The organism is Bradyrhizobium sp. 18BD, assembly GCF_054185225.1.
Genome location: NZ_JAVAYL010000010.1, coordinates 54038 through 110964 on the forward strand (window position 1 = coordinate 54038; position 56927 = coordinate 110964).

Genomic DNA, 56927 nt, shown 5'->3' on the forward strand with positions numbered 1-56927 from the left:
GGTCGAACATCGGCAGGCCCCACATCTCCCAATAGGTGTTGCGTGGATGCGGATCGTCGGTGAACTCGATGTTCACCGCCCAGCCGTTGGCGAGGCAGTATTGCACCTGCTTATAGACCTGGTCGTCGGTCAGATCGGGCAGGAACGAGAAGCACCCCTGGGTGAGTTTCATTGTCAAATCTCCTCAGACGGTTTCCAGCGCCGTCGGCACGAAGTCCGGCGTGTCGGTGGATTGATAGTTGAAGGTGACGTCCTTCCAGACGTCGAGCGCCGACTTCAGCGGCGTGCAGGTCTGCGCCGCCTTGGCGAGGATCTCCGGACCCTCGTGGACGTAGTCGCGCCCCTCGTTGCGGGCGAGGATCATCGCTTCCAGCGCCACGCGGTTGGCGATCGCGCCGGCCGCAATGCCCATGGGATGACCGATGGTGCCGCCGCCGAATTGCAGCACGACGTCCTCGCCGAGCAGATCGAGCAGCTGATGCATCTGGCCGGCATGGATGCCGCCGGACGCGACCGGCATCATCTTGTTCAGGCTCGCCCAGGACTGGTCGAAGAAAATGCCGTGCTCGAGCCTGGTCGGATTGAACTCCTCGCGACAGACGTCGTAGTAGCCGCGCGTGGTGTTGGGATCGCCTTCGAGCTTGCCGACCACCGTGCCGGCATGAATGTGATCCACGCCCGCAAGCCGCATCCATTTGGCGATGACGCGGAACGACACGCCGTGGCTCTTCTGCCGCGTATAGGTCGAGTGACCGGCCCGATGCAGATGCAGGATCATGTCATTGCGGCGCGCCCACTTTGCCATGGACTGGATCGCGGTGTAGCCGATCACGAGGTCGATCATGACGATGCACGACCCGAGCTCCTTGGCGAATTCCGCGCGCTCGTACATATCCTCCATCGTCCCCGCGGTGATGTTCAGGTAGGTGCCCTTCACCTCGCCCGAGGCCGCCTGCGCGCGGTTAACCGCCTCCATGCAATAGAGGAAGCGGTCGCGCCAGTGCATGAAGGGCTGCGAGTTGATGTTCTCGTCGTCCTTGGTGAAGTCGAGCCCGCCCTTCAGCGCCTCGTAGACGACGCGACCGTAATTGCGGCCCGAGAGGCCGAGCTTCGGCTTGATCGTCGCGCCCAGTAGCGGCCGGCCGAACTTGTCGAGCCGCTCACGCTCGACCACGATGCCGGTCGCCGGTCCCTGGAACGTCTTCACATAAGCGACCGGGAAGCGCATGTCTTCCAGACGCAGCGCCTTCAGCGGCTTGAAGCCGAACACGTTGCCGATGATGGACGCCGAGAGGTTGGCGATCGAGCCCGGCTCGAACAGGTCGAGGTCGTAGGCGATGTAGGCGAAATAGGAGCCGGGCGTGCCGGGCACCGGATCGACGCGATAGCACTTTGCGCGATACTTCTCGGCGGCGGTCAGGCGGTCGGTCCACACCACCGTCCAGGTCGCGGTCGAGGATTCGCCGGCGACCGCGGCGGAGGCCTCGATCGGATCCACGCCTTCTTGCGGGGTCACGCGGAACAGCGCGATGACATCCGTGTCCTTCGGCGTGTACTCGGGCTCCCAATAGCCCATGCGCTTGTATTCCATGACGCCGGATCGATAGCGCTCTTTGCCCCTGACGGTTCCTGCATGTGCATTCATGGCTCTCTCCTGCTCTTCTCTCTCTGAATGACTAGGCTGCGACCGGCTCGCGGGCGCCGATGCGCGGATCGAGCTCACCGGCACGATAGCGCCGTGCCATCTCGCTCAAGGGAACGACCTTGATCTTGCCGGCATGACCCGCCGTGCCGAACTGCTCGAAACGGTCGCGGCAGAGCTCGCGCATCGCATCCATCGCGGGCTTGAGGAATTTGCGCGGATCGAATTCGGAACGCGTTTGCGCGGCGACCTTGCGGAACACCGCGGTCATGGCGAGCCGACAGTCTGTGTCGATATTGACCTTGCGCACGCCGCTCTTGATGCCGCGGACGATTTCTTCCACCGGCACGCCCCAGGTCTGCGGCATCTCGCCGCCGAACTGGTTGAACATGTCCTGCAGCGGCTGCGGCACCGAGGATGAGCCGTGCATGACGAGATGCGTGTTCGGCAGCCGACGGTGGATCTCCTCAACCACCCGCATCGCCAGGATATCGCCGTCCGGCTTGCGGCTGAACTTGTAGGCGCCGTGCGAGGTGCCCATCGCGATTGCGAGGGCGTCCACCTTGGTGGCGCGGACGAAATCCACGGCCTGGTCGGGATCGGTCAGGAGCTGGTCGTGGCTGACCTTGCCCTCGACGCCGTGACCGTCCTCCTGCTCGCCGCCACCATGCTCGAGCGAGCCGAGCACGCCGAGCTCGCCTTCGACGGAGGCACCCGTCCAATGGGCGAGATCGACGACGCGGCGGGTGATCGCGACATTGTAGTCGTAATCGGCTGCGGTCTTGGCGTCGGCCTTGAGCGAGCCGTCCATCATCACCGAGGTGAAGCCATGGGCGATGGCGGAGGCACAGGTCGCCTCGTCATTGCCGTGGTCCTGATGCATGCAGAGCGGAATGTCCGGATAGGTCCGCTCCAGCGCGTCGATCATGTGCGACAGCATGAGATCGCCGGCATAGCTGCGCGCACCGCGCGAGGCCTGGATGATGACGGGCGCGTCGACCTCGGCCGCCGCCTGCATGATCGCGATGCCCTGCTCCATGTTGTTGATGTTGAACGCCGGCACCGCGTAGCCGTGGCTGGCGGCGTGATCGAGCAGTTGGCGAAGGGTGATACGGGCCACGAAGAGTCCTCCTGTTATGGCTTGCGAACACGGGCGATCGCCCGGCGGCCGGCTTCCGCAATGCTTTGCGGGGTGATGCCGAATTCGCGGTAGAGCACCGGCGCCGGCGCCGAGGCGCCGAAGCCACGCATGCCGACAAATTCGCCGTCGCTGCCGATCCAGCGATGCCAGTCGCCGGCGACGGCCGCCTCGATGCCGACCCGCGGCGCGGTGCCGAGAACGGTCGCGCGATAATCGTCCGGCTGCTTCTCGAACAGCGCGAAGCACGGCGCGGAGACCACGGCGGCGCGGACGTGCTCGGTCGCAAGCAGGCGGGCGGCTTCCAGCGCGATCGAGACTTCCGAACCGGTCGCCATCAATGTCACGTCGCGGCCGCCATCGGGCGAGACGATCAGATAGGCGCCGCGCGCGACGCGGTTTCTGCCGCGTACATCGCTGCGGAACGTCGGCAGCGCCTGCCGCGACAGGCACAGCACGGAGGGACGGTCTTCCGCTTCGAGCGCACAGTCCCAGGCTTCCAGCGTCTCGACCGCGTCTGCGGGGCGGAACACCAGCAAGTCCGGAATGACACGCAGCGCCGCAAGATGCTCGACCGGCTGATGCGTCGGCCCGTCCTCGCCGAGGCCGATGGAGTCGTGCGTCATCACATGGATGACGCGCAGCCGCATCAGGGCCGCAAGGCGGATCGCCGGCCGGCTGTAGTCGGAGAAGGCGAGGAACGTGCCGCCATAGGGAATGAAACCGCCATGCAGCGCGAGTCCGTTCATCGCGGCAGCCATGCCGTGCTCGCGGATGCCGTAATGGATATAGTCGCCGGCGAACGCGCCACTCTTGACGGGAGCCTGCGCCTTCGCGTGCGTCAGGTTCGAATGCGTCAGGTCCGCGGAGCCGCCGACCAGGCCGGGGATCGTCCCGGCGATGCCGTCGAGCACCTGTTGCGAGGCCTGCCGGGTCGCGAGCTTCGGCCGCTCGGTAGCAAAGCGCTCGCGCAATTTCGCCGAGGCCTGGGCATAGGCGGTCGGCAGGGCAACCGGCTTGCCCTCGATAAAGAGCTCGCGCTGCTCAGGCGTCGCATCTTCATAACGGTCGAGCCAGGCGAGACGCTCGACCTGTCCGCGCTGCCCGATCATCCGCCACGCCTTCGCGACGGGAATCGGCACGACGAAGGGCTGATAGTCCCAGCCAAGCGTCCGCCGCGCCGCCGCAGTCTGCTCGGTACCGAGCGGCGCGCCATGCGCCTTCTCGGTGCCCTGCCGGTCCGGCGCGCCGTAGCCGATGATGGTGCGACAGGCGATCAGCGACGGCTTTGCGCTTTCGCGCTCCTCCGCGATCGCCTGCGCAACGGCTTCGGGATCGTGCCCGTCGACGCGGCGCACCGACCAGCCGGAGGCGGCGAAGCGTGCGAGTTGATCGTCCGAGGTCGCAAGTGACGTCGGCCCATCGATGGAGATGCCGTTGTCGTCGAACAGTACGATCAGGCGGCCGAGCTGGAGATGCCCGGCGAGCGAGATCGCCTCCTGGCTGATGCCTTCCATGAGGCAGCCGTCACCTGCGATCACATAGGTGAAGTGATCGACGAGGCCGCTGCCGTGCCGCGCATTGGCCATGCGCTCAGCGAGTGCCATGCCGACGGCAGTAGCGATCCCCTGCCCCAGCGGACCTGTCGTGGTCTCGACACCAGGCGTGTGGCCATATTCAGGATGGCCCGGCGTCTTCGAACCCCATTGCCGGAACGCCTTGATGTCATCGATGCTGACGTCGCCGCCGGTCAGGTGCAGCAGTGCATAGAGCAGCATCGAGCCGTGGCCGGCCGAGAGCACGAAGCGGTCGCGGTCCGGCCAGTTCGGATGCGCGGAGTCGAATTTGAGGAAGCGCGAGAACAGCACGGTCGCGACGTCGGCCATGCCCATGGGCAGGCCGGGATGGCCGGACTGCGAGGTCTCGATGGCATCGACCGCGAGGAAGCGGACGGCATTGGCGAGAGCGCTATGGGCGACCGCCGTGAAATCGGCTTCGGCATGAACCGAGATATTCATCGGATCCTCCTTTTCACTTCAGGCTGCGCTTGCGCTCGATGAGCTGCATGATCAGTGGAGTCAGGATGAGCTGCATGGCGAGATCGAGCTTCGCGCCCGGACACACGATCGAGTTCGCGCGCGACATCCAGCTGTGCGGCAGCATCGAGAGCAGATAGGGAAAGTCGATACCGCGCGGATTCTTGAAGCGGATCACGACCATCGATTCATCAGGCGTCGGGATCCAGCGCGCGATGAACGGATTGGAGGTATCCACCGTCGGCACGCGCTGGAAGTTGATGTCGGTCTCGGTGAATTGCGGGCAGATGTAGTGGATGTAATCCGGCATCCGCCGCAGGATCGTGTCGGTGACGGCCTCGGTCGAATAACCACGCGCGCTGCGATCGCGGTGCAGCTTCTGGATCCATTCGAGATTGATGACGGGCACGACGCCGATCTTGAGGTCGGCATAGCGCGCGACATTCACCTTGTCGGTGACGACGGCGCCGTGCAGGCCCTCGTAGAATAATAGGTCAGAATTCTCCGGCAGCCGTTCCCATTCGGTGAAGGTGCCGGGCGCCGCGCCATGCAGCGCGGATTCTTCCGCGTCGTGCACGTAGTGCCGCGTCGTCGCCGTGCCGGTCTCGCCATAGTCGCGGAACGCCCGCTCGAGCTCCTCGAACAGATTGGTCTCGGGGCTGAAATGGCTGAAATGCTTGTTGCCGCGCTCGGCTTCCGCCGCCATCTGCGTGCGCATCTCCGCACGATCGTAGCGATGGAAGGCGTCGCCTTCGATGTAGACGGCGTTGACCTTCTCGCGGAAGAATATCTGCTCGAAGGTCTTCTTGACCGAGGTGGTGCCGGCGCCGGACGAGCCGGTGATCGAGATGATCGGATGCTTCCTGGACATCGGACGCCTCCCTCAGAGCCGGAAGAAGCCACGCCGCGCGAACAACGGCGCGGAGACGCTGGCAACGAGCAGTGGATCGCAATGCAGTTCCTCGACGCGCCGCACTTCGTTGCTCGAGCCCATGATCAGCGGCACGCGCTGGTGCAGGTTCTGCGCCGCGAGGTCGAGGATGCGTTCGCGCCCGGTTGTGGCCGAGCCGCCGGCCTGCTCGACGATCATCGCCATCGGATGTGCCTCATAGGTGAGGCGCAGACGGCCGTCGCCATAGCCGGGGCGCGCGTCGGAGGGATAGAGGAACACGCCGCCGCGGGTGAGGATGCGGTAGGCTTCCGCGACCAGCGAGCCGATCCAGCGCATGTTGAAATTGTGGTTCGCGGGTCCTTCGACGCCGGCCAGACATTCGTCGATGAAGGCGCGCACCGGCGGATCCCAGTGCCGGCGGTTGGAAGCGTTGATCGCGAACTCCTCGCACGCTTCGGAGATCTGAACGCCGCTGCGCGCGAGGCGGAAGCAGCCGGACCTGCGATCGAGCGTGAAGATGTCGACACCGTCGCCGAGCGTCAGCACCAGCGAGATCTGCGGCCCGTAAGTGACGAACCCGGCCGCGAGCTGTGCCGAGCCACGCTGATGGAAGGCGAGCGCGAGATCATCGGGCGCGGGCAGGATCGAGAAGATCGTGCCGACCGTCATGTTGATGTCGATGTTGGAGGAGCCGTCGAGCGGATCGATCGCGACGCAAATCTTGGCCTCACGGTCGCCGATCTGCGGCTCGCGCATCTCCTCCGACGCCAGCGCCGCGATTGGCAGCTTGCTGAGGCAGCGGCGCAGGATCGCATCGGCCTGGACGTCGAGATCGCGCTGGACGTCGCCGTCGCTGTTCCGCCCGGTGGTCAGGCCGGAGGCGTCGGCGAGATCGCCGGTCGCGATGAGGTCGGCGATCTCGATCGCCGCCGCCGCGATGGCATCGACCGCGGCCGCAACCGCCAGCGCATGCGGCGCCGTCTCGGAATACCGTTGAAGGTGGTCGTCCAGCCTGAGTTGCCCGGTCATCTGCGTCCATCCCCTTGTAGGTGCCGCATCCAGTTCCCTCCTCTCTGGAGGTCGGTGCGGTCAGTCCCAACACGAGGAGATTGACAGGGGCGACTTAATAAGGAAAATTTCTATTCATAATGGTAGCCAAAGAATTTTCTTATAATGGCTCCGGCCATGCAGCGGCACAGCTCCGGCATCTGACGATCCGGCAGCTGCGATCGCTTGCGGCGCTTTCAGCCAAGGGCAGCGTCACCGCGGCCTCCGGCCATCTCGGGCTGACGCAGCCGGCGGTGACCCAGCAGCTCCGCCAACTTCAGGACCTCGCCGGCCTGCCTTTGGTGCAGCGAACCGGCGACGGCATGCTGCTGACGGAGGCCGGCCGCGAGGTTCTGGCGCTGGCCGAGCGCGTCGAAGCTGCGATCACGGACTGCCAGGGCGCGCTTGATCTGCTCGCGGGGCGGACCGGCGGCACGGTCCAGCTCGGCGCGGTGTCGACCGCGAAATACTTCGTGCCGCATGCGATCGCGGCGTTCTCGAAGCGGCATCCGAAGATCGAGATCAAGCTGACCATCGGCAATCGCGAGGAGATCCGCGAAGCCATGCACGGCTACGATCTCGACTTCGCGGTGATGGGTCGGCCACCGGCCGATGTCAGCGTCGACGTGCGTCAGCTCGGGCGCAATCCGCACATCATCGTCGCGCGCAAGGGACACTGGCTGGCGAAGGATTCGGGCCTCAGCCTGACCGATCTCGTGCACGAGACCTTCCTCACCCGCGAGCCGGGCTCGGGCACGCGGACGCTGATGGAGGGGATGTTCCAGAAGTCGGACCTCGAGCCGATCATCGGCATGGAGATGAGCAGCAACGAGACCATCAAGCAGGCCGTGATCGCCGGGCTCGGCATCGCCTTCATCTCGGCCCACACAGTGGCGCATGAGCTCGCCGAAGGCCGCCTCATCGTGCTCGATGTCGCGGGTCTTCCGATCGTCCGGCAATGGTACGTGATCCGTCGCAGCGACAAGGTGCTGCTGCCGCCGGCGCAGGCGATGTTCGACTTTCTCGGCTCGGAGGGCTCGAACTATCTGCCCGAGGTGCCGGATTTCGGCGAGCGCTAGCTCGCCGATGCTCAGCCCACCAGCTTCATCGCGATCGTCGCCGCCAGAATGACGATGATCTGGAGCAGGCGCTCCGTCGTGAAGATGCGGTTGAAGGTGGTCATCGCACGCCCCCGGCCGTCTAGCAGATCTGAGCGCGTTGCTATCACACGCGGATGACCGGGTAACTCCGTAGTCGCCACGGGTATTGCTCCAGCCTGCGCTCGCGATCGCCGGAACCGGCATTGTTTCGAATGATTCAAATCGCGCTTCTCGGAATTGCCGGCTACCCGCCGTGTTCATCCACGCAGTGACTTCGCGTGCACGGACGCGCCTTGCCCCGCGTCCGGCCGCATCCTTGGGGAATTCGGGCGAGTTTTGAAGTGTAAGGGAGGGCGCGATGAGCCACATCGCAGCCAACGGGGAGCTGTTGTCTTCTGCAGACGATATTTCGAGGCGCAAGGTTCCGGGGATCACGCGCAGCTTCCTAGCCGCACTGATGACATCAGGCGCATTCCTCGCCAGCCCACAGGCATTCGCGCAATCTTCGTCAGGACAAGGCGTCACGATTCCATCCGTCACCGTGACCGCGCCCGAGGCGCAGCGCCGCTCCAATCCGTCCTCCGCCGCGCGCCGGACGAGCGGACCGCGGACGCGGCGGACGCAAACGGCACGGCGGCCGGAGACAACACCCGCGCCGCAGCCATTCACGCCATCGCAGGACGCCCGCACCGGCACGGTCGGCTATTTCGCCAACAGCACCTCCGTCGCCACCAAGTCGAACACACCCATCGTCGACATCCCGCAATCGCTTTCCGTCATCACCCAGCAGCAGATCCGCGACCAGAACTACCAGGGCCTCACCGACGTCACGCGCTACGTCCCGAGCGTCGCCGTCCACCAGGGCGAAGGCAACCGTGACGAGCTCGTCATCCGCGGCGTCGACTCCAGCGCGAACTTCTTCGTCAACGGTTTTCGCGACGACGTGCAGTATTTCCGCGACCTGTACAACGCCCAGAGCATCGAGGTGCTGAAGGGCCCGAGCGCCCTCACCTTCGGCCGCGGCGCCGGCGGCGGCGTGCTCAACCGCACCCTCAAGGAAGCCGACGGCACCCGCATCTATCAGGCCACCGCGCAGACGGGATCGTGGGGCGATCGCCGCGTCTCGCTCGATGCGGGCCAGGCCGTCAATGACAACGTCGCGGCGCGGCTGAACGTGTTCTACGAAGGCAGCGACGCGTTCCGCGACTTCAACCATCTCGAACGCTACGGCATCAACCCGACCGTCACGTTGAAGCCCGACGACTTCACCAAGATCAAGCTGTCCTACGAATATTACCACGACGGCCGCACCGCCGACCGCGGCAATCCCTCGCAGAGCCTCCCCGGCGGCGTCACGCGGTTCAATCCGACGACGCCGTTCGCGCCGAACGGGAATCTGCAAGTCTTCTTCGGCAGCCCCAGCCTCAATACCGCGCAGGCAACGGTGCAGACCGGCATGGCGATCATCGAGCACGACTTCCAGAACGGATTGTCGGTGCGCAACGGCACGATGGCGGCGGACTACCAGAAATTCTACCAGAACGTCTATCCGACCGGCGGGCCGCTCGCCGGCGCGGTCAATCCAGCCCAAACCGCGGTCAATCTCGGCGCCTATCAGCACACCACCAACCGCGACAATTTCTTCAACCAGACCGACTTCACCTACAAGGGCTGGACCGGGCCGATCGCGCACACCGTGGGCTTCGGCACCGAGTTCGGCCGCCAGACCGGCGTCGACATCCGCAACACCGGCGTCTTCCCGAACGGCACCAACACGATCGTGCAGAATCCGTTCGCGCCGACCTATTTCGGGCCAGTCAACTTCATCCACCACTTCACCGGCGTAAACGGCGACGGCGTCACGACGCCTGATTCCAACAGCAAATACGCGCTGAACGTCGAGTCCGGCTACTTGCGCGACACGATCGAGTTTTCGCGCGCGCTGCAGCTCATCGTGGGCACGCGGTTCGACCGTTTCGAGATGTCGGCGCTGGACATGAACACCAGCATCAACCGCAACCGCACCGACAATCTGGTGTCGCCGCAGGCGGCCGTGCTCCTCAAGCCGATGGAGACGATGTCGGTCTATACCGCCTACAGCATCTCCTATTTGCCCGCCTCCGGCGACCAGTTCTCCTCGCTCAACGACGGCACGCTGATCCTTCAGCCGCAGAAGTTCGAGAACACCGAGGTCGGCATGAAGTGGAACATCAATCCGAGGCTGCTGTTCTCGACCGCGATCTACAATCTTAACCGCACCAACCAGCCGATCGCCGACGGCAACAATCCCGGCTTCTTCCTGCCCTCCGGCAGCACGCTGACGCGCGGCTTCGAGGCGAGCCTCGTCGGCTACGTCACGGAGCAATGGCAGTCCTCGCTCGGCTATGCCTATACGGACGCGAAGATCACCAGCGCGACGTCGGCGACGGTCGTGCCCGGCAACCGGGTGCAGCTCGTGCCGTACAATCAGTTTGCCTGGTGGAACAAGTATCAGTTCACGCCGATGTGGGCGGCCGCGCTCGGCATCATCTATTTCGGCGATTCGTTCGCGTCGTCGGACGACACAGTGAGATTGCCGAGCTTCGTTCGCTTCGATGCCGGCGTCTACGCCACAATCGATGCCAATTGGCGCGCGCAGCTCACGGTCGAGAATATCTTCAACCGGGGATATTGGGCGTCCGCCGACGGCAACAACAACATCTCGCCGGGCCAGGGCCGCACGGTGCGGGTCCAGGCGAGCTACCGGTTTTGAGCCGCCGCCAACCTCTGTCCCGCGATGGTTAACGATCAGGCCGCGAGCGGCGTCGCATAGTCCATGCGTGCCGCGAAATAGGCTTCCAGCTCCGACAGCGCGCGGTCTTCCCACTCCCGCGCCTGCTCCAGCAGCGACCAGCTCTGGCCCGGGCGGAATGCAGCGGTCTGGCGATAGAGCGATGCGATGCCGCGATAGCGGCGCACGTTCTCCAGGATGGCGTGTCCGTTGATCTGGCCGTTCATGTCCGAAAACTCCCTCGTCATTCCCGGGGGAGAAATTGCGGCCAAATCTTTTTTGAAAAGTTAGCGGAGCGGAGCAGCTGTGCGGATGGTTGCCGGACTGTTGCACGCACGCAACGTCGCCGGCCGCGCGTCGCGCATTTATTGCGAATTCGTTGCCGCGCTTTCGCCGCGGGATTTCAAACCGCCGCGGCTGACCAGCGTCATCGTCTCGCGGCAGAGATCGGCGAGGCCGATCAGCAGCACGGCGAGCAGGCAGAACAGGTTGACGGAATCCGCATTGGCGCTGGACAGCGGCGTGAACTGGAAGAAGGGCGGGATGAACGCCCACCACACCAGCGGAACGGTGAGCAGCGCGGCGAATGCCGCCGCCGGCGCACCCGCGACAAGGCCCAGCACGAACAGGCTGGGAAGGAATACCGCGAAATAGAGCTTTGCGCCGAGCGCGACGCAGACGCCCTGAAGCGCAGCCGACACTGCGACGACGATAAATCCGAGCAGAAACGCCTGCCACGACCACGGCCGTAGTCGCAATACGCCTAACAAACCCGCACGCCTCATTGGCCTCCCCCTGCCGCCTGTTAACCAGGTCCGCTTGCGACCAAAGTACTACAGCGGCACGGAATCCGCGAGGCGGAAATTGCGTCACTTCGGGACTGGTAAACGGCCGCAACGCACAATCCCGCCGCGGCCGGCGGCTACTCGGTCGCCGCATAGAGCAGGCCCGCAACGGGCAGCGCAAGGCCAATGGCCGACGCCAGCACCCAGCCGCCTTGCGCGAACGCCCAGGCGCCGACCGCAGAGCCTGCGGCGCCCGCCGCGAAGAACGTCGCCATATAGAGCCCGTTGAGGCGGCTGCGATGCTCGTGCCCGAGCGCGAAGATGGCCCGGAAGCCGAGCACGACGTTGCCCTGCACGCCGATATCGATGGCAATCGCCGCCACGACCAGGCAGGCTAGGTTCAGCATCGAGCCGGGCGCGCCGAGATAGGTCACGAGGAAGCCGGCGGCCGCGAGCAGCATCGCAACCCGCGTCGCGATCCGGCTATGGCCGCGATCGGCGAGCCGGCCCGCGATGGGAGCAGCGAACACACCGGCGACGCCGGCGAGCGCGAACAACGCGATTCCGGTCTGGGTGAAGCCGAACGCGCCGGCGAGCTGGAGCGGCGCCACCGTCCAGAACAGGGTGAAGCAGCCGAACAGGCTGGCCTGATAGAGCGCGCGGCGCCGGAGCAGCGGCGTGTGCAGGGCGAGGTGCGGCATCGACAGCAGCAGCGTGCCGTAATGCATGCGCGCAACGGGCTTGCGCCTGGGCAACACCATCCAGAGCGCGGCGGCGAGCATGATCATCAGGGCGGCAGAGGCGAAGAACACCGCATGCCAGGACGACGCCGCGGTGACGAAGCTCGACACCGGCCGCGCCAACATGATGCCGAGCATCAGGCCGGTCGAGACGTTGCCGACGACGCGGCCGCGAATGGCCTCCGGCGCCATATGCGCGGCATAGGGAATGATGATCTGCACCGCGACCGAACCGAGCCCGATGAAGAGTGCGGCGATCAGGAACGGCAGCGCATGGGTGGCGAAGGCGGCGGCGAGCAGCGAGGCGGCGCCGAGCGTGATGACGGAGCAGATCAGGGTGCGGTTCTCGACGAGATCGCCGAGCGGCACGATGAAGAGCAGCCCGATGCCGTAGCCGACCTGGGTCATCGTGACGATCAACCCCGCCGCTTCATGCGACAGGCCAAGCGCGGCGCTGATCGGGGCGATCAGCGGCTGGGCATAATAGAGGTTGGCGGCGACCATGCCACAGGCCGCGGCCAGCACGAAAGTCAGTCGCTGCGACACCGCATCCGGCTCGGGTGCGGTTTCGATCGTGGCATTCATCGTCATGACGTGGTCTCCGAAAGATCGGGAACGATCATTCCCTAATAGGACAAAAATTCAGGCAAGCAGTTTCATCGCGACGCCGACCAGGCGATCGCCGTCGAGCGGCAGGCGCGCCTTGCCGACGACCCGCATGCCTTGCGTGATGCAGATCATCAGCCGCGCGGTATCCTCAGGCACGACATGATCGGGAATCGAGCCGTCAGCCTGGCCCTCGCGGATGAGGCTGGCGATGAAGCTTTCGTTGGTCTCGAGCTGGGCGTTGACGCGGGCGCGGACTTCCGGATCGAGCGCGGCGAGCTCGACGGCGCCGCCGACCACGATGCAGCCGCGGCGCCCCTCGATCCCCTGGGAGTGCTCGACATAGGACAGCAGCATATGGCGCAGCCGCTCGCGGCCGTTGGCGCCCCGCGCGGCCGCGCTGCGGGTCTGCTCCCTGCGCACCGTGGCGTAGCGCTCGAACGCGGCCAGGAACACGGCCTGCTTGTCGCGAAACGCCTTGTAGACGCTGCCGGTGGCAAGCCGCATCGCGGCGGTCAGATCTCCGATCGAGGTCGCATGATAGCCGCGCTCGCAAAACACCCGCACCGCGCGGTCGAGCGCGGTATCCATGTCGAACTCCCGGGGACGACCGGGCGGACGGGCGACGGCTTGCGATTGGCAGGCGGCTTTTTGCATTGCGGGATAATAGGGAATGATCGTTTCCGAATAAAGACACGGAGTTGTGATTGAGGGCCTCTCGGGCTCGTCATTGCGAGCGAAGCGAAGCAATCCAGAATCCCTCCGCGGGAAGACTCTGGATTGCTTCGTCGCTTCGCTCCTCGCAATGACGGGGTATGAGGCGTCAGCACGGGTCTCCGACACGCACTCGCAGGATGGGTAGAACGAAGCGAAACCCATCGCGCATCCTCCTCGCGGAAAGATGATGGGTTTCGCTTCGCTCTACCCATCCTACCATCTTGCAGACACGCCTTCGCAATCTCGCGACGCTTTCCGCCCGAGCTTTGCTTGATCTCTTCGCCCTCGTAAGCCAAGAGGGCGCAGGGAAGGCCGGGTGCCGGCTGGCACCCGCGGTCCGCTGCGCGAAAGTGGTGCGCTAGGAGACCGCACAGCAGCAACAGGTGAAGCCCAACACACGGCCTTCCCTGCGCAGTGGTTGGACGGCTTATGGCGTGCTCTCCCGGGAGCCGAATTCCCTTTGGCCTCCCTCACCTTCGCGAAAGTCGCCGGCACCGCGCCGGTTGACGCTGATGCCGCATCCACGAAAGCTTGACCGTAGCAACGACGGCCAGGACCACACGGTTTTGCCGTACGCACGGCTCGCTCCTCGCCGCAGTTTTCCCGACCCTGTCGACGGAGCCGGAAACTTACTGGCGAAACGAACCCTGACAGCGCCGCTCGTCGGCACGGAGTTTTGGGCTCACGGAGAGCAATCCGCCCTGCCCAATCCTCTCGCGCGGCGTCCACCGCAAGCCCGGCTCGCGAAAATGACGACCACACGATCGCCCCTCAAGGATGAGCCGGGATGGGTGGACACATACGCCATTTCCGAATTTCGGTAAAGTGGAATATTTTCGCGCGGGCGGATTGACAGCGTCGCGGGATGTTTTGCCTGTCGGGCAAGGTCCCGTAGCCCGGATGAGCGAAGCAACATCCGGGGCCTTGCCACAAGCGACAGCGGCCTCGGGTATCGCTGCGCTCACCCGGGCTACGAGAGCCTCACGCTTTCTTCACAGCTGACCCATCCGCCATCGTCGTCACGCCCTTTCGCTCGACGATCATCCCGTAGGCCCTCGGCTGGCGGTGAATGTCGAAATTGAACGTTGTGCGCTTGTAGGAATGGCAGAGATCGAGATCGCAGCGCGCCAGCGCAAGCTCGTCGCCCTTGGTCGTGCATCGCGCGATGATCTCGCCCGATGGCGCGATGATGCAGCTGCCGCCGATGTGGTCGACGCCCTCCTCGACGCCGGCCTTGGCGACGCCGACCACGAAGGTGCCGTTCTGATAGGCGCCGGACTGCATGACGAGATGATTGTGGAACAGCGAGAGATCGTCATGCTCCGGCGCGGGCGGATTGTGCACCGGCGTATTGTAACCGATCATCACCATCTCGACGCCCTGCAAACCCATCACCCGATAGGTCTCGCTCCAGCGGCGGTCATTGCAGATCGCCATGCCCATCACGCCGCCGAAAGCCTCGGTCACGCCGAATCCGCGGCCGGGCTCGAAATAGCGCTTCTCCAGGTGCTGGAATTTGCGCCACGGCTCATGCTCGGCGTGGCCGGGCAGATGGACCTTGCGATACTTGCCGACGATCGCGCCGCTCTTGTCGACCAGGATCGAGGTGTTGTAGCGCCTGACAATGCTGTCCTCGACCGTCAGCTCGGCATAGCCGAGATAGAAGCCGATGCCGAGCTTGCGTGCGAGGTCGAACAGCGCCTGCGTCTCCACCCCCGGCATCTCGCGCTCGAAGAAAGTGTCGATCTCGGCCTGATCCTCGAAATACCAGCGCGGAAAGAACGTGGTCAGCGCGAGCTCGGGATAGACGATCAGATCGCAGCCATTGGCGTGGGCCTGGCGCATCAAGGCCATCAGACGTGCCACGACCTCGCCCCTCGTCTCGGCTCGCGCAATCGGGCCAAGCTGGCCGGCTGCAACATTCACAAATCTCGCCACTGCTCTGTCCTTCGTTTGCTGGTCGCCGGAGCACAATCAAATTCCATGCCTTTTCGACCCGATCTGCGGTGATCCTCGAACATCCCACCTCAGTAGGGAACTTTCGTTGCCGATCTGCAACGGTTCCCCACTGTCTGAAGCCGGACAAAAGAAACTCCCATTCCGGCCACGAACCGCTCTCACAACGCCGTGAGACGACAGGGGAAATACGATGCGTGCACAACGCGTTTGGAAAGTGAACGGGGCCGCCAGCATCGGGCAGCTCCAATCGAGACTGGACGATCTGAACAAGCGTCTCAGCCAACTCGAAGGCCAGAGTCCGGAGAGCTGGAAGCTCGACGAGTTGAGATCGAGCGCGCTCAGGCTGTCGCGCGAGATCGACGACATCCGCTGCGCCGAGGCGACGGCGGCGTTGAGCGAGCTGCTGCGGAGATAGGCGCGGCCGGATGATTCGGCGGTGCGTAGGATGGGTAGAGCGAAGCGAAACCCATCGAACCCTCGCACGGGGGACAAAGGTGATGGGTTTCGCTTCGCTCTACCCATCCTGCAAGTTCGACATTCGGCCGCGCCCCAAGGAACCAACGCCGCGCAGCGCCATTTCCATGCTGAGCATGGAGCAAAATCATGACCAGGCACCTGACGCGAGCCCATCTCGTACGCGGCGTGGCCGGCGCGGTTTCCACGCTGGTCCTGTGCGCGACGGCGGCTTTCACCATCGCACGCCACTTCGCGTTGTAAAGAATTTGGCGTTGTGAAGAATTTGGCGCTGTGAGGGATTTCGCATGACGTCCGATCCCGAGGAGTCGGTGAGGCTGCAAGGCTTTGGCGAGATGACGTTGCGCACCGCGATCGCAACGCTGATGGCGCTCGCGCCAAGCGAGCGATCCGATGCCGCCATCTTCCGCGTCCGCGACGGCTCGCGCCTGGCATCGAGCGAGATCACCGATCTCGCCTCGGACTGGGGCATGACGCCGATGGCGGAAATCAGGTCGCCAAGACTCGTACCCGATCAGCACTGGCCGGACATCGTCCGCGGCATGGTGCGCGAGGCCCCGCTGCCGTCGCTGATGGTGGCGTTCCTGGTGGGTGTGCTGGTGGCGCGGCGGTAGCCGCGCCAAAGCTGCTTGCGACAGGACTATTTCTGTTCGCTGGCCCGCATCTGCTCAGCGAAAGGACGCAGGGCCTCGGACATATCGTCGAGACGTTTCTGCCACTCCGCACCAGGCATGAAAGCGATCACGGGCTCATCCCCGGGCGAGCCCGTCAGGTACTCTGGATTACGCAGGCCCTCGGCTATCCCGGCTTCCAGCTTTTTGACGATATCGTCCGGAACGCCCTTCGGCACCGCGAAGCCGCGCTCGGCCGTCGTCACGACCGGAAAGCCGACCTCTTCTGCCGTCGGAACTTCGGGCAGCGATGAAAAGCGCTTCTTCGACAGGATCGCAATGACGCGAAGCGGCCCCTTGTTGGTGCCATGCAATTCAGGGATCTCGCTGAGACTGACCATCCCGACTTCCAGATGCCCGCCCAACAGATCGGTCCGCTGTGCCGCCGTTCCTCTGTAGGAAATCTCGTTGGGTTCGACCTTCGCGACTGCTGCGAGCATGCGAATGGCCAAATGACCGTTCGTGCCGGCGCCATTGTGGCCGAAGGTCACCGAGCCCGGCTTGCTGCGCAGTGCGGCAACCACATCCGGCAGATTGTTGAATCTGCTGTCCGCGGGCACCACGATCACATTCGGATCCTCGACGACCCGCGCGACCAGCCGGATTTCGTCCGTGGTGTATTGGGTTTTGCGGGTCATCGGCAGGAAATTGTAGCCCGGCACGTTGACGACGCCCATCGCGTAGGCGTCGGGCTGCGCGCGCGCGATCGACGCAAAAGCAATCTCGCCGCCGGCGCCGGGCTTGTTCAGGACGACGAATTTCGCCTTGCCGCCCAGCGCGCGCTCGACAAAGGGAAGAAGTTTGCGCGCCATGACATCGGTGCCGCCGCCAGGCGCGAAGCCGACGACGACCTCGATCGGCTTGTCTTCCGGCCAGGCGGCCCATGCCGGGCCGCAAGCGGCAAGGCCAAACGCTGCAACGAGCGCGACGATTGTCCTGTTCATGATTTCCAACCCTGTTTTTGTTCTTGGCCGATCGCGTCCTCGAACGTGCGATCGACTATGCGCCCATCTAGCCGCCGGCACGACCGGATGGCAACCGGTTATGCTGCGCGACGGCTTCACCGGTCACGCAAGCGCGTAGATGCAGCGTCGTCGAAATCCCGACAGCTTGCGCGACAGATTTGCGCGCGAGACATGCTCGATGTTGAAGGCGACGATTTGCCGATCTGGAAGGTGGCGCTGCACTGTGCGCCTGGTTCGAGGCTAATCGTCCGTTGGATTTCCAACAATGGTGCAGTGAGCACTAACCGTGAAAGAACCGCCAACGGTTGATGGCGTCTCGACGACGATCGAAGGAAATCGGCTGCTTCCGATTTCGAAAAGATCTCAACGAGACGCGGCGAGTCATCGCCAGTCGTTGATAACAATCTCAAACTGCGCCTCCGGGCGAACCTGGGTTCGTCCGGAGGCGCTTAGGCGATTATTGGAGTCCGACAGAGCCGGTGAACGCGCCGTCGTTTCCAAAATTCCCGTTCAGGTTATTGTTCCCGTAGGACAGGACGAAAGAACTGGGACCTGCCGAGATTCCCCTGGAATTGCCGAAAATCCGACAATCATCGACCAGAAACCCACCCGTGCCGGAAGTAGCAAGGCCGATACCGTTACCTTGCACGAGCACCTGGTGAAGAAGGAAAACCGCGTTTCCGGAGCCACCTGCAAGTGCTGTAAGTCCACCGTTGGTGTTAACCGAAACAAGCGAGTTGCGCAGGCTGGCGCGAACGGTGCCTCCCGCTGAGCCGTCGGCGACAATGCCAGCGTTGTTGCCGCTGGTGCTGCTGCCGGTCACGAACAGGTTGAAGTTAACGCCAGCAGGAGGCGTCACGTAGATGGCAGCGACGCCGACGCCAGTGAAGTTTCGGATGGAGGTGTCCGATACGAACAGATTCCGGCCGTTGGTTACATTGATGCCAGACGCCGTCCCTGCGTTGCCATCGATGATGACCCCTGAGAGGCTGAGACTGACGTTGGCAGTGGCCAAGGTGAAGGCCGAGCTGCCACCCGGTGGAACGATGATCGGACGGTTTGGCGCGGTAATCACAACGGTTTTGGTGATCGTAAGGGCCTCGTTGTAAGTCGCGGAGTCCAAGATGACAACCTCTCCGCCGGCATTGGCGGAGAAGAGTCCCGCTGCGATCGTGGTGCAGGGTGCAGTGATGGTACAGGCGGCAGACGGGCTAGCCGCCGTCGCCGCGACGTAAGCCGTCTGAGCCGCGTTGGCCTGGACCGCAAACAGTCCGCCGGCCGCTACGAACGCTAGAAAAAGCGGGATCCTCTTCATCATTTTTGAAATACCCCTAAAGTGGCATAATTGCCGCGAAAAAATTAGGCAAAGTGGTTGTGCCTGACAACAGCAATTATGCTCTTCACAGATGTCCTCGCTCTAAACGGGATGAACGCCGCGGACTGATGGCGGGGCGCATCACCCAAATGGGGTATGAGCGTAGCGAGGCGAGGAGATCCACCGGGCTTCTGTTCGTCGAGTAAGCGCGGCCACCACGGTCTGGGCTTCGGCGGCTTCGCAGGCCAGAGCTGCCGACCCGTCATCTACGAACGCCCTTCATTCACGTACGCCGTTAGCTGTCTCCGCGAGCGGCGCCGCGTTCGCAGTCAGCCGGTGGGCTGACCACGCTCGTGCAAGAGCAGAGTCCAGCCTCTGGATCAGACCCACGATTCCCCTTGCTCGGCTCAGGAAGCCAAACTGAAAAGACGAAGAAGGGTGCCGAGGACGTCAAGACCAAACACCGCACCAAAGCCGATCGCGGCCATTATGAGAGTTGTGGCTGACCACAAAGCCGCGGCGAACCTTGATGAAGCGGAGCCAGGGTTGCGTCCAGGGGCAGCAATGTCGGCATTCTTGCCCAAGAGAGCCGAACGGCCCGCTTGCCATGCCTGGTAGAGTAAAAAGCAACAAATCGCAAAACCAATAACCCGTCCGCCTAAGCGGATCAGTATCTCAAAAAAATCGCTCATCCTGCTTGATCGATGACTGACAAATGCTTGTCTTGTGCGCTCGCTCTGAAGCTGACCTTAGCCGCCCCAAACTCGTGCGTTGCCGCCAATAGCGGACGGCGTTGGCATCTCGGCGGCATGCTTATCCCGCTGACATAAAGCATCGATCGTCGCATCACCCAAATGGGGTATGAGAGGATCGTCCATCGGTCGACTTCATGGCCGCGACGGTCCGAACAGGCTGCGCAACAACTGGAAGCTGTCACCAACTCGGCGAATACAATGCAAACTCAACATCGGGCCGATTTCGGACAACAAAGCCTCCAACGGTTGGGGGCTTGAACGCAAGAGGGGCTCTGGAAATCGAAATACTGGCCAACCGACCTAAAATAATGAAGCGCTGAAAATCTCCCGCGAATATCCGCTGCCCGGACGGGCACCGTGTGCCGGGACCCGACTGGACACAACTTATCGGGCACTCAAATGCCCAAAACACGCAATTCGCGAGAGGTATGCAGAGACGCAAGGCGCAATTCATTGCGCCACGTCGCCCCGGAAACTATAAGTCATTGAAATGATGGTCGGAGTGGCAGGATTCGAACCTGCGACCCCTGCGTCCCGAACGCAGTGCTCTACCGGGCTGAGCCACACTCCGACAAGAGGCCGGCTTATAGCGTCGGGTTTGGCGCACCGCAAGCGGCCGAGATAAGGAATTTTGTCCCTGTGAAAACGGGTCTTGAAACGCTGATTTTACCGGCCGGTGCGACTGCCGCCGAGGCCGCCGCCCGGATTTTGGCCGCCGGCGGGCTGGTCGCGTTCCCGACTGAGACTGTCTACGGGCTCGGGGCAGACGCCGCCAATGCCACGGCGGTGGCCCATATCTACAGCGCCAAGGGGCGGCCGGCCTTCAATCCGCTGATCGCCCACGTGCCCGACCTCGCGGCCGCACGCCGGATCGGACGGTTCGATGCGCGCGCTTTGAAGCTTGCCGAGGCGTTCTGGCCGGGGCCGCTGACGCTGGTGGTGCCGAAGACGGACGACTGCCCGGTGTCGGATCTCGCCACCGCGGGCCTCGACACGGTCGCGATCCGCATTCCCGCCCACCCCGTGGCGGAAGCGATCCTGCGCGCCTTTGGCGGGGCCGTGGTGGCGCCGTCCGCCAACATTTCCGGCCATGTCTCCCCGACGCTGGCGGCCCATGTCGAGAGTGACCTTGCGGGACGGATCGACCTGATCGTGGACGGCGGGCCGGTTGCGGTCGGCGTCGAATCGACCATCGTGGGCTGTTTCGAGGCGCCGATGCTGCTCCGTCCCGGCGGGCTGTCGCGCGAGCGGATCGAGGCGGTGCTCGGTGCGCCACTGGCGCGGCCGCCTGTGGAGGCCGAGAGCGACGACAGCCAGCCGCTGGCACCGGGCATGCTGGCCTCGCATTACGCACCGCGCGCCCATGTGCGGCTCAAGGCGCAGGAGGTTGCGCCTGATGAAGCGCTGCTGGCGTTCGGGTCTGCCCGTCTGCCCGGAATTGATGCTGCTGCCGCCGTCATGAATTTGTCGCCCGCGGCTGATCTCGATGAAGCGGCGGCCAATCTGTTCGGCTATCTTCGCAGCCTCGATGCTAGGGGACCGAAGGCGATCGCGGTGATGGCGATCCCAGAGGAAGGCTTGGGCGAAGCGATCAATGACCGGCTGCGGCGCGCGGCTGTTGCGAGATAAGAGTGGAAGAAAAGACAATGAACATCAATCAATCCGCCACCCCTCCGCTTGCGCCCGAGCTGGTCGACCAATTCCGCAAGATCGTCGGCGACAAGCACGCCATCACCGATGCGGCCGACATCGAGGCTTACGTCACCGAGGAGCGCAATCTGTTCCACGGCCGCTCGCCGCTGGTGCTGAGGCCCGGCTCGACGGCGGAAGTCGCCGCGATCTGCAAGCTCGCCTCCGAGCACAGAATCGCGCTGGTGCCGCAGGGCGGCAATACCGGGCTCGTCGGCGGGCAGACGCCGCATAATGGCGAGGTCGTGGTGTCGCTGCGGCGGCTGGACAAGATCCGCGAGGTGGACACCGCCTCCAACACCATGACCTGCGAGGCCGGCGTGGTGCTGCAGATCGCGCAGCAGAAGGCGTCCGACGTGGACCGGCTGTTTCCGCTCTCGCTCGGTGCGGAAGGAAGCTGCACCATCGGCGGCAATCTCTCGACCAATGCCGGCGGCACCGCGGCGCTCGCCTTTGGCGTCGCGCGCGAGATGGCGCTGGGGCTCGAGGTCGTGCTCGCCGACGGGCGCGTGCTCAACGTGCTGTCGAAGCTGAAGAAAGACAACACCGGCTACAATCTGCACAACCTCTTCATCGGCGCGGAAGGCACGCTCGGCATCATCACCGCGGCGACGCTCAAATTGTTTCCGAAGCCGCGGGCGATCGAGACCGCCTATGTCGGGCTGAAGTCGCCGGCGGCGGCGCTCAAGCTGCTGACGATCGCGCAGAGCGAGGCCGCAGGCGCGCTGACGAGCTTTGAGCTGCTGTCGGAGATGGCGGTCGATTTCTCGGTCCGCCACGGCATCGACGTGCGGGATCCGCTTGCCGAAAAGCATCCCTGGTACGTGCTGATGGAATTGTCCTCGCCCGGCGACGACGCCCGCACGCCGCTGGAGACGATCCTGGCCCACGCCATGGAGGAGGAAATCGTCGACGACGCCGTGATCGCGGCCAACCTCACCCAGCGCAACGGCTTCTGGAAGCTGCGCGAGGAGATGTCGTCGGCACAGAAGCCGGAGGGCGGCTCGATCAAGCACGACATCTCGGTGCCGATCGCCGCGGTGCCTGAATTCATCGCGGAAGCGAACGCCGCCGTGGTGAAGCTGATCCCCGGCGCGCGGCCGGTGCCGTTCGGCCATCTCGGCGACGGCAATCTGCATTACAATGTCAGCCAGCCGATCGGCGCCAACACCGCGGATTACCTGGCGCGCTGGCACGAGATGAACGCCGTCGTGTTCGAGATCGTGCTGCGCATGGGCGGCTCGATCTCGGCCGAGCACGGCATCGGCGTGCTCAAGCGCGACGAATTGCCAGAGGTCAAGGACAAGACCGCGATCGAGCTGATGCGCGCGATCAAGGCGATGCTCGATCCGCACGGCATCATGAATCCGGGGAAGGTGCTGTGAGTGCTCTTGCAATTGACGCGATTAGCGATGCCGACATCGAGAACGTCGTGGCGCTGTGGCAGCGCTGCGGCCTGACGCGGCCCTGGAACGACCCGCATGCCGACATCGCGCTGGCGCGGCGGCGTGAGAATTCCACCGTGCTGATCGGCCGCGACAATGGCGCGATCGTCGCCACCGTCATGGTCGGCCATGACGGTCATCGCGGCTGGGTCTATTACGTCGCCGTCGACCCCGATGGACGCAAGCGCGGCTATGGCCGCGCCATCATGGCGGCCGCCGAGGATTGGCTGCGCCAAGCCGGCATCGCCAAGCTGCAGTTGCTGGTGCGCCGCGAGAATGGACAGGCGAATGCGTTCTACCGGTCGCTCGGCTTCGAGGAATCGACGTCGGTGATGTTCCAGAAGTGGCTCGACGGCCGCGAACAGACGCCTTAAGTCAGAGCGCTGCATCCACGAGCGCAACTGCGCTCCCTCGCCCCGTTCTTACGGGGAGAGGGTTGGGGTGAGGGGCCTCTCTCCGCGGGTGAGATCGGTGTGAGACCTGTACCCCCTCACCCGGATCGCGCCGGACGATGCTACGCATCGCCGGGGACGATCCGACCTCTCCCCGCAAGCGGGGCGAGGTGAAGAAACAGAGAGGCTTCATGACCATCTCCGACCGCGTCCGCATCAAGGACGTCCGCGTGCTCTCGGACGGCTGGACCACGCTGAAGACCACGACGTTCGAGTATCGGCGCGCCAATGGCGAGTGGCAGACGCAGCATCGCGAGACCTATGAGCGCGACAACGCCGCCGCCGTGCTGCCGTACAATCGCGCTGGACGCACGGTGATCCTGGTGCGGCAGTTCCGCCTGCCAGCGTTCATCCGCGGCTACGACGATCTGCTGATCGAGGCGGCCGCCGGTGTGCTGGACGACGCCTCGCCCGAGGTGCGCATCCGCGCCGAGGCCGAGGAAGAGACCGGCTATCGCCTGCACCACGTCGAAAAACTGTTCGAGGCGTTCATGAGCCCGGGCTCGGTGACCGAAAAGCTGCACTTCTTCGTCGCCGAGTACGAGCCTTCGATGCGGGTCAGCGACGGCGGCGGCCTCGCGCACGAGAGCGAGGACATCGAGGTGCTGGAGCTCGGCATCGACGATGCGCTGGCGATGATCGCCGACGGCCGCATCATCGACGCCAAGGCGATCATGCTGCTGCAATACGCGGCGCTGCATATTTTCAGGTAGGGCTTTCTTCACCTCGCCCCGCATGCGGGGAGAGGCATAGGCCGCCTCGGGCGGCCGTCCTAAGAACGCCGAAGCTAAGCTTCGGCTATGTTGCATCGAAGATGCAATCCGGGTGAGGGGGACTCTCCGCGAGTCTCACTGTCACCTCCCTCGCGGAGACTCCCCTCACCCCACCCCTCTCCCCGCAAGCGGGGCGAGGGAGTGCACCTGCCGCGCGGCGAGCCATTGCCCAATGCAATTCAGGCCTGCATCACCCCGCCCCCTGTTGAGCAACCCGAAAACTATCTCTAGTCTGGCTCTAACCAAGAACCAGGAGACGCGCCCATGTCCGCTTCGCGCGATGATGAATTCGGCTTTGCGCCCGACTATGATTCCCCAGTTCCCTATATGCAGCGCACGCGGGACTACTACAGCGCGATCGGCTACACCACGCCGTATCGCTGGGCGCATTACACCGAGGCGCCGTTCCAGAAGCTGAAGAAGCCGCTGGCGCAGTCGCGCGTCACCATCATCACCACGGCCGCGCCGTACGATCCGACCAAGGGCGACCAGGGGCCGGGCGCGGCGTATAATGGCAGCGCGAAGTTTTACCAGGTCTATGACGGCGACACCTCGCAAGCGCATGACCTTCGCATCTCCCATATCGGCTACGACCGCAAGCACACCACGGCCACCGACAACGGCACCTGGTTTCCGCTGCCGCAGCTCCTGAAGGCGTCCGCCTCGGGGCGTATCGGCGAGGTCGCGCCGCGCTTCTTCGGTGCGCCGACCAATCGCAGCCATCGCGTCACGCTCGACACCGACGCGCCGGAGATTCTGGCGCGCTGCATTGCAGACAAGGTCGACGTCGCCGTGCTGGTGCCGAACTGCCCGGTCTGTCACCAGACCACGGCGCTGGTGGCGCGGCATCTGGAAGCCCACGGCATTCCGACCGTGGTCATGGGCTGCGCCAAGGACATCATCGAGCACGCCGCCGTGCCGCGCTTCTTGTTCTCTGACTTCCCGCTCGGCAATTCCGCCGGCAAGCCGCATGACACAGCCTCGCAGGCGCAGACGCTCGAGCTGGCGCTGAAAGTGCTGGAAAGCGCGAGCGGCCCGCAGACCACGATGCAGTCGCCGCTGCGCTGGAGCGAGGACGCTTCCTGGAAGCTCGACTACAACAACGTCGCGCAGCTTTCGCCGGAAGAGCTGGCGCGCCGCCGCGCCGAATTCGACAAGCAGAAGGAGATCGCGCGCGGCAACCGTGCCGCCTGACGTCCTCCAATAACAACAAACAAGGGAGAGCGACGTGACGCGACCGTTCGAGGGCGTGAAGATCCTGGACTTCACGCAAGTGCTGGCCGGCCCCTATGCGAGCTACCAGCTCGCGTTGCTCGGGGCCGACGTCATCAAGGTCGAGCGGCGCGAGGGCGAGGACATGCGCCGCACGCCGCTCTCTCGTGAATGGGCCGAGCGCGGGCTGGCGCCGGCGTTCCAGGCCATCAACGGCAACAAGCGCAGCCTGACGCTCGACCTGCAAAAGCCCGACGCGATCGCGATCGTGAAGAAGCTTGCGGCGACCGTCGACGTCGTCATGGAAAACTTCCGTCCGGGCGTGATGGACAAGCTCGGCATCGGCTACGAAGCACTGTCGGCGATCAATCCAAAACTGATCTATTGCGCGGTGTCCGGCTTCGGCCAGACCGGGCCGGATCGTTTGCGGCCCGGTTATGACGGCAAGATGCAGGCGCTGTCAGGCATCATGGCGATCACCGGCCATCCCGAAACAGGACCGACGCGCGCGGGCTTTGCCGTGTGCGACGTGCTCTCGGGCGCGACCGCCGCGTTCGGCGTGTCGAGCGCGCTCTACCAGCGCGACCGCACCGGCAAGGGCCAGTTCATCGACGTCTCCATGCTTGAGGCGACGATGGCGTTTCTCTCGGGCCAGATCGCGGACTGGTCGGTCGCCGGTCATCGCCAGCAGCTGTCAGGCAACCAGGCGGTGAGCCGCCGGACCACGGCGAATTTGTTCAGATGCGGCGACGGCCACATCCTGCTCGCCGTCAACAACGAGAAGCAGTACCGCGCGCTGATGGCCGCGCTCGGGCGCGAGGACACGCTGTCGGATCCGCGCTTCGCCGACTGGTTTTCGCGCAACGAGAACGAGCCGGCGCTGCGCGCCATCATCGAGGAAGCGCTCGCCGCCAAGCCCGCGCGCGAGTGGGAGACGATTTTGGAAGATGCGGGCGCGCCCTGCGCCAGCATCTGGAAGGTCGAGGAGGTCATCGACCACCCGCAGATCAAGGCCCGAGGCGCCATTCAAGAACTGGATACGCCCTACGGCCGCCTGCGCTTCGCCGGCAGCGGATTCAAGCTCGCTCATGGTGGTGGCAAATTGGATCGGATGGCGCCGGAGCTCGGCGCGGATACGGATGCGGTGCTGGGCGAGCTGGGATTCGATGCGGCGGAGATTGCGGCGCTGAGGGCAAAGGAGATTGTGTGAGGGTAGCGCCTCGCGCTCCGCTGCCGTCCCGGACAAGCGAAGCGCAGATCCGGGACCCATAACCACAGGATCAGGTTTGGCGAAGACTCGTGGTTACCAGCTCGCGCCAAATTTCTCCCTGTGGTTATGGGTCCCGGGCTCGCGCTACGCGCGCCCCGGGACGACAGCGGAGTGGGTGGCGGCAGCGCGCCTAGAACAACGAGCCCTGCCCGTCATCCACCGAACCGGCGGCAACCTTCCGCACCGCCTTCCTGGGCCTCACCGCCTCGGCTTCCGCCTCCATCTCCTCCGCGCTGATCGGCAACAGCAATTGCTCGTCGTCGTTGACGACGCGGTTGACGCGGGTGGAGACCGGGTGCCAGGCGAATTCGCCGATGCGCGGGCCCCTCATCAGCGGCAACACGCCATCGACCTCGTCGCCGCGGATGTCGAGCCAGCGCTCGAAATCGCGCGGGCCGATGGTGACGGGGACGCGGTCATGCAGCGCGGCCAGATCCTCGCCCGCCGCCGCCGTGACGATCGCGACCGTGTCGAGCTCCTCGCCGTTCGGGCCGAGCCAGGTCTCGAACACCGCGGCGAAGCCGAGCGGCTCGCCGTCGGCGCGGCGGATGAAGAAGGGCTGCTTGCGGCCGTCGATCGACTTCCATTCGTAATAGCCGTCGGCCGGGATCAGACCGCGGCGCCGGCGAATCGCGCGTTTGAAGGCGGGTTTCTCCAGCACCGTCTCCGAACGCGCGTTGATCAAGAGCGTAAATCCCTTGGGGTCCTTCACCCAGCTCGGCAGCAATCCCCAGCGCATCAGGCGGAAATGGCGGGCGCCGTTCTCGACCAAAACGACCGGAATCGGTTGTGTCGGAGCGACATTGTACCGTGGCGGGAAATTCGGCTGCTCGATGTAGCCGAATAGTTGCCGTAAAGCCGCGGGGGCTGAAGTTATGACGAAGCGTCCACACATCCTTGGGCCAATATAGGGTCCGTTGATGTCCTTTTAACCCCGAACCTTAACACTGCGGCAGATGAGCTCAACGGCCTCCAAACCCGCGCGGACGCATGTACAGACGGGCCCCGAGGCCGCCGCCTGGGCCGAGCGGCTGCGCGTGGCCAACATCAATCCGCGGACCGGGCTTGCCACCGACTATCTCAACCATTTCAATGAAGCCGTGATGCTGCTGGAAATGGTGCCGGATATGCCGGAATGCGCGGAAGACTTCTTGACCTGGTCGCCGCTCTCCTATGCCGAGCATTTCACGGCATCGAATTTCAAGGCGCGGGATCTGGCCATTGAGGCCTATGAGAAGGCCGATCCGAACGTCCGCGCCCAGTTCGACCACATCACCGACACCATGACCTCGATTCTAACAGCGGTCGGCTCGGCCATGCGCGAGGTCGAGAAGGATTCGACCCGGGTTCGCCTCGCCGAGCAGGCCGCCCTCTGGGTCAAGCCGCTGATCGCGGCCTGCGGCGGCATCATCAATGGCGGCGCGGAGGCCGACGTCGACACCATCATGGCGAATTAAGCCGTGTCCGCGGTCGCCCAGCCCACCCATCCCCAGATCGCGGTCAGCGCGGCCATCTTCCGCGACGGCAAGGTGCTGCTGACCCGCCGCGCCCGCTCCCCCGCCAAAGGGTTCTATTCGCTGCCCGGCGGCCGGGTCGAGTTCGGCGAATCGCTGCACCAGGCCCTCGCCCGCGAAGTTGACGAGGAAACCGGGCTCGAGATCGAGATCATCGGCCTTGCCGGGTGGCGCGAGGTGCTGCCGGCCGCGCCCGGCGCCGGCCATTATCTGATCATGTCCTTTGCCGCCCGCTGGGTGGCCAGGGAACCGTCCCTGAACGACGAGCTCGACGATTACCGCTGGATCGCCCCGAATGCCCTGGGCAGCCTGGGCGACCTCAAGATGACCGGAGGGCTGGAGGAGGTCATCCAGTCCGCCGCGCGCCTGATCGGCCCCTGACCGCCCGCCTTGCGTCCTCAGCCCTGAGGGGGCATACACCCCGCCGATGTCCACGCGATTTCTGGCCATTTTTGCCCTGATCCTCGCCTGCGCCTCGGTGCCCACGAGGGCCCAGGACGTGGCAGCGCCGTTTGACGCCGATTTGCAGCGGCTGGCGGAGATCCTCGGCGGCCTGCACTATCTGCGTGGCATCTGCGGGTCCAACGAGGGCAACAAATGGCGCAGCGAGATGCAGGCGCTGATCGATGCCGAGACCCCCTCGGGCGAGCGCCGCACCCGCATGATCGCCGGCTTCAACCGCGGCTATAACGGCTTCCAGCAGACCTACCGGAGCTGCACGCCGGCAGCGACCGTGGCGATCCGCCGTTACATCGAGGAAGGCTCGAAGATCTCGCGGGATCTCACGGCGCGTTACGCGAACTGAGTTCGCGCCGTCATTCCGGGGTGCGCGTAGCGCGAGCTATGATGCGCAATTGCGCATCTGAGAATCCATTGGGCCGCAGAGTTGGTGGCGTGATGGATTCCGGGCTCGCGACTTCGTCGCGCCCCGGAATGACGGCGACCGGAACCCTGTCATCGTCTTTGTTCACAGCCGTTAACCGTTCTTAAAGATGTGGCCTAGCGGGCGTTAATACGCGTGCTACACCTCATCTGCAGCGCATCGCCGTGGATCGCGCCCCAGCCCTGATCGAGTTTCATGAGCCAGCCGATTTCCTACGCCCCCGCCCGCGCGCCGCTGCCCGATCACGAGCAGAAACAGGCCGCACTGAGCTACCTCAACGAGGCCTGGGCCGAAGCACGCCATGACGGCGTCGACGGCGACTGCCTGGCGCAGGCGAGCCTGTTCGCGGCCTTCGCCGAGCTCGTCGGCACCTATGGCGAGGACGCGGTGGCGAAGTTCGTCGAGGGTTTTCCCGGCCGCATCCGCAACGGCGAATTCTCGGTCACGCTCGCAAGGCAATAAGCACTTTTCGAAAATGACCCCGCCGCATGGGCGGGGCCAGTCTACGGATGAATGACTTTGCTAGAGATCGCGAAGTCTGCTGCGTTTATCGCACGAAAGCCGCCTCTCCCCGACAAGCATTAGTCTCGCCACGACCGGGAGATGTTCCCGCAGCGATCGGGAATGTGCGCCCGTCCCTCACGGCTCGATCTTGAGCGTCGCTTTCATGTTGGGATGATAGCGGCAGTAATACTCCACCGTTCCCGCCCTCTTCAGAACCGATGTCGCCGACTTCTTCGGCGGCAAGGTCACGTCGAAATCGCCGTTCTTTGCATTGGCGGTGTGGGCGAAGACGTCCTTGTTGATCCACGTGATGGTGTCGCCGACCCTCGCCGACACCTCGGCCGGCGAGATCACGAGATTCTCCATCGTGATCTCGATCGTCGCGGCGCGCGCCGGGACGACCATCGCCGCGACGACAAGCGCGATGGAGATCGAACACAGCCGTCCCGACATCATGACGCGCTCCTCACTTCAGCTCGGCCGCGACATGCTCGGCGTGCTGCTGATGGCCCTGAAAGATCTTCAGGCCCGTCTGCAACAGACCCTTCAGCTCGGCATTGCTGGCGGACGGAATGAGCTGGGTCTCCAGCGCGCCGTTGACCGCCTTGTGGTAGGCGACCTCGTTGGCGACATAGGCCTTGTCGAACGCCGCGCCGCTCAGCTTGTCGAGCTCGGCCAGCTTGTCGCTTGCCTGCTTCGACAGCGCCTTGCTGGTGTCGTTGTCTTCAGGGGTGACGTTGAGCTTCTTGACCAGCGCCAGTGCCTGCTTGTTGACCGCTTCGTGGTCACGCAGCATGTCCTCGGCGAACGCCTTGACGTCCTTGTTCTTCGCTTTCTTCTGCGCCTGCTTGGCGGCGTTGATATCGATCACGCCGGCGGTGTAGGCGATGTGCGCGATCTGCGGATCGGTCGGCTTGTCCGCCGCGCTCGCCCCTTGCAGCAGCACGGGGCTCGACAACAGAATGGCTGCGGCGGCCGCCGCGCTCCAACGGATGAACATGGTTTGACACTCCTGTGCTGCCGGACGGTTTTGCCGGTGTTGCTTCACAGGAATTGGATGGGACTATCGCGCAAACGTTCCCGAAAATTGTTCAACCGCCGACACCGAGCCGCTTCAGCACCGCCTCGGTCAGACGCTCGCAGCGCCAGCCGGCAAACGGGAACGCGTCCATCATCACCGGGCCGATCTCCTTCTCGACATTCTCGCGCAGCATGGTGCGGGCGCGGTGCAGCCGCGTCTTCACGGTCTCGGGCTTCACGCCGAGCAGATCGGCGGTCTCCTCGATGTTCATGCCCTCCATGACGCGCGCGACGAACACCATGCGGAATACATCCGGCAACTCGTCGATGGCGCGTTCGACGACGCGCTGGATTTCACGTTGGGCCATGGTCCTTTCCGGATCGCCTGCGGGAGAAACGGGAAACTTGATGATCTGCGCCTCGAGCGCCGCTTCCGGCACCGCGCCGAGCTCGACAAACGGCCTGGTGCTGCGCACCCGGCCGAGCGCCTCGTTGATCGCGATGCGCGACAACCAGGTCGACAGCCCGGACTCGCCCCTGAAGCCGTCGAGATGGGTGAAGGCGCGGACATAGGTTTCCTGCACCACGTCCTCGGCTTCGCTATCGCTGCGCAGGATGCCGCGCGCGAGGCGGTAGAGCCTGCGGTTATTGGCCTGCATGATCTCGCGCAGCGCCGCCTCGTCGCGGCCCCGGGCGCGGTCGATCAGCTCGGCTTCGGACGCCCGGATTTCCGGGGTTTTTGCGCCGGCGGACAGGCCGGCTGCGATCCGTTGCATGGCGGTCACCTGCTTGTTTCCGTTGCTTTCGGACATTGGATGCAGGCCGAGGGAAAAGGTTCCCGACTTTTTCACCCTTCCCTGGAGGGTAAGAAGCCCTAATCCGTCTCGATCGGCAGTGACGGGTCCCTCGCCCATTCGCCCATCGAGGCGTCGTACAGCGTCAGCTTGTCGTAGCCGAGCTGCGTCAGCATGAGCAGGTCGATCGTCGCCGAGATGCCGCCGCCGCAATAGCAGATCACGGTCTTGTCGCGCGTGACGCCTGCCGCAACGAATTTCGCCTCGGCGTCCGCCAGCGTCGTCAGCGTCTTGTCGGCATTGGCGAGCGTCGCCGCCGGGACGTTGACACTGCCGGGCACGCGGCCGGGCCGGCCGTAGCGGCTCGGCTCGAGGCCCTGATGAAACTGCGGCCCGAGCGCATTGACGATCACGGTCGAGGGATCGCCGATCCGCGCCTTCACGGTGTTCTTGTCGACGAAAAAGCCGGCGCGCGGCGTCGCCTTGAGGGTCGTCGCCGGATAGCCCTTCGGTGCGCCAGTCTCGATCGGCCGCCCCTCGCCCTTCCATTTGTCGAGGCCGCCGTCGAGCACGCGTGCATCGACGCCGAGCGAGCGCAGCATCCACCAGAACCGCGTCGACCACATCATGGTGCCGATGCTGTAGAGCACGATGGTCTTGGACGCATCGAGGCCGTGACGGCCGAAGGCGGCCTCCAGCTGGGGCACATCGGCCATCATGAAGAGCGGTCCTGCGGAGGTGTCGGAGAACTCACCTTGCAAATCGAGGGAATCGGCGCCGGGGATGTGGCCGGCCGCAAACGTCTTGTCGCCGGGGACGGCGCGATACGGCACGTCGCTGCCCGGCGGCACCGGCTCGTTGTAGGTCGTGCAATCGTAGAGGCGGAGATTGGGATCGCCGAGAATGGCGGCGAGTCGCTCGGTGGTGATGACAGATGCCGTTTGGCTCATTGTCGTGTCCTCCCTGCTGAGGACACTTTAGACTTCTCCGCCCGTTATTGCGAGCGCAGCGACTTGTCCGCCGAAGCCTTTAGCGAAGGCGGAAGCAATCCAGAGTCTCTCCGTCGAGGGATTCTGGATTGCTTCGTCGCAAGGGCTCCTCGCAATGACGAGGATGGCGCGTACGCCCCCGACAGAAGCGCCCTACTGCTTCAGCGTCTCCAGAAACCGCACGGGCTCGCCCTGCGAGGCCGTCACCAGTTCGCCCTGCCACATCACGCGGCGGCCGCGGATGAAGGTGCCGACGGGCCAGCCGGTGACGCGGACGCCGTCATACGGCGTCCAGCCGGCCTTGGAGGCCACCCATTTGTTGGTGATGGTCTCGGTGCGCTTCAAGTCGACAATCGTGAAATCGGCGTCGTAGCCGGCGGCGATGCGGCCCTTGCAGGCCATGTTGTAGAGACGCGCGGGGCCGGCGCTGGTGAGATCGACGAAACGCGCGAGAGAAAGCCGACCGGCATTGACGTGATCGAGCATCAGCGGCACCAGCGTCTGCACGCCGGTCATGCCGGAGGGCGAAGCGGGATAGGTCTTCTGCTTCTCTTCCAGCGTATGCGGCGCATGGTCGGAGCCGAGCACGTCGATGATGCCCTGCTCGATACCGCGCCAGATGCCGGCGCGGTGATCGGCGCCGCGCACCGGCGGGTTCATCTGCGCGAGCGTGCCGAGCCGCTCGTAGCATTCGGGCGCGACCAGCGTGAGATGGTGCGGCGTCGCCTCGCAGGACGCGACGTCCTTGTGGTCGCGCAGGAATTCGATCTCTTCCTTGGTCGAGATGTGCAGCACGTGGATGCGCTTGCCGGTCTCATGCGCGAGCTTGACCAGGCGCTGCGTCGCCATCAGCGCGGCGGTCTCGTCGCGCCAGACCGGATGCGAGCGCGGGTCGCCCTCGATACGGAGCGACTTGCGGTCGTTGAGGCGGTATTCGTCCTCGGCGTGGAAGGCCGCGCGGCGGCGGATCACCTGAAAAATGCGGCGCAGGCTCTCGTCGTCCTCCACCAGCAGCGCGCCGGTCGAGGAGCCGATGAACACCTTGACGCCGGCGCAGCCCGGCGCGCGCTCCAGCACCGGCAGGTCCTGCACGTTCTCGCGGGTGCCGCCGATGAAGAAGGCGAAATCACAATGCATGCGGTGGTGGGCGCGCTTCACCTTGTCGGTGAAGCTGGCCTCCGTCACGGTCAGCGGAGACGTGTTCGGCATCTCGAACACGGCGGTGACGCCGCCCATGACGGCGCTGCGCGAGCCGGTCTCGAGGTCTTCCTTCTGCTCCAGCCCGGGCTCGCGGAAATGCACCTGCGTGTCCATCACGCCGGGCAGGATGTGGAGACCCTTGCAGTCGATCACCTCGGCCGCGGACGCTTGCGACAGCGGACCCAGCTCGGCGATGCGACCATTGGTGATGCCGATATCGCGAACACCCTCGCCGTCCTGGTTGACGACGGTGCCGCCCTTGAGGATCACATCGAAACGCTGGGTCATGGCTTGAGGCCTCTCTCATCCCCAAGCGCAGGGCTTGAGGTCTTGTCGTTTATGCCTTGCGGGCTTACGTTCCGGAGCACCATGTCGCAAGAGATTTTCGCATGAAATCAGCGTTTCTTCCCGACCGAGCCGTGATCAAGGTCGCGGGCGATGACGCGCGCAACTTCCTCAACGGCCTCATCACCACCGATATCGACAGGCTCAAGCCGGGCCTCGGGCGATTCGGCGCGCTGCTGACGCCGCAGGGCAAGATCATCGTGGATTTCCTGATCACGGAGGTGCCCCCAGGCCATGGCGGCGGGTTCCTGATCGACTGTCCGAAGGCGCTGGCAGAGAACCTCGCCACCAAGCTGAAATTCTACAAGCTGCGCGCCAAGGTGACGGTGGAAAACCTCGATCTCGGTGTGCTCGCCGCCTGGGACGGCCAGCCCGCTGCGCAGCCGGACCTCGCCTTCGCCGATCCGCGCAATGCCGAGCTCGGCACCCGCATCCTGATCCCGGAAGATCTCAAGCAGAAACTGTCGGACCTGATCGGTGCTGAGCTGGTCGATGCCGCCGAGTACGAGGCGCACCGGATCGCACTCGGCGTGCCGCGGGGCGGGCTCGATTTCATGTACAGCGATGCGTTCCCGCACGAGACCAACATGGATCGTCTCGCCGGCGTCGATTTCGACAAGGGCTGTTATGTCGGCCAGGAGGTCGTCTCGCGCATGCAGCATCGCGGCACCGCGCGCACCCGCAGCGTCAAGGTGCTGCTCGATGATCTCCCCCCGGAGGCCGGCGTCAGCGTCATGGCCGGCGACAAGTCGGTCGGCACGATGGGCTCGTCGGCGCAAGGCAAGGGCATCGCGCTGGTGCGCATCGACCGCGTCGCCGATGCGCTCGATGCGGGCCAGCCGCTCACCGCCGGCGGCCTCACTGTGAGGCTCGCCGAACCCGACGTCGTCCGTGTTCCCGCAAAGCAGCCCACGACATGAGCCGAGCCCCGCGCCTTCATCCCGACGGAAAAACCCGCTGTCCCTGGCCCGGCGAAGACCCGCTTTATGTCGCCTATCACGACACCGAATGGGGTGTGCCGGAGTATGACGACCGCGCGCTCTATGAGAAGCTGATCCTCGACGGTTTTCAGGCCGGCCTGTCCTGGATCACGATCCTGCGCAAGCGCGACAATTTCCGCAAAGCCTTTGACGACTTCCAGCCCGAGAAGATCGCGCGCTACACCGACAAGAAGGTGCACGCGCTGATGAACGACGTCGGCATCGTGCGCAACCGCGCCAAGATCGACGGCACGATTTTGAGCGCGAAATCGTATCTCGACATCATGGAGAAGGGCCCCGGCTTCTCGAAGCTGCTGTGGGACTTCATGGGCGGAGGGCCCAAGGTCAACAATTTCAAGACCAGCGCCAGCGTGCCGGCCTCGACGCCGCTGTCGGTGCAGATCTCGAAAGAGCTGTCCTCGCGCGGCTTCAAATTCGTCGGCCCGACCATCGTCTACGCCTTCATGCAGGCGACCGGCATGGTCAACGACCATCTGGTCGACTGCCATTGCCACGCGACCTGCAGCAAGCTGCAGCGCAAGCCGCGCCTCAAGGCCAAATGACCGCGAAGAAGACCGCACGCGGCGCGGAGTCCCGCGCCTGGCAGCGCATGCTGTCGGGCCGGCGGCTCGATCTGCTCGATCCCTCCCCGCTCGATGTCGAGATCGCCGACATCGCGCATGGGCTGGCGCGCGTCGCGCGCTGGAACGGGCAGACCACCGGTGCGCACATCTTCTCGGTCGCGCAGCACACGCTGCTGGTGGAGACCGTGCTGCGGCACGAGATGCCGCGCGTCGATGAGCGCATGCGGCTTGCCGCGCTGCTGCACGATGCACCCGAATATGTCATCGGCGACATGATCTCGCCGTTCAAGGCGGTGCTCGACGGCCATTACAAGGCGGTCGAGAAGCGCCTGCTCGGCGCCATCCACATCCGCTTCGGCCTGCCGCCGGCGCTGCCGGACGAGATCACGCAGGCCATCAAGGCCGCCGATCGCGGCGCGGCTTACCTGGAGGCGACCGAGCTTGCCGGCTTCAGCGAGAGCGAGGCCAAGCGCCTGTTCGGCAAGGATCCCGGCCTCTCCGACAGCGTCCGGCGCGACTATCTCACGCCCTGGACCGCGGCACGGGCCGAGAAGCAGTTTCTGGAGCGGTTTGGCGCTGTGTTTGCGCAAGTGCCGTAGGGTGGGCAAAGGCGCGCTTGCGCCGTGCCCGCGTCCTTTCGCGTTTGCGACAAAGGTGGTGGGCACGCTTCGCTTTGCCCACCCTACGGCCGCGGTTATAATCAAGAAAAAGGTCCGCCATGATCCACGTCTGTTCCCTCGCCGCCCTTCCCGAAACCGTCCGCCTCACCAGGGCCAGCCATGTGCTGACCGTGATGGCCAATGTCGAGCAGGTGGCGCGGCCGGTGTCCGTGCTGCCGGCCAACCATCTCAAGGTGTCGATGGACGACATCACCGAGGAGATGGACGGCTTTGTCGCGCCGTCGGAAGCGCATATCGACCAGGTGCTGAATTTCGTGCGCGGCTGGGACCGCGCTGCGCCGCTGGTGGTGCATTGCTATGCCGGCATCAGCCGCTCCACCGCGAGCGCGTTCGCCGCGGTGTGCGCGCTCAATCCGGAGCGCGACGAGATCGAGATCGCAAAGAAGATCCGCGCCGCCTCACCGATCGCCTCGCCGAACCGGCGCATCGTCGGCCTTGCCGACCGCGCATTGGGGCGCAACGGCCGCATGCTGCGCGCACTCGACGAGATGGGCCCGGGCGCGATGATGGTCGAAGGCCGCCCCTTCGTGATCGAACTCGAATGACAGCTGCGATCATCATCGCATGAGCGACAAGCTGCTGACGCCGATCGAGATCGGCCTGACCGCGGCGATCGTCGCGATCGAGGATCACGAGCCGCTGATCCTGACCGCGCGCGGCAGTGACGGGCTCGCCGGCCTGCCGTTCGGCCCGTTCGATGCGCTGAGCCACCGCACCTTCGAGATCGGCCTGCGCGCCTGGGTCGAGGCGCAGGCGGGCTTAAGGCTCGGCTATGTCGAGCAGCTCTACACGTTCGGCGATCGCGGCCGCCATGCCGAGGCCGCCGACACCGGCGCGCATATGGTCTCCATCGGCTATCTCGCGCTGACGCGCGCCGTCGGCGGCGAGTTGGCCGCTGATGGCGCGAGCTTCGAGCCGTGGTACCGCTTCCTGCCCTGGGAAGACTGGCGCGAGGAGCCGCCCGCGATCATCGCGCGCGACATCATCCCGGAGCTGACCAAATGGGCCGAAGAGGAAACGCCGGAGACCACGCGCGCGTTGCCGCGGAAGGATCGCGTGCGATTCTATTTCGGCCTCGACGGCGCGCCCTGGGACGAGGAGCGCGTGCTCGACCGCTACGAGCTGCTCTACGAGGCCGGGCTGGTCGAGGAAGCCCGGCGCGACGGCCGTCCTGCGGCATTAGCGCGCAAGACCCTCCCCGCGCTCGGCACCTCCATGCGGTTCGACCACCGCCGGATTCTCGCCACGGGGATCGCGCGGCTGCGCGCAAAACTGAAGTATCGTCCTGTGGTGTTTGAACTTTTGCCTGCCGAGTTCACACTTACCGAATTGCAGTACACGGTGGAGGCCATCTCCGGCCGGCACCTGCACAAGCAGAATTTCCGCCGTCTGGTCGAAACCGAAGCCCTGGTCGAACCGACCGGGGCGATGTCGACACAGACGGGCGGACGTCCGGCGGCGCTCTACCGCTTCCGCCGCGACGTGCTCCAGGAGCGGCCCGCGCCGGGCTTGCGCGTCCGCTCCCGGCGCTAGATCCTAGGATTTGTGGGACCGGCCCCTGCCCGCCGGTTGCCGGGAGGCTTCATGTTCGACGGCCCGTTTGACGTCTTTGCGCTGATCATTGCGATCGTCGCCTTCCTGGTCGCGATCAAGGCCTCGAGCCAGGCGGCCGAGCTGCGCCGCAAGCTGAACACGCTCGAAGAGATGCTTTACGCGCAGCGGCAGGTGCAGCCGCCGCCGCTAATGCCCGCGCAGGTGCAGGCCGAGGCGCCCACAACGGCCGCAGCCGAGCCGCCGCCGCTTGCGCCGGAAGCAGAGCAGGCACCGCCTTCGCCCGTCGCCGAAGAGGTTGCACCGCCTCCGCTCGAAGCGAGCAGCGAGGCCGCCGCACCTCCGCCTCCGCCACCTTTGCCCGCGCCGGCGCCCGGCTTCGAGGAGCGGCTCGGCACGCGCTGGGTGGTGTGGATCGGCGGCCTTGCGCTCGCGCTCGGCGGCTTCTTCATGGTGCGCTATTCGATCGAGGCTGGCCTGCTCGGCCCAGGCGTGCGCGTGTTCCTCGGCGGCCTGTTCGCAGCCGCACTGCTGGGCGCCGGCGAATGGTCGCGGCGCAAGGAGAGCATCTCCAACATCCAGGCGCTGCCGATCGCCAACATCCCCGCGATCCTCACCGCGGCCGGAACCGCAGTGGCGTTCGCGACCATCTATGCCGCCTACGCGCTCTACGGCTTCCTCGTGCCTGCCACGGCCTTCGTGCTGCTCGGCATCGTCGCGATGGGCACGCTCGCCGCGGCTCTGCTGCACGGACCCGCGCTCGCCGGCCTCGGCGTGGTCGGCGCCTTCGCAACGCCGATCCTCGTCTCCAGCGGCAAGCCGGATTATTGGGCGCTCTACATCTATCTCGCCATCGTCACCGCCGCGAGCTTTGGCCTCGCCCGTATCCGGCTGTGGCGCTGGCTTGCGGTCACCACCATCGCCTTTGCCGTGCTGTGGGTCTTCCCGGGCCTCGACACCAGCGATCTGCAGGTCGCGCCGCACGCCTTCCATGTCATCGCGGGCTTCGTGCTCGCCGCGCTGCTGGTCGTCTGCGGCTTCATGTTCGGCCCGACCATCGAGGACGGCGAGATCGAACCGGTGTCGTCGAGCTCGCTCGGCGCCTATCTGTTCGGCGGCATGCTGATCGTGCTGTCGAGCGCGCACGCGGATCTCGCGCTGATCGCCTACACGCTGCTGGTCGGCGGGACGCTGTTCGTGGCCTGGCGTGCACCGTCCACGACTGGCGCGCTCGGCGCGGCCGCGGCCACAGTCTTCATCGTGTTCGCCGAATGGGCGGTGCGCGCCAACCCTGACATGCTGGTGCTGCCGGGCGGCCCGATGCCCGGCGTCGGACCCGTCGCGACCGATAGTTCGGTGACGCTGCATCTGGTGATGGCCGCGATCTTCGCCGCCGGCTTCGGCATCTCTGGCTTTTTCGCGCAGGGCCGCTCGAACTCCCCGATCATTCCCGTGGTGTGGTCGGCGGCGGCGGTCGCGACGCCGATCGCGATCCTCGTTGCGCTCTATGCGCGCATCGCCCATCTCGACCGCTCGATTCCGTTCGCGATCCTCGCTGTGCTGCTCGCCGCCGCCTTTGGCGCTGCGACCGAAGCCCTCAGCCGCCGCGAAGACCGGCCGGGCGCTCCGACCTCCATCGCGCTGTTCGCGACCGGCACGCTCGGCGCGCTGGCGCTGGCGCTGACGTTTGCGCTGGAGAAGGGCTGGCTCACCATTGCGCTGGCGCTGATGTCGCTCGGCACCGCCTGGATCTCGCTGCAGCGGCCGATCCCGGTGCTGCGCCGGCTCGCCGCCATCTTCGCCGCGATCGTCACCGCGCGTATCGTCTACGATCCGCGCATCGTCGGCGATGCCGTCGGCACCACGCCGATCTTCAACTGGCTGCTGTGGGGCTACGGCCTGCCGGCCGCCTCGTTCTGGGGCGCGAGCATCTTCCTGCGCCGCCGCGCCGACGATGCGCCGCTACGCGTGGTCGAAGCCGCCGCGATCCTGTTCACCGCGCTGCTCGCCTTCGCTCAAATCCGCCACCTTGCGACCGGCGGCGACATGATTGCGGCGCCGTCGCTGCTCGAATGCGCGCTGCAGGTCTGCGTCTCGCTCGCCATGGCGATCGGGCTGGAACGCCTGCGGCTGCGCAGCCGCAGCGTCGTGCACAATGTCGGCGCGATCGTGCTCACCGCGATCGCCGGCATCATCAGCCTGTTCGGCCTCCTGATCCTGGAGAACCCGCTGATCTGGCACATCGATGTCGGCGGCGCCGTGTTCAACCTGCTGCTGCTCGGCTACGCGCTGCCGGCAGTGCTGATGCTGCTGCTCTCCTATGCCGTGGTCGGCGAACGCGGCAAGGTCTACGCCAACACCATTGCGTGCGGCGCGCTGCTGTTTGCGCTCGCCTATGTCACGCTGACGATCCGCCGCTTCTATCACGGCCCGATTCTCTCGACAGGACCGACGACAGGCGCGGAGCAATATACCTATTCGATCGGCTGGCTCGCCTTCGGCGTGGTGCTGCTCGGCGTCGGTATTCTGGTCAATTCGGAGCGGGCGCGGCTGGCGTCGGCCGCGGTGATCGCGCTGACGATCCTGAAGGCCTTCGTGATCGACATGTCGACCCTGACAGGCGTCTACCGCGCGCTGTCGTTCATGTGCCTTGGTGTCGTGCTGGTCGCGATCGGCTGGCTCTACCAGCGCATCCTGTTCCGGCGGCAGGTCACGCCGCCGGCTCCGCAGACGGGAAGCTGAAGAATCAAGCCGCGCGGACCGAATCCAGGAACTGCGCGACCTCGACCTTGAGGCGGGTGCTGTCGGTTGCCAGCGATTTAGCCGCGGACAGCACCTCGACCGAGGCCTCGCCGGTCTCGATCGCGCCCCGCTGCACGTCGGTGATGTTCGACGAGACCTCCTGCGTGCCGACCGAGGCCTGCTGGACGTTGCGCGAGATCTCCTGCGTGGCCGCGCCCTGCTCCTCGACGGCGGCCGCAATCGCTGAGGACACTTCCGACAGCCGCTCGATGGTGCCGCCGATCTCCTGGATGGCGCTGACGGATTCCTGCGTCGCGGCCTGGATGCCTGAGACCTGCGCGCCGATCTCGCCGGTCGCCTTCGCGGTCTGCTCGGCCAGCGCCTTGACTTCGGACGCGACGACCGCGAAGCCGCGGCCGGCTTCGCCCGCCCGCGCCGCCTCGATGGTCGCGTTCAGCGCGAGCAGATTGGTCTGGCCCGCGATGGTGTTGATGAGCTCGACGACGTCGCCGATGCGCGAGGCCGCCTGGGACAGCGCGTTGACGCGCTCGTTGGTGCGCGCGGCCTGCTCGACGGCTTCCGCGGCCATCCGCGCCGAATCCTGCACGCGGCGGCTGATCTCGGTGATGGAGGACGACAACTCCTCCGAGGCGGATGCCACGGCCTGGACGTTGGTGGAGGCTTCCTCTGAGGCCGCGGCAACCACGGTCGCGAGCTCCTGGCCGCGCTGCGCCGTGCCGGTCAGCGTCGTCGCGGATGCCTCGAGCTCGGTCGACGCCGCAGAGACGGTGCCGACGACCTCGCCGATCATCGCCTCGAACTTGCGGGTGATGGCATCGACGCGGCGGCCGCGCTCGATCTTGGCTTCGGCATCGGCCGCGGCGGCCTGGTCGGCGGCTCGCTTGGCGATCAGCGCTTCCTTGAAGATCTGCAGCGCATCCGCCATCGAGCCGATCTCGGTCTTCTCGCCGCGATGCGGCACGTCGGCCGAGAGATCGCCCTCGCCGAGCGACTGCATCGGCTTGATGATCGAGGCAATGCCGCGCGACACGTCGCGCACGAGATAATAGGCCGCGCCGATCGCGATCACGACCGAGAACACGATGATCCCGACCAGCACGCGGAAGATCATGGCGTAGCTGTCGGCCGCCTGCTTGGTTTCGATCTCGGCGCCGCGGTTGTTGAGCTCGATGCCCCTCTGGAGCAACGGGTCGGCCGCCTGGGCCATCTTCGCGACCTTGGTCTGCAGCAGCTCGTTGGCGTCGGTCGGGAACTTGCCGGGGCTCTTGCGCGACAGCGCCATCACGTCCTGCACGCCGCTCAAATAGTCCGCCCACGCCTTGGTCCACTGCTCGTAGAGCGAACGCTCCTCGGCGGTGGTGATCAGCGGCTCGTAGACCTTGCGGGTCTGGTCGATGCGCGCCTGCAGCGAGGCGAGGCGCTTCTCGGCCGCCTCCTTGCCTTCAGCCGTGTCCTGCATCAGATGCAGGCGGAGCGCGACGCGCAGCTCGTTGATGTCGGCCCGCATCGAGCCGAGCGCCCGCACGCTGGGCAGCCAGCTCTCCGCGATTTCGACCGTGTGCGAGTTGATGTTCTGCATGGTGCCGATCGCGGTCACGCCGACGCCGGCGAGCGAGAGCACGAGGACCGACAACACGGTCAGAAGCTTGAAGACGATCGACAACTTCGACATCACGACAAATCCCGATGATACCCAGCAACGCACAAGTGATCCGCGCCGCCGCCGTCGCGACGGACGACAGGGACGGGAGTCATTCCAACAATGCTGGCTGGTTCTTATCCGGTAAGATTGCGCACATAGTTGCAAACAGGCGTTAACAGGAACCTACGTGGAACTACGGAATTCGCTGGCGCCGCTGTTTGTTTCGCAATCATGCGTTGCAACGCAGCAAACGTCGCGCCGTGCCGCACCAGCGCACCCCACTTCACGCAATGCCATGCCGACCGGGCAGCTCGGGCGCTTACGCCGCGCGCTTGCGCAGCTTTCACGTGCAGTGATCGCCGCTTCTCGAATTTGAGCGCATGGGCATCCGTTAACGCCCATCGCTTCCTTCATGGCCGTCAGCACATCTTCTCGCCGACCAGGCTGACGCGGAAGACCGGCTTCTTGTTCTCGTCGAGCAGCTCCATGCTCCACTTGGCATTCGGCCTCATGTTGCGCGAGATGCTGCCGAGCAGATTGGCGCAGACCTCGGTCATCTCGGCCCAGGCGGCTGCGCGGTCCTCGAACTCGTAGGGCTGGTCGGCCGCACCGGAATAGCGACCGGTGCTGATGCGAAAGAAGTACAGCGACATCGTAGAACCCTTGCGCCCCCCGGCCCTGGGCAAACTGGGGCGCAAGTCGCTACCAACGCATGAAAGCCGCCGTCCGTATGACTACGGCGCAGCGGCTTCGCGATCGATGGGCGCTTTCAATGGCAGGGTGCGCGAGCGGTCTCGCGCAGCCAGCTCACTGGGTGGAGCGGCGTAGTTCCAGCGGGGCCTCGCCCTTGCCGGGCTCCGACCTGGCTTCGGACTTCACCGGCTCGAGGCGACCGCTGTCGACCCGCGGCGTCTCGACGCGCGCGGCGACCTCGGTGTTCGACGCGCCGACCGAACCGGTGTGCTCCGACGAACGCAGCGAGCGCGGACGCGCCACGGCGCGTGCCATCAGCATCTGGTTGCCGCCCTGGTGGTGGAAGTCGCAATAGGCGAAGCCCATGCCGGAGACCGATCCGCGGAAGCTGCGGTCGTCGGTCTTTTCAAGGTTGAAACAGGGCTCGAACGGGATGCCCTTGATCGAAGCGCAGACGTTCTGGCCGCGAATCTGGAGCGTGTTACCGGGCAGGCGGAGATGTTTCACCGGGCCCGAGCCCGAGAACTGCACGGCCCCGGCAGCGCCCATGTCGTCGAGGATGCGACCTGCGCCGCGGGTGCCGTCGAAGCAGGTGAAAGCGAATACCTTGCCGGCGACGAAGCGGCGCGCCTCGTCAGCATTCATGCTTCCAGCAATGGCCGGCGCAAACGTCGCTGCCGCCGTGACAGCCCCCAACACAATACGCGCAAGCATGCTCTACTCCGAACTAACCCCCGCAGCGGGCGATGCCTTATCTCTTTACCCGCTGCTTACCATACTAACCATGGCGACATTGAAGCAGCTTGGTTGGTAAAGTCTGAACGCCGTTAGAGAATTTTTACCACGATGCGGCCGCGGACCTGGCCGGCGAGGATTTTCGCGCCCCATTCCGGGACTTCGCCCAGCGCGATTTCATGAGTGATTTCAGATAGTTTTGTCCGGTCCAGATCGGACGCCAGACGCTGCCAGGCAGCTTTTCGCGGCTCGATCGGGCACATCACGGAATCGATGCCGAGAAGGCACACTCCACGCAAAATGAAGGGTGCGACCGAAGACGGCAGGTCCATACCGGCCGCAAGACCGCAGGCGGCGATCGCCCCGCCGTACTTCGTCATCGACAGCAGATTCGCGAGCGTGGTCGAGCCGACGCTGTCCACGCCGCCCGCCCAGCGCTCCTTGGCGAGGGGCTTTGCCGGCGCTGACAGCTCGTTGCGGTCGATGATCTCGGCCGCGCCGATCTCTTTCAGGTAGTCCGCCTCCGCGGCACGGCCGGTCGAGGCGATGACGTGGTAGCCGAGCTTGGACAGCACCGCGGTGGCGACCGAGCCGACGCCACCGGCCGCGCCCGTCACCACGACGGGGCCACTCTTAGGCGACAGGCCGTGCTTTTCCAGCGCCAGCACGGACAGCATTGCGGTGAAACCGGCCGTGCCGATCGCCATGGCGTCGCGCGTCGAGAGCCCCTGGGGCAAGGCGACCAGCCAGTCGCCCTTCACCCGCGCCTTCTCGGCATAGGCGCCGAGATGGGTCTCGCCCATGCCCCAGCCGGTGCAGACGACCTTGTCGCCCGCCTTCCACTGCGGATGCGAGGAGGCTTCGACCGTGCCGGCGAAATCGATGCCGGCGATCATCGGGAAGCGACGCACCACCGGCGCCTTGCCGGTGAGCGCAAGACCATCCTTGTAGTTCAGCGTCGACCATTCGACGCGGACGGTGACGTCGCCGTCCATCAGCTCGGCTTCGTCGAACTGCGTAAGCTGCGCGGTGGTGCCCTTGTCCGCCTTGTCGATCCGGATCGCCTTGAATGTGGCCACGACTGCACTCCCTGACTTGTTTGTCGGGGATGTTTAGCCGATCAGGCAGGCTGCGCAACCGCCCGCTGGACCGGTTTCTCGACGATCGGAAGATTGATCAGCGCGGAGAGCACGCCGAACAGGATCGAGAGCCACCAGATCGGCGTGTAGGAACCGAACTTTTCGAACACGATGCCCCCTAACCAGACGCCGAGGAAACCGCCGACCTGATGGCTGACGAAGGCGAAGCCATAGAGCGTGGCAAGCCAGCGCGTGCCGAACATCAGCGCCACCAGCGCCGAGGTTGGCGGCACCGTCGACAGCCAGGTCAGGCCGGAGATGGCGCCAAACGCGATTGCCGAGAACGGCGTGATCGGGAACGAGATGAAGGCCAGCGTCGCCAGCGCGCGGGTGAAATAGATCGACGAGAGGATGTAGCGCTTGGGCAAGCTATTCTGGAGATAGCCGACGCTGAGCGAGCCGATGATGTTGAACAGGCCGATCGCCGCGATGACCCAGCCTCCGGTTTGCGTCGAGATGCCGCGATCGACCAGGAAGGCCGGCAGATGCACGGTGATGAAGGCGAGCTGGAAGCCGCAGGTGAAGAAGCCGAGCACCAGGAGCACGTAGGAGCGATGGCCGAAGGCTTCGGAGAGCGCCTTCGTAAACGTCTGCTCGTCCGCGGGCACCGTGTTGGCCGTGGTCGTGACCGGCGGCGTCGAGAGCGCCAGCGACAGCGGGATGATCAGCAGCATCAGGAAGCCGAACACGGTCAGCGCCTGCTGCCAGCCGAAATTGTCGATCAGCGCGACGCCGATCGGCGCGAACAGGAACTGGCCGAACGAGCCCGCCGCCGTGCCGGCGCCGAGCGCGAGGCCGCGCTTCTCGGCCGGCAACAGCTTTGTGAACGCCGACAGCACCAGGTTGAACGAGCAGCCGGCAAGACCGAAGCCAACCATGACGCCCGCCCCCAGGTTGAGCGACAGCGGCGTCGAGGAATAGCGCATTAGCAAGAGACCGCCGGCATAGAGCAGCGCGCCGACGCACATCACGCGGAACAGGCCGAAGCGATCGGCGACCGCGCCGGCGAGCGGCTGGCCCAATCCCCACAACAGGTTCTGCACGGCGATCGCGAGGCCGAACACGTCGCGGCCCCAGGCGAACTCATGGCTCATCGGCTGCACGAAGAAGCCGAGCGCCGAGCGCGGGCCGAAGCCGAGCATGCCGATGGCGCAGCCGCAGAGAATGATGATCGCCGGTGTGCGCCAGGAGGAGGAACGTGAAGCCGGACCGAGCTCGCCCACTTGCGTCGACATGGTGTTCCTCATCTGTCGTTGGCGGTCCGGAATAGGTCACCGCGAGTCAGCCGTTTAATGCAGATGCATGAAAATCCCAAGTCAAAAGTGATTGCGTTCCACGGAGAGCTATCGCGGGAGCATTGCATTTCAATGCGGCCTCGCCTGACGCGGGCCGGCGCATCTTGACGGGAATGTGTGCGGCTGGGTCTGGCGGTCTCCTCGGCCGCGTGTTATCTTTGATTTACTCAGATTGAGTATATGTGAGCCTTGGCAAATCCACCGGCCCCCTCGGCCGGATTTCTCATAATCCATATATACTCAAATAGAGCATAATTAGCATTCACGGGAGGCTTCCATGCCGATCACTGGACTTTACGGCCCCGACGACTTTGCAGGCCGGCCACAGGGCCACACCACCTCTCCCCGCGCCGCGCCGCCGCGACCGGGCGCTTCGCTGCCGAGGCCATCACTCGAATGGACGCCGGAGGTCGAGTGCGCCACGGCCCCGCTCTACGCGCGCGTCAGGCACGTGATCCCGCCGATCGAGTGGCCGCTGATGGCGCCGACCATCAAGGCCATCAACGAGCTGAAGGCGGCACGCGGCGCGGTGATCCTCGCGCACAATTACCAGGCGCCCGAGATCTTCCACTGCGTCGCCGACATCGGCGGCGACTCGCTCCAGCTCGCGGTCGAAGCCACCAAGGTGAAAGCGAACATCATCGTCCAGTGCGGCGTGCACTTCATGGCGGAGACCTCGAAGCTGCTCAACCCGGACAAGACGGTGCTGATCCCGGATTCGCGCGCGGGCTGCTCGCTCGCGGCCAGCATCACGGGCGCGGACGTCCGCCTGCTCCGTGAAAAATTTCCCGGCGTGCCCGTCGTCGCCTATGTCAACACCTCAGCCGAGGTGAAGGCCGAGGTCGACATCTGCTGCACCTCGTCGAACGCGGTGCAGGTGGTCGAGAGCCTCAACGCGCCGACCGTGATCTTCCTGCCCGACCGCTACCTCGCAACCTACGTCGCCTCGAAGACCAACGTGAAGATCATCGCCTGGAAAGGCGCCTGCGAGGTGCACGAACGCTTCAAGGGCGAGGAGCTGCGCGCCCTTCGCGAGGCCGATCCCTCCGTGCAGATCATCGCGCATCCGGAATGTCCGCCGGACGTACTGGCCGAGGCCGACTTCACCGGCTCGACCGCGCACATGATCAACTGGGTGCGCGAGCGGCGGCCGCGGCGCCTCGTGATGATCACGGAATGCTCGATGGCCGACAACGTGAGGGCCGAGCTGCCTGACGTCGAGATGCTGCGTCCCTGCAATCTCTGTCCGCACATGAAGCGCATCACGCTCGCCAATATCCTGGAGAGCCTGCTGACGCTCGGCGAGGAAGTCACGATCGATCCCGCGCTTGCGGAGCGCGCGCGGCGTTCGGTCGAGCGGATGATCAATCTGAAGAATTGAGAACACAACATGCAAGACAACATCCCAAACCTCACCCGCTCCACCGATGATGTCGTTATCGTCGGCGGCGGTCTCGCCGGATTATTCTGCGCGCTGAAGCTCGCGCCGCGGCCGGTGACGCTGATCTCGGCGGCGCCGCTCGGACAGGGCGCGTCCTCCGCCTGGGCGCAAGGCGGCATCGCAGCAGCCGTGGCCGAAGGCGATACGCCGGAAGCCCATGCCGCCGACACCATCGCGGTCGGCGGCGGCATCGTCGATGAAGCGGTCGCGCTCGGCATCGCGCGCGAGGCGGGCCTGCGGATCCACGATCTGCTCGCCTATGGCGTGCCGTTCGACCGCGATCTAGAAGGCCGGCTCGCAGTCGGGCGGGAAGCTGCGCATTCCGCGCGCCGCATCGTGCATGTGCGCGGCGACGGTGCGGGCGCCGCGATCATCGCGGCCCTGAGCGAGGCCGTGCGCCGCACGCCGTCGATCCGGCTGATCGAGGGCTTTGTCGCCGAAGCGCTGCTGACCGAGGACGGCGCCGTCACCGGTCTGCAATTGCGCGAGGCCGGGAATCCCTTGGCACGGCCGGTCCTGCTCGCCTCGCGCACGGTCGTGCTTGCGACCGGCGGCCTCGGCCATCTCTATGCCGTCACCACCAATCCGTTCGAGGCCAGCGGCTCCGGCCTTGCCATCGCGGCCCGCGCCGGCGCCGTAATCGCCGATCCTGAATTCGTGCAGTTCCACCCCACCGCCATCATGGTCGGACGCGATCCGGCGCCGCTGGCGACGGAGGCGCTGCGCGGCGAAGGCGCAACGCTGATCAACAGCGAGGGCGAGCGCTTCATGCTCGCGCGCCATCCGCTTGCCGAGCTCGCGCCACGCGACATCGTGGCCCGCGGTGTGTTCGCCGAGGTCGCGGCAGGACGCGGCGCCTTCCTCGACGCGCGGCAAGCGCTGGGCACGCGCTTCGCCGACAAATTCCCGACCGTGCATGCGAGCTGCATCGCCGCCGGCATCGATCCGGCGATGCAAGCGATCCCGATCGCGCCGGCCGTGCACTACCACATGGGCGGCATCGCGGTCGACGCGCGCGGTCGCAGCTCGATCGACGGGCTGTGGGCCGGCGGCGAAGTGTCGTCCACCGGCGCACACGGTGCCAACCGCCTCGCTTCCAATTCGCTGCTGGAAGCCGTGGTCTATGCCGCGCGGATCGCCGATGACATCGCCGGCCGCGCGATCCCCTCACCCAGTCGTCTCCCCGACGCACTGGTAGCGCCGCGCGGGGGCGTATCGGACCCAGGAAGCGTGAAGCGGCTGCGTGCGATGATGAGCGCCAATGTCGGCGTGATCCGCGACGGCGACGGGCTCGCGGACGCCGTCCAAGACTTCGCCGCGCTCGAACGCACGGCGGCGAACATCACCGTCCGCAACATGGCGACAGCGGCCCTGCTCGTCGCCGCCGCCGCATGGAGCCGCCGAGAGAGCCGCGGCGCGCATTTCCGTTCCGACCATCCCGCGGAACTGCCCGCGCTGGCGCAGCGCACGATGACGACGCTCAACGCGGCGCGCGAGGTCGCGGAGAGCCTGAGCGACCGCCTGCCGCGCTTTGCGCAACCCATGATCGCCTGACGGAGTTTTGTTATGATCACCCCGACCTCCCTGCTCTACCCCGACGCCTTCCTCTCATCACTCGCGATCGACGAGGCCGTGCATCGCGCGCTCGACGAGGACCTTGGCCGCGCCGGCGATATCACCTCGTTCGCGACAATCCCGGAAGCGACCAAGGCACAGGCCATCCTGGTCGCACGGCAATCCGGCGTGATCGCCGGCCTGCCGCTCGCGCTGGCGACGCTGCAAAAGCTCTCAACCGACATCGAGGTCCGCGCCCATGTCCGCGACGCTGCGCGCGTTGCCCGGGGCCAACACGTGTTGACGATTTCCGGCCCCGCCCGCGCCATCCTCACGGCGGAGCGGACCGCGCTGAATTTCGTCGGCCGGCTGTCGGGCGTTGCGACGCTGACGGCCGACTACGTCGCGCGGACCGAGGGCACGAAGATGCGGATCTGCTGCACGCGCAAGACAACGCCGGGGCTGCGGGCGCTGGAGAAGTACGCGGTGCGCTGCGGCGGCGGCTTCAACCATCGCTTCGGGCTCGACGATGCGATCCTGATCAAGGACAACCACATCGCGGTCGCCGGCGGCATTCGACCCGTGCTGGAGCGCGCGCGGGCGCATGCCGGCCATCTCGTCAAGATCGAGATCGAGGTCGACACGCTGGCGCAATTGCGCGAGGTGCTCGACACTGGCCTTGCCGACGCCGTGCTGCTCGACAACATGGATCTTGCGACGTTGCGTGAGGCGGTGCGGATCAACGAGGGGCGCCTCAAGCTGGAGGCGTCCGGCGGCGTCACGCTGGACTCGATCGCCGCAATCGCGGCGACCGGCGTCGACTATGCCTCAGCCGGCGCGCTGACGCATTCGGCGCCGAACTTCGACTGCGCGCTGGATATCGAGGCGTGACGTGGTCTGCTCCCTCTCTCCGTTCCTACGGGGAGAGGGTTGGGGTGAGGGGGATCTCTCCACACGTGAGAGCGTCCAGAGACCTGTCCCCCCTCACCCGAATTCGAGCTGCGCTCGAATTCGACCTCTCCCCACAAGCGGGGCGAGGTAAAGGACAGCTACCTCCGCTCGATCGCGCCCATCTCGGCGGAGCTCTTGGCTTCCTGCACGAGCTCGGCCGACAGCGCGGCCGTTTGCGCAGGCGTCCCCCAGCTCGGCTCCTCGCTGCCGTCGCCCCAGGCGCGTGGGCGGTAGAAGGTGTGCACGCCGGTCTTGTACATCTTCTTCATCTCGGCGACCCAGGACGGGCGCACCCAATAGGCATGGTAGTGCGTGGACTTGCCGACTTCCGGCAACCAGATCTGGCCATCGAGCGTCGCCTTCGAAATCTTCTTCGCGCGATCCCACATCTCGGGCTCGCGGATCACGTCGGGATTGTTGTCGCAGGCGAAGGTGAACTGGCAGGCGAAGTGGCGATACTTGTTCTGATAGACCACGCCGCACACGGTGTCAGGATATTTGCCGGAGAACACGCGGTTCATCACCACCTGCGCGACCGCCATCTGGCCGCGCACGGCCTCGCCGCGGGATTCGAAATAGACGGCTTCGGCGAGACACTTCTCCGCCTTCGCGCGCGACTTGTCATCGAGCGCGAGCCGTTCCGCCGGTGACCTGGCGCGCTGGTTGTCGGCGTTGACCTCGCCCTTCGGCGCGACGCTCTCGCCGCTCTCGATATCCTTGGCGATCTCCGCCGTCGGCGGCGTCAGCGAGGCCGTCACCTTCATGTCGGGATCGGCCATCACGATCAGCGGCTCGGCGCCGGGCTGCCAGCTTTCGATGCTCTCGATATTGCCGCCGAGCGAGGAACTGCCGAAGAACAGGTTCGAGGTCTTGACGCTGAAGGGATCGCGCGCGGGCGCGGCCGGCGCAGTGGCCCGCTTCAGCGCCTCGAGCGGCTGCACCGCAAACGAGCGCGCGACGTCGCTGGCCTGCGGCGGATTGGAATATTGCGGCAGCGGCGGCGCGCGCAGCGCTTCCGCAAGCTCCGGGTCGAGCGCGGCCGCGGACTCCGGCGACATGGCTTGTGACGTCGCCTGCGGCAATGCGGCGGTCTTGGCGCCGAACACCGAGCTGTTCGACGTCGCGGGATCTTCCTGCGCGGGCACTGAAGCCGGCGCGGCCGTCTCGGGCGCCTGCGTAGGCGTCACGGTAGCGAGCCGATCACCCTTCAGCGAGCGATCGACCTTGGGAAAATCTGCGGACTGGTAGCGCGGCGGCGCCTGGAGCGCCGGATTGCGGGCAATCGCGCCGGTCACGTCGCGACCATCGAGGCTTGCGAGGCGAACCATCGCGCTCTGCGGAACCGAGGTGCCGATGGGGCGGGAAAAGCTGTAGGTGGCGAGCTGGATCGAGGATGCCGCGGAATAGACCTGCTTCTGCCAGCGCTCGGCGACGCCGGGCTGACGCGCCAGCAGAGAAGCAATGTCCTGATAGCCGGTCTCTCTCGGCATCAATGCGAAGATGCAGAGACCGATGCCGAAGGACGCGAACCGCGCGCCCTTCGGATGGTTACGCAACACTGACATCAACACGCTCACGCTACGCTTACGCTCGTCAGATCGAACTCAGTACATCCGTGCAATTCGATCTTTATCGTCAGTATCCAATTTAGGTTGCCGGGGCGTTAATCGGCGTTGCACGCGCGGCACACTCAAGCGATTGCAGGTGTTTTCACGGGACGATGCTGCGCGTTGGTAAATGCCGCGTCGCGTAAAGCGGTAAACAACCGGTCAACGCGAATGGTGAAGGAATTCTTGCTGGCCCGTACCAATATGGGACGGGCGTACAAGCTCGTCATTGCGAGGAGCGCAGCGACGAAGCAATCCAGAGTCTTTCCGCCGAAGGATCCTGGATTGCTTCGCTGCGCTCGCAATGACGGTGCGGAGGGAGTGTCGCCTCAAACAAAAAGAGGCGGGGCTTGGCCCCGCCTCTCTCCATTCAAATCAACTCGCGCTTACGCCTGGCTCGCGATCGCCTTGCCGAGTGCGGCTTGCGCCGCGGCAAGCCGCGCGATCGGCACGCGGTAGGGCGAGCAGGAGACGTAGTCGAGGCCGATGTCGTGGCAGAAGGCGACGGAGGCGGGATCGCCGCCGTGCTCGCCGCAGATGCCGACCTTGAGCTTCGGGCGCGTCTTGCGGCCGCGTGCAACGCCGATCTTGACGAGCTCGCCGACGCCTTCCTGGTCGAGCGCGACGAAGGGATCGACCGAAAGGATGCCCTTCGTCACGTAGGGACCGAGAAAGCTCGCCGCGTCGTCGCGGCTGATGCCGTAGGTCGTCTGCGTGAGATCGTTGGTGCCGAACGAGAAGAACTCGGCGCTTTCCGCGATCTCGGCCGCAAGCAGACAGGCGCGCGGCAGCTCGATCATGGTGCCGACCTGATAGGCGATCTTGGTGTTGTTGTCGCGCATCACCGCCTTCGCGGTGGCGTCGATGCGCGCCTTGACGAGGTCGAGCTCCATCTTGGTCGCGATCAGCGGCACCATCACCTCGAGGCCGACGGCCTTGCCGGTACGCTTCTCGGCCTCGACCGCCGCCTCGAAGATCGCGCGCGCCTGCATCTCGGCGATCTCGGGGTACGCGATTGCGATACGGCAGCCGCGGAAGCCGAGCATCGGATTGAACTCCGAGAGCTCGCGCGCGCGGTCGGCGAGGCGCCGCGGGTCGGTGTTCATGGCACGCGCCACTTCCTCGACCTCGGCATGGGTGTGCGGCAGGAACTCGTGCAGCGGCGGATCAAGCAGACGGATCGTGACGGGCAGGCCCTTCATGATCTCGAACAGCTCGACGAAGTCGGCGCGCTGCATCGGCAGCAGCTTCGCCAGCGCGGCGCGGCGCGACTGCTCGTCCTCGGAGAGGATCATCTCGCGCACCGTGCGGATGCGTGTCTCCTCGAAGAACATGTGCTCGGTGCGGCAGAGGCCGATGCCTTCCGCGCCGAACTTGATCGCAGTGCGCGCGTCATCCGGCGTGTCGCCATTGACGCGGACGCCGATCTTGCGGACCTGGTCGGCCCAGTTCATCAGCGTGCCGAACTCGCCGGAGAGCTCCGGCTCGATCATCGGCATCCGGCCGGCCAGCACCTGGCCGAGCGAGCCGTCGATGGTGATGACGTCGCCCGTCTTGAAGGTGCGCGAGCCGATGCTCATGGTGCCGCGGCCGTAATCGACGCGGATGGTGCCGCAGCCGGAGACGCAGGGCTTGCCCATGCCGCGCGCGACCACCGCCGCATGCGAGGTCATGCCGCCACGCGTGGTCAGGATGCCTTCGGCAGCGTGCATGCCGTGGATGTCCTCCGGGCTGGTCTCGATGCGGACCAGAATCACCTTACGTCCGTCGCCCTGGAGCTTGGCCGCTTCATCCGAGGAGAACACGATCTCGCCGGAGGCAGCTCCGGGCGATGCCGGCAGGCCGGTCGCGATCACGTCGCGCTTGGCGTTGGGATCGATGGTCGGATGCAGGAGCTGATCGAGCGAGGCCGGATCGATCCGCGTCACCGCTTCCTTCTTGGTGATCAGGCCTTCATTGGCGAGCTCGACCGCGATACGCAGCGCCGCCTTCGCGGTGCGCTTGCCGCCGCGGGTCTGCAGCATCCACAGCTTGCCCTGCTCGACCGTGAACTCCATGTCCTGCATGTCGCGGTAGTGCTTCTCGAGCAGCGTGTAGATCCGCGTCAGCTCCTTGAAGGCCTCCGGCATCGCCGCTTCCATCGACGCCTTGTCGGAGCCCGACTCTTTCCGCGCTTCCTCGGTGATGTCCTGCGGCGTGCGGATGCCCGCCACCACGTCCTCGCCTTGCGCGTTGATCAGGAACTCGCCGTAGAGCTTGCTCTCGCCGGTCGAGGGGTTGCGCGTGAACGCAACGCCGGTTGCCGAGGTCTCGCCCATGTTGCCGAACACCATGGCCTGCACGTTGACGGCAGTGCCCCAGGATTCCGGAATGTCGTGCAGCTTGCGGTAGGTCACCGCGCGCGCGTTCATCCAGGATGAGAACACCGCGCCAATCGCGCCCCAGAGCTGGTCGTGCGGATCCTGCGGGAAGTCCTTGCCGGTCTCACGCGCAACGGCGTCCTTGTACTTGCCGACCAGCTCGACCCAGTCCTCGGCGGACAGATCGGTGTCGAGCGTGTAGCCCTGGCTGTCCTTGAAGGTGTCGAGGATTTCCTCGAAGTGATGATGCTCGAAGCCGAGCACCACGTCGGAATACATGGTGATGAAGCGGCGATAGCTGTCATAGGCGAAGCGGCGGTCGCCCGACAGTTCCGACAGCGCCTCCACGGTCTCGTCGTTGAGGCCGAGATTGAGCACCGTATCCATCATGCCCGGCATCGAGGCGCGGGCGCCGGAGCGCACGGAGACGAGCAGCGGGTTCTTGGTGTCGCCGAACACCTTGCCGGTCAACTTTCCGACATGGTCGAGCGCCTTCTCAACCTGCGACTGCAATTCCTTCGGGTAGGACTTGTCGTGGGCGTAGAAGTAGGTGCAGACCGAGGTCGGGATGGTGAAGCCGGGAGGCACCGGCAGGCCGAGATTGGCCATCTCGGCGAGATTGGCGCCCTTGCCGCCGAGCAGGTCGCGCATCTCCGTGCGGCCCTCGGCCTTGCCGTCGCCGAATGTGTAGACCCATTTGCCGGCCTTGGCCGCGGCTGGCGCCTTGGCCGGGGCAGCCTTCTTCGGCGCCGGCTTCGCGGCGACCTTCGGAGCAACGGCCTTGGTCACCGTCTTCGCAGCCGGCTTGGCTGCAGCAGCCTTGGCGACCGGCTTCGATGCGCTCTTGGCGAGCGCCTTGCGGGCTGCCGGCGCGGCCTTCGCCTTGGCGGAGGGCTTTGATTTCGCTGGAGATTTAGTCGGCTTCGAGGCGGCTTTGGCCATAGCTTGCACACAACCTGCGAGAGGGAGGGGAAATCGCGGGCCTTACACCACTTTGAGCGGGCCCGCGCAAGTCGAAGAGTTCCGGAAAATGAAGGCCTAGAGATGGAGCCACTTCAACAATCCGAGCCCGATCGCACCATTTATGATGAGAAAAATCGCAACGATCAGGTTCAGCAGGCGCGGCATGATCAGAATCAGCACACCGGCCAGCAGCGACAAGAGCGGCGAGATGTGAGCGATGGTGATGTGCATGAATTGTCTTTCCGTGGTGTGTGGCGAATCGCGGCCGGATCATACCGGACCGGGTTCCGCGGGTAGAGACGCATAGGCTGCCGCGCGGGTTCCCGGCTTCGCGAAAACTGCCCGAAATTGCCGCGAATGCGGCAGGGCTTTTCCCGGAACATTGCCACGACGCATGCATTGGCAACTGGTCGCGCCACTGGCGCTTCCGAAGAATCACGTCGCAAAAAAACGTCAAAGGAGTTTCGCATGCGGAACAGGATTCTTGCTCTTGCAGCGCTCGCGGCCGCAATCGGCTCGCCCCTGGCGGCGCAGGCGCAAAGCGGTGGCACGGTTGGACGCGCGCCTGTCGTGGTCGACAGCGGCCCGACGATAGCCGTCGAACAGCGGCCGGCCTTCCGCGACTATGTCGTCGAACAACGTGTGCCGACCTTCCGTATTCCGGATCGCGTGGTGGTCGGTGCCACCTTACCCGAGACCGGCATCACCTATTATGACGTGCCGCAACGTTTCGGCGCCACCACCTATCGCTACACCGTCGTGAACGGCGAGACCGTGCTGGTCGAGCCGCGCTCGCGGCGCATCGTCGAGGTGATGGACTAGCCGCGCTTGCTTCAGGCGAAGCCGATATCCGTTTCGCCTGAAAGCGCCAATGTTCGACTGGATGTCCGGCGCGTCATATCAATCAGGCTGACGCGAGCAGTGTAAAATCGGACATCAGGCCCTGCCCGGTCTCCCCCCGCCGGGCGGGGCTTTTTTGCGCTGTCATTCCGGGACGCGCCACTTGGCGCGAGCTATGATGCGCAATTGCGCATCTGAGAATCCATTTTTCGACGTCACCCGCGGCACAATGGATTCCGGGCTCGTGCTTCGCACGCCCCGGAATGACATTTGTGTTTGCCGCGCGACCGCGCCTCAATCCTGAATCTTCGAGAAATCTGCCACCGCACGCGTGGCGCTGCGGATCTCGTTCAGCAGCTTCAGGCGGTTCTCGCGCACCTTGGCATCGTCGTCGTTGACGCGCACCTTGTCGAAGAACGCATCGACCGGCGGACGCAGCTTTGCCATCGCGCTCATCGCGGCGGAAAAGTCCTCCTTGGCGACGGCGGCGCTCGCTTCCGCCTTCACCTCGCCGATCGCCTTCGCCAGCGCCTTCTCCTCAGCGAGGCTGTAGAGCGCGGCATCGGGCGCGCCGTCGAAGGTCCGCTTGTCCTTCTTCTCCTCGATCGAGAGGATGTTGCCCGCGCGCTTGGTGCCGGCGAGCAGGTTCTTGCCGTCGTCGCTGTCGAGGAACTTTCCGAGCGCCTCGACGCGGCGGACGATCATGAGCAGATCGTCCTGGCCGCCGAGCGCGAACACCGCGTCGACGAGATCGTGACGGGCGCCCTGCTCGCGGAGCTGGACTTTCAGGCGGTCAGCGAAGAAGGCGAGGAGATCTCCGATCAGTGAGGCAAGATTATCGGCTGCGATCGATCCGCCCTTTCGGAGGAACGTCGAATCGGGGGTCGGATTGCGAACGGCGCGAACAACGTCCTCAAACGCGGCGTCACTGCCGCGCATGATATGAAGTGCAATCGCATCCTGGAAAATCGGTGTCAGAGAAATGCGATCGGTCTGTTCCAGGATAATCCTGATCACGCCGAGCGCCGCACGACGCAGCGCATACGGATCCTTGCTGCCCGTCGGCTTCTCGTCGATAGCCCAGAAGCCGACGAGCGTATCGATCTTGTCGGCAAGCGCCACCGCGACGCTGACCGGGTTGGTCGGCACGCGATCGGTCGGCCCTTGCGGCTTGTAGTGCTCCTCGCACGCGGCGGCGACCGAGGCATCCTCACCCTGCGCCAGCGCGTAGTACTTGCCCATCAGCCCCTGCACTTCCGGGAATTCGCCGACGACTTCAGTCAGCAAATCCGCCTTGGCGAGATGCGCGGCGCGCGTCGCCTTGCCGACATCGGCGCCGACCAGCGGCGCGATCTCGGCCGCAAGACGCTCGATACGCTTGATGCGCGCAGCCTGCGTGCCGAGCTTCTCGTGGAACACGATCTGATCGAACTTCGGCAGACGGTCC

53 protein-coding genes and 1 tRNA gene (2 of these 54 running past the window's edge) are annotated in these 56927 nt (G+C 65.2%); 24 read left to right on the plus strand and 30 right to left on the minus strand.

Annotated elements, in window-relative coordinates:
* The 6 genes in view from RAD16_RS19205 to RAD16_RS19230 are tightly spaced (at most 31 nt apart) and all read right to left on the minus strand, a layout consistent with a single transcriptional unit that may run on beyond the window.
* Window positions 1-172, minus strand: the 5' end (the start) of a protein-coding gene (locus RAD16_RS19205) for a ribulose bisphosphate carboxylase small subunit (RefSeq protein ID WP_458159467.1). It extends 236 nt beyond the left edge of the window; 172 of the gene's 408 nt are visible here — the first part of the coding sequence; its start codon is at window positions 170-172; the stop codon falls past the left edge of the window.
* 12 nt (window positions 173-184) lie between these two features.
* Window positions 185-1645 carry a form I ribulose bisphosphate carboxylase large subunit gene (locus tag RAD16_RS19210; RefSeq protein ID WP_458159468.1) on the minus strand — a complete coding sequence of 487 codons (1461 nt, stop codon included), beginning with the start codon at window positions 1643-1645 and terminating at the stop codon, window positions 185-187.
* A 31-nt stretch (window positions 1646-1676) separates the two neighbouring features.
* Window positions 1677-2762: a class II fructose-bisphosphate aldolase gene (gene fba, locus RAD16_RS19215; RefSeq protein ID WP_458159469.1), complete on the minus strand. Its 1086-nt coding sequence runs from the start codon at window positions 2760-2762 to the stop codon at window positions 1677-1679.
* Window positions 2763-2776: 14 nt separating this feature from the next.
* Window positions 2777-4798, minus strand: a complete 2022-nt coding sequence (tkt, locus tag RAD16_RS19220) for a transketolase (RefSeq protein WP_458159470.1) — start codon at window positions 4796-4798, stop codon at window positions 2777-2779.
* Between the two features lie 13 nt (window positions 4799-4811).
* Complete coding sequence (locus RAD16_RS19225) at window positions 4812-5687, minus strand: phosphoribulokinase (protein WP_458159471.1); 876 nt, start codon at window positions 5685-5687, stop codon at window positions 4812-4814.
* 12 nt (window positions 5688-5699) lie between these two features.
* Window positions 5700-6737, minus strand: coding sequence for a class 1 fructose-bisphosphatase (locus tag RAD16_RS19230; protein WP_458159472.1), 1038 nt, complete (start codon window positions 6735-6737; stop codon window positions 5700-5702).
* Window positions 6738-6856: 119 nt separating this feature from the next.
* Here RAD16_RS19230 and RAD16_RS19235 point away from each other — a divergent pair, with 119 nt between their 5' ends.
* The gene (locus tag RAD16_RS19235) at window positions 6857-7834 is read left to right on the plus strand and encodes a LysR family transcriptional regulator (RefSeq protein WP_458159473.1); all 978 of its coding nucleotides are present in this window, start codon (window positions 6857-6859) and stop codon (window positions 7832-7834) included.
* A gap of 379 nt (window positions 7835-8213) precedes the next feature.
* A complete protein-coding gene (locus RAD16_RS19240) occupies window positions 8214-10607 on the plus strand; it encodes a TonB-dependent receptor (protein ID WP_458159474.1) in 2394 nt (797 codons plus the stop codon).
* Between the two features lie 35 nt (window positions 10608-10642).
* Here the strand turns inward: RAD16_RS19240 and RAD16_RS19245 are convergent, their stop codons facing one another.
* The 5 genes from RAD16_RS19245 to RAD16_RS19265 form a co-directional block, all read right to left on the minus strand.
* Complete coding sequence (locus RAD16_RS19245; RefSeq protein ID WP_458159475.1) at window positions 10643-10852, minus strand: hypothetical protein; 210 nt, start codon at window positions 10850-10852, stop codon at window positions 10643-10645.
* 138 nt (window positions 10853-10990) lie between these two features.
* Complete coding sequence (locus RAD16_RS19250; protein ID WP_458159476.1) at window positions 10991-11410, minus strand: DUF4118 domain-containing protein; 420 nt, start codon at window positions 11408-11410, stop codon at window positions 10991-10993.
* A gap of 137 nt (window positions 11411-11547) precedes the next feature.
* Window positions 11548-12741 (minus strand): MFS transporter, encoded by a 1194-nt coding sequence (locus tag RAD16_RS19255; protein ID WP_458159477.1) that lies wholly within the window; start codon window positions 12739-12741, stop codon window positions 11548-11550.
* A gap of 51 nt (window positions 12742-12792) precedes the next feature.
* Window positions 12793-13413, minus strand: coding sequence for a TetR/AcrR family transcriptional regulator (locus RAD16_RS19260; RefSeq protein ID WP_458159478.1), 621 nt, complete (start codon window positions 13411-13413; stop codon window positions 12793-12795).
* 1041 nt (window positions 13414-14454) lie between these two features.
* Entirely contained in the window at window positions 14455-15411 is a 957-nt protein-coding gene (locus RAD16_RS19265; protein ID WP_458159479.1) for an N-carbamoyl-D-amino-acid hydrolase, read from the minus strand.
* 211 nt (window positions 15412-15622) lie between these two features.
* Between RAD16_RS19265 and RAD16_RS19270 the strand changes: the two genes are divergently transcribed.
* Window positions 15623-15847, plus strand: coding sequence for a hypothetical protein (locus RAD16_RS19270; protein ID WP_458159480.1), 225 nt, complete (start codon window positions 15623-15625; stop codon window positions 15845-15847).
* A 346-nt stretch (window positions 15848-16193) separates the two neighbouring features.
* Window positions 16194-16520 (plus strand): hypothetical protein, encoded by a 327-nt coding sequence (locus tag RAD16_RS19275; RefSeq protein ID WP_458159481.1) that lies wholly within the window; start codon window positions 16194-16196, stop codon window positions 16518-16520.
* A 26-nt stretch (window positions 16521-16546) separates the two neighbouring features.
* Here the strand turns inward: RAD16_RS19275 and RAD16_RS19280 are convergent, their stop codons facing one another.
* The 4 genes from RAD16_RS19280 to RAD16_RS19295 all read right to left on the minus strand — a co-directional run bounded on the left by RAD16_RS19280 (window position 16547) and on the right by RAD16_RS19295 (window position 20183).
* Window positions 16547-17641, minus strand: coding sequence for a Bug family tripartite tricarboxylate transporter substrate binding protein (locus tag RAD16_RS19280; protein ID WP_458159482.1), 1095 nt, complete (start codon window positions 17639-17641; stop codon window positions 16547-16549).
* 358 nt (window positions 17642-17999) lie between these two features.
* Window positions 18000-18860: a hypothetical protein gene (locus tag RAD16_RS19285; protein WP_458159483.1), complete on the minus strand. Its 861-nt coding sequence runs from the start codon at window positions 18858-18860 to the stop codon at window positions 18000-18002.
* Between the two features lie 404 nt (window positions 18861-19264).
* Complete coding sequence (locus RAD16_RS19290; RefSeq protein WP_458159484.1) at window positions 19265-19549, minus strand: hypothetical protein; 285 nt, start codon at window positions 19547-19549, stop codon at window positions 19265-19267.
* Between the two features lie 557 nt (window positions 19550-20106).
* A tRNA-Pro gene (locus RAD16_RS19295) sits at window positions 20107-20183 on the minus strand.
* 68 nt (window positions 20184-20251) lie between these two features.
* On the opposite strand from RAD16_RS19295, the gene RAD16_RS19300 reads away from it, so the two are divergent.
* The 6 genes from RAD16_RS19300 to RAD16_RS19325 all read left to right on the plus strand — a co-directional run bounded on the left by RAD16_RS19300 (window position 20252) and on the right by RAD16_RS19325 (window position 26393).
* Window positions 20252-21241 (plus strand): L-threonylcarbamoyladenylate synthase, encoded by a 990-nt coding sequence (locus tag RAD16_RS19300; RefSeq protein ID WP_458159485.1) that lies wholly within the window; start codon window positions 20252-20254, stop codon window positions 21239-21241.
* 17 nt (window positions 21242-21258) lie between these two features.
* The gene (locus RAD16_RS19305; RefSeq protein ID WP_458159486.1) at window positions 21259-22686 is read left to right on the plus strand and encodes an FAD-binding oxidoreductase; all 1428 of its coding nucleotides are present in this window, start codon (window positions 21259-21261) and stop codon (window positions 22684-22686) included.
* Window positions 22683-23120 (plus strand): GNAT family acetyltransferase, encoded by a 438-nt coding sequence (locus RAD16_RS19310; RefSeq protein ID WP_458159487.1) that lies wholly within the window; start codon window positions 22683-22685, stop codon window positions 23118-23120. The genes RAD16_RS19305 and RAD16_RS19310 overlap by 4 nt, the downstream gene beginning before the upstream one ends.
* A 209-nt stretch (window positions 23121-23329) precedes the next feature.
* On the plus strand, window positions 23330-23911 hold the full coding sequence (locus RAD16_RS19315) for an NUDIX domain-containing protein (RefSeq protein ID WP_458159488.1): 582 nt from the start codon (window positions 23330-23332) through the stop codon (window positions 23909-23911).
* A 324-nt stretch (window positions 23912-24235) separates the two neighbouring features.
* On the plus strand, window positions 24236-25165 hold the full coding sequence (locus RAD16_RS19320; RefSeq protein ID WP_458159489.1) for a glycine reductase: 930 nt from the start codon (window positions 24236-24238) through the stop codon (window positions 25163-25165).
* Window positions 25166-25199: 34 nt separating this feature from the next.
* Window positions 25200-26393, plus strand: coding sequence for a CaiB/BaiF CoA transferase family protein (locus RAD16_RS19325; RefSeq protein ID WP_458159490.1), 1194 nt, complete (start codon window positions 25200-25202; stop codon window positions 26391-26393).
* Window positions 26394-26583: 190 nt separating this feature from the next.
* Here RAD16_RS19325 and RAD16_RS19330 read toward each other — a convergent pair whose 3' ends face one another.
* Window positions 26584-27348 carry an SOS response-associated peptidase gene (locus RAD16_RS19330; protein WP_458159491.1) on the minus strand — a complete coding sequence of 255 codons (765 nt, stop codon included), beginning with the start codon at window positions 27346-27348 and terminating at the stop codon, window positions 26584-26586.
* Window positions 27349-27409: 61 nt separating this feature from the next.
* Here RAD16_RS19330 and RAD16_RS19335 point away from each other — a divergent pair, with 61 nt between their 5' ends.
* From RAD16_RS19335 to RAD16_RS19350, 4 genes are all read left to right on the plus strand, one after another.
* Complete coding sequence (locus tag RAD16_RS19335; protein ID WP_458159492.1) at window positions 27410-27910, plus strand: hypothetical protein; 501 nt, start codon at window positions 27410-27412, stop codon at window positions 27908-27910.
* 3 nt (window positions 27911-27913) lie between these two features.
* On the plus strand, window positions 27914-28348 hold the full coding sequence (locus RAD16_RS19340) for an NUDIX hydrolase (protein WP_458159493.1): 435 nt from the start codon (window positions 27914-27916) through the stop codon (window positions 28346-28348).
* Window positions 28349-28394: 46 nt separating this feature from the next.
* Window positions 28395-28772, plus strand: coding sequence for a TIGR02301 family protein (locus tag RAD16_RS19345; RefSeq protein ID WP_011085347.1), 378 nt, complete (start codon window positions 28395-28397; stop codon window positions 28770-28772).
* A 273-nt stretch (window positions 28773-29045) separates the two neighbouring features.
* The gene (locus RAD16_RS19350) at window positions 29046-29312 is read left to right on the plus strand and encodes a hypothetical protein (RefSeq protein WP_200453665.1); all 267 of its coding nucleotides are present in this window, start codon (window positions 29046-29048) and stop codon (window positions 29310-29312) included.
* A gap of 177 nt (window positions 29313-29489) precedes the next feature.
* Here RAD16_RS19350 and RAD16_RS19355 read toward each other — a convergent pair whose 3' ends face one another.
* The 5 genes from RAD16_RS19355 to RAD16_RS19375 form a co-directional block, all read right to left on the minus strand.
* Window positions 29490-29810, minus strand: a complete 321-nt coding sequence (locus RAD16_RS19355; protein ID WP_458159494.1) for a cupredoxin domain-containing protein — start codon at window positions 29808-29810, stop codon at window positions 29490-29492.
* A gap of 10 nt (window positions 29811-29820) precedes the next feature.
* Complete coding sequence (locus RAD16_RS19360; RefSeq protein ID WP_458159495.1) at window positions 29821-30354, minus strand: DUF4142 domain-containing protein; 534 nt, start codon at window positions 30352-30354, stop codon at window positions 29821-29823.
* 91 nt (window positions 30355-30445) lie between these two features.
* Entirely contained in the window at window positions 30446-31150 is a 705-nt protein-coding gene (locus tag RAD16_RS19365) for an RNA polymerase sigma factor (RefSeq protein WP_458159496.1), read from the minus strand.
* A 98-nt stretch (window positions 31151-31248) separates the two neighbouring features.
* Window positions 31249-32118 carry a sulfurtransferase gene (locus tag RAD16_RS19370; RefSeq protein WP_458159497.1) on the minus strand — a complete coding sequence of 290 codons (870 nt, stop codon included), beginning with the start codon at window positions 32116-32118 and terminating at the stop codon, window positions 31249-31251.
* A gap of 192 nt (window positions 32119-32310) precedes the next feature.
* Complete coding sequence (locus RAD16_RS19375) at window positions 32311-33645, minus strand: dihydroorotase (protein ID WP_458159498.1); 1335 nt, start codon at window positions 33643-33645, stop codon at window positions 32311-32313.
* A gap of 101 nt (window positions 33646-33746) precedes the next feature.
* On the opposite strand from RAD16_RS19375, the gene ygfZ reads away from it, so the two are divergent.
* The 6 genes from ygfZ to RAD16_RS19405 all read left to right on the plus strand — a co-directional run bounded on the left by ygfZ (window position 33747) and on the right by RAD16_RS19405 (window position 40239).
* Entirely contained in the window at window positions 33747-34622 is an 876-nt protein-coding gene (gene ygfZ / locus RAD16_RS19380) for a CAF17-like 4Fe-4S cluster assembly/insertion protein YgfZ (RefSeq protein WP_458159499.1), read from the plus strand.
* The gene (locus RAD16_RS19385; protein ID WP_458159500.1) at window positions 34619-35245 is read left to right on the plus strand and encodes a DNA-3-methyladenine glycosylase I; all 627 of its coding nucleotides are present in this window, start codon (window positions 34619-34621) and stop codon (window positions 35243-35245) included. The genes ygfZ and RAD16_RS19385 overlap by 4 nt, the downstream gene beginning before the upstream one ends.
* Window positions 35242-35865: a YfbR-like 5'-deoxynucleotidase gene (locus RAD16_RS19390; RefSeq protein WP_458159501.1), complete on the plus strand. Its 624-nt coding sequence runs from the start codon at window positions 35242-35244 to the stop codon at window positions 35863-35865. Before RAD16_RS19385 ends, RAD16_RS19390 begins: the two co-directional genes overlap by 4 nt.
* A gap of 119 nt (window positions 35866-35984) precedes the next feature.
* Entirely contained in the window at window positions 35985-36491 is a 507-nt protein-coding gene (locus tag RAD16_RS19395) for a tyrosine phosphatase family protein (RefSeq protein ID WP_458159502.1), read from the plus strand.
* A gap of 19 nt (window positions 36492-36510) precedes the next feature.
* On the plus strand, window positions 36511-37479 hold the full coding sequence (locus RAD16_RS19400) for an NUDIX hydrolase (RefSeq protein WP_458159503.1): 969 nt from the start codon (window positions 36511-36513) through the stop codon (window positions 37477-37479).
* 51 nt (window positions 37480-37530) lie between these two features.
* Window positions 37531-40239: a DUF2339 domain-containing protein gene (locus RAD16_RS19405; RefSeq protein ID WP_458159504.1), complete on the plus strand. Its 2709-nt coding sequence runs from the start codon at window positions 37531-37533 to the stop codon at window positions 40237-40239.
* 4 nt (window positions 40240-40243) lie between these two features.
* On the opposite strand, the gene RAD16_RS19410 is transcribed toward RAD16_RS19405, so the two are convergent.
* From RAD16_RS19410 to RAD16_RS19430, 5 genes are all read right to left on the minus strand, one after another.
* Window positions 40244-41932, minus strand: a complete 1689-nt coding sequence (locus tag RAD16_RS19410) for a methyl-accepting chemotaxis protein (RefSeq protein WP_458159505.1) — start codon at window positions 41930-41932, stop codon at window positions 40244-40246.
* A gap of 389 nt (window positions 41933-42321) precedes the next feature.
* Window positions 42322-42555, minus strand: a complete 234-nt coding sequence (locus RAD16_RS19415; protein WP_458159506.1) for a DUF6894 family protein — start codon at window positions 42553-42555, stop codon at window positions 42322-42324.
* A 154-nt stretch (window positions 42556-42709) separates the two neighbouring features.
* A complete protein-coding gene (locus RAD16_RS19420; protein ID WP_458159507.1) occupies window positions 42710-43309 on the minus strand; it encodes a hypothetical protein in 600 nt (199 codons plus the stop codon).
* Window positions 43310-43422: 113 nt separating this feature from the next.
* Entirely contained in the window at window positions 43423-44409 is a 987-nt protein-coding gene (acuI, locus tag RAD16_RS19425) for an acrylyl-CoA reductase (NADPH) (RefSeq protein ID WP_458159508.1), read from the minus strand.
* Between the two features lie 41 nt (window positions 44410-44450).
* Window positions 44451-45704 (minus strand): MFS transporter, encoded by a 1254-nt coding sequence (locus RAD16_RS19430; RefSeq protein WP_458159509.1) that lies wholly within the window; start codon window positions 45702-45704, stop codon window positions 44451-44453.
* A gap of 337 nt (window positions 45705-46041) precedes the next feature.
* Between RAD16_RS19430 and nadA the strand changes: the two genes are divergently transcribed.
* The 3 genes from nadA to nadC are packed head-to-tail and all read left to right on the plus strand — an operon-like array spanning window position 46042 to window position 49650.
* Window positions 46042-47145, plus strand: a complete 1104-nt coding sequence (gene nadA / locus RAD16_RS19435) for a quinolinate synthase NadA (RefSeq protein WP_458159510.1) — start codon at window positions 46042-46044, stop codon at window positions 47143-47145.
* Window positions 47146-47154: 9 nt separating this feature from the next.
* Window positions 47155-48759, plus strand: coding sequence for an L-aspartate oxidase (locus RAD16_RS19440; RefSeq protein ID WP_458159511.1), 1605 nt, complete (start codon window positions 47155-47157; stop codon window positions 48757-48759).
* Window positions 48760-48771: 12 nt separating this feature from the next.
* On the plus strand, window positions 48772-49650 hold the full coding sequence (gene nadC, locus RAD16_RS19445; RefSeq protein WP_458159512.1) for a carboxylating nicotinate-nucleotide diphosphorylase: 879 nt from the start codon (window positions 48772-48774) through the stop codon (window positions 49648-49650).
* A 158-nt stretch (window positions 49651-49808) separates the two neighbouring features.
* Here the strand turns inward: nadC and RAD16_RS19450 are convergent, their stop codons facing one another.
* The 3 genes from RAD16_RS19450 to RAD16_RS19460 form a co-directional block, all read right to left on the minus strand.
* Complete coding sequence (locus RAD16_RS19450; protein ID WP_458159513.1) at window positions 49809-51275, minus strand: cell wall hydrolase; 1467 nt, start codon at window positions 51273-51275, stop codon at window positions 49809-49811.
* A 428-nt stretch (window positions 51276-51703) separates the two neighbouring features.
* Window positions 51704-54619: a pyruvate, phosphate dikinase gene (gene ppdK, locus RAD16_RS19455; protein WP_458159514.1), complete on the minus strand. Its 2916-nt coding sequence runs from the start codon at window positions 54617-54619 to the stop codon at window positions 51704-51706.
* 96 nt (window positions 54620-54715) lie between these two features.
* Window positions 54716-54871: a DUF3096 domain-containing protein gene (locus RAD16_RS19460; protein WP_445220431.1), complete on the minus strand. Its 156-nt coding sequence runs from the start codon at window positions 54869-54871 to the stop codon at window positions 54716-54718.
* A gap of 237 nt (window positions 54872-55108) precedes the next feature.
* On the opposite strand from RAD16_RS19460, the gene RAD16_RS19465 reads away from it, so the two are divergent.
* Complete coding sequence (locus tag RAD16_RS19465) at window positions 55109-55462, plus strand: DUF1236 domain-containing protein (protein ID WP_458159515.1); 354 nt, start codon at window positions 55109-55111, stop codon at window positions 55460-55462.
* A gap of 312 nt (window positions 55463-55774) precedes the next feature.
* On the opposite strand, the gene glyS is transcribed toward RAD16_RS19465, so the two are convergent.
* Window positions 55775-56927 carry the 3' portion of a glycine--tRNA ligase subunit beta gene (glyS, locus tag RAD16_RS19470; RefSeq protein ID WP_458159516.1) on the minus strand. Its footprint extends 1037 nt past the window's final position, so 1153 of the gene's 2190 nt are visible here — the last part of the coding sequence; its start codon lies beyond the right edge, outside the window; it ends in the stop codon at window positions 55775-55777.

What these genes read in the sequence shown, in the direction of transcription:
- RAD16_RS19460 (WP_445220431.1), bottom strand. Translation starts at nt 54,871, where the DNA reads ATGCACATCACCATCGCTCACATCTCGCCGCTCTTGTCGCTGCTGGCC.
- RAD16_RS19420 (WP_458159507.1), bottom strand. Translation starts at nt 43,309, where the DNA reads ATGCTTGCGCGTATTGTGTTGGGGGCTGTCACGGCGGCAGCGACGTTT.
- RAD16_RS19235 (WP_458159473.1), top strand. Translation starts at nt 6,857, where the DNA reads ATGGTAGCCAAAGAATTTTCTTATAATGGCTCCGGCCATGCAGCGGCA.
- RAD16_RS19305 (WP_458159486.1), top strand. Translation starts at nt 21,259, where the DNA reads ATGAACATCAATCAATCCGCCACCCCTCCGCTTGCGCCCGAGCTGGTC.
- RAD16_RS19370 (WP_458159497.1), bottom strand. Translation starts at nt 32,118, where the DNA reads ATGAGCCAAACGGCATCTGTCATCACCACCGAGCGACTCGCCGCCATT.
- RAD16_RS19345 (WP_011085347.1), top strand. Translation starts at nt 28,395, where the DNA reads ATGTCCACGCGATTTCTGGCCATTTTTGCCCTGATCCTCGCCTGCGCC.
- RAD16_RS19290 (WP_458159484.1), bottom strand. Translation starts at nt 19,549, where the DNA reads ATGAGCGATTTTTTTGAGATACTGATCCGCTTAGGCGGACGGGTTATT.
- RAD16_RS19275 (WP_458159481.1), top strand. Translation starts at nt 16,194, where the DNA reads ATGACGTCCGATCCCGAGGAGTCGGTGAGGCTGCAAGGCTTTGGCGAG.
- RAD16_RS19405 (WP_458159504.1), top strand. Translation starts at nt 37,531, where the DNA reads ATGTTCGACGGCCCGTTTGACGTCTTTGCGCTGATCATTGCGATCGTC.
- RAD16_RS19255 (WP_458159477.1), bottom strand. Translation starts at nt 12,741, where the DNA reads ATGACGATGAATGCCACGATCGAAACCGCACCCGAGCCGGATGCGGTG.
- nadC (WP_458159512.1), top strand. Translation starts at nt 48,772, where the DNA reads ATGATCACCCCGACCTCCCTGCTCTACCCCGACGCCTTCCTCTCATCA.
- RAD16_RS19250 (WP_458159476.1), bottom strand. Translation starts at nt 11,410, where the DNA reads ATGAGGCGTGCGGGTTTGTTAGGCGTATTGCGACTACGGCCGTGGTCG.
- RAD16_RS19350 (WP_200453665.1), top strand. Translation starts at nt 29,046, where the DNA reads ATGAGCCAGCCGATTTCCTACGCCCCCGCCCGCGCGCCGCTGCCCGAT.
- RAD16_RS19320 (WP_458159489.1), top strand. Translation starts at nt 24,236, where the DNA reads ATGTCCGCTTCGCGCGATGATGAATTCGGCTTTGCGCCCGACTATGAT.
- RAD16_RS19270 (WP_458159480.1), top strand. Translation starts at nt 15,623, where the DNA reads ATGCGTGCACAACGCGTTTGGAAAGTGAACGGGGCCGCCAGCATCGGG.
- RAD16_RS19365 (WP_458159496.1), bottom strand. Translation starts at nt 31,150, where the DNA reads ATGCAACGGATCGCAGCCGGCCTGTCCGCCGGCGCAAAAACCCCGGAA.
- RAD16_RS19395 (WP_458159502.1), top strand. Translation starts at nt 35,985, where the DNA reads ATGATCCACGTCTGTTCCCTCGCCGCCCTTCCCGAAACCGTCCGCCTC.
- RAD16_RS19400 (WP_458159503.1), top strand. Translation starts at nt 36,511, where the DNA reads ATGAGCGACAAGCTGCTGACGCCGATCGAGATCGGCCTGACCGCGGCG.
- RAD16_RS19355 (WP_458159494.1), bottom strand. Translation starts at nt 29,810, where the DNA reads ATGATGTCGGGACGGCTGTGTTCGATCTCCATCGCGCTTGTCGTCGCG.
- RAD16_RS19210 (WP_458159468.1), bottom strand. Translation starts at nt 1,645, where the DNA reads ATGAATGCACATGCAGGAACCGTCAGGGGCAAAGAGCGCTATCGATCC.
- RAD16_RS19375 (WP_458159498.1), bottom strand. Translation starts at nt 33,645, where the DNA reads ATGACCCAGCGTTTCGATGTGATCCTCAAGGGCGGCACCGTCGTCAAC.
- RAD16_RS19225 (WP_458159471.1), bottom strand. Translation starts at nt 5,687, where the DNA reads ATGTCCAGGAAGCATCCGATCATCTCGATCACCGGCTCGTCCGGCGCC.
- ppdK (WP_458159514.1), bottom strand. Translation starts at nt 54,619, where the DNA reads ATGGCCAAAGCCGCCTCGAAGCCGACTAAATCTCCAGCGAAATCAAAG.
- RAD16_RS19390 (WP_458159501.1), top strand. Translation starts at nt 35,242, where the DNA reads ATGACCGCGAAGAAGACCGCACGCGGCGCGGAGTCCCGCGCCTGGCAG.
- tkt (WP_458159470.1), bottom strand. Translation starts at nt 4,798, where the DNA reads ATGAATATCTCGGTTCATGCCGAAGCCGATTTCACGGCGGTCGCCCAT.
- RAD16_RS19330 (WP_458159491.1), bottom strand. Translation starts at nt 27,348, where the DNA reads ATGTGTGGACGCTTCGTCATAACTTCAGCCCCCGCGGCTTTACGGCAA.
- RAD16_RS19465 (WP_458159515.1), top strand. Translation starts at nt 55,109, where the DNA reads ATGCGGAACAGGATTCTTGCTCTTGCAGCGCTCGCGGCCGCAATCGGC.
- RAD16_RS19385 (WP_458159500.1), top strand. Translation starts at nt 34,619, where the DNA reads ATGAGCCGAGCCCCGCGCCTTCATCCCGACGGAAAAACCCGCTGTCCC.
- RAD16_RS19240 (WP_458159474.1), top strand. Translation starts at nt 8,214, where the DNA reads ATGAGCCACATCGCAGCCAACGGGGAGCTGTTGTCTTCTGCAGACGAT.
- RAD16_RS19440 (WP_458159511.1), top strand. Translation starts at nt 47,155, where the DNA reads ATGCAAGACAACATCCCAAACCTCACCCGCTCCACCGATGATGTCGTT.
- RAD16_RS19335 (WP_458159492.1), top strand. Translation starts at nt 27,410, where the DNA reads ATGAGCTCAACGGCCTCCAAACCCGCGCGGACGCATGTACAGACGGGC.
- RAD16_RS19245 (WP_458159475.1), bottom strand. Translation starts at nt 10,852, where the DNA reads ATGAACGGCCAGATCAACGGACACGCCATCCTGGAGAACGTGCGCCGC.
- RAD16_RS19230 (WP_458159472.1), bottom strand. Translation starts at nt 6,737, where the DNA reads ATGACCGGGCAACTCAGGCTGGACGACCACCTTCAACGGTATTCCGAG.
- nadA (WP_458159510.1), top strand. Translation starts at nt 46,042, where the DNA reads ATGCCGATCACTGGACTTTACGGCCCCGACGACTTTGCAGGCCGGCCA.
- ygfZ (WP_458159499.1), top strand. Translation starts at nt 33,747, where the DNA reads ATGAAATCAGCGTTTCTTCCCGACCGAGCCGTGATCAAGGTCGCGGGC.
- RAD16_RS19360 (WP_458159495.1), bottom strand. Translation starts at nt 30,354, where the DNA reads ATGTTCATCCGTTGGAGCGCGGCGGCCGCCGCAGCCATTCTGTTGTCG.
- RAD16_RS19260 (WP_458159478.1), bottom strand. Translation starts at nt 13,413, where the DNA reads ATGCAAAAAGCCGCCTGCCAATCGCAAGCCGTCGCCCGTCCGCCCGGT.
- RAD16_RS19315 (WP_458159488.1), top strand. Translation starts at nt 23,330, where the DNA reads ATGACCATCTCCGACCGCGTCCGCATCAAGGACGTCCGCGTGCTCTCG.
- RAD16_RS19410 (WP_458159505.1), bottom strand. Translation starts at nt 41,932, where the DNA reads ATGTCGAAGTTGTCGATCGTCTTCAAGCTTCTGACCGTGTTGTCGGTC.
- RAD16_RS19415 (WP_458159506.1), bottom strand. Translation starts at nt 42,555, where the DNA reads ATGTCGCTGTACTTCTTTCGCATCAGCACCGGTCGCTATTCCGGTGCG.
- RAD16_RS19285 (WP_458159483.1), bottom strand. Translation starts at nt 18,860, where the DNA reads ATGATGAAGAGGATCCCGCTTTTTCTAGCGTTCGTAGCGGCCGGCGGA.
- RAD16_RS19430 (WP_458159509.1), bottom strand. Translation starts at nt 45,704, where the DNA reads ATGTCGACGCAAGTGGGCGAGCTCGGTCCGGCTTCACGTTCCTCCTCC.
- RAD16_RS19450 (WP_458159513.1), bottom strand. Translation starts at nt 51,275, where the DNA reads ATGTCAGTGTTGCGTAACCATCCGAAGGGCGCGCGGTTCGCGTCCTTC.